54 protein-coding genes, 1 tRNA gene, 1 pseudogene and 1 other annotated feature (2 of these 57 only partly in view) are annotated in these 57,671 nt (G+C 51.1%); of the genes and pseudogenes, 27 read left to right on the forward strand and 29 right to left on the reverse strand.

Annotation, left to right across the window (positions count from 1 at the left end):
• The 18 genes from pseG to BZG20_RS03170 form a co-directional block, all read right to left on the reverse strand.
• A protein-coding gene (pseG, locus tag BZG20_RS03080; RefSeq protein WP_077578085.1) for a UDP-2,4-diacetamido-2,4,6-trideoxy-beta-L-altropyranose hydrolase crosses the window boundary here: on the reverse strand, window positions 1–874 show its 5' portion. Its footprint begins 221 nt before the window's first position; only the first 874 of its 1,095 coding nucleotides appear in the window; its start codon is at window positions 872–874; its stop codon lies off the left edge, out of view.
• Window positions 871–1,575 carry a pseudaminic acid cytidylyltransferase gene (gene pseF / locus BZG20_RS03085; RefSeq protein WP_077578086.1) on the reverse strand — a complete coding sequence of 235 codons (705 nt, stop codon included), beginning with the start codon at window positions 1,573–1,575 and terminating at the stop codon, window positions 871–873. Before pseF ends, pseG begins: the two co-directional genes overlap by 4 nt.
• A 3-nt stretch (window positions 1,576–1,578) precedes the next feature.
• Entirely contained in the window at window positions 1,579–2,724 is a 1,146-nt protein-coding gene (gene pseC, locus BZG20_RS03090) for a UDP-4-amino-4,6-dideoxy-N-acetyl-beta-L-altrosamine transaminase (RefSeq protein WP_077578151.1), read from the reverse strand.
• Between the two features lie 12 nt (window positions 2,725–2,736).
• Window positions 2,737–3,732, reverse strand: coding sequence for a UDP-N-acetylglucosamine 4,6-dehydratase (inverting) (gene pseB / locus BZG20_RS03095; RefSeq protein WP_077578087.1), 996 nt, complete (start codon window positions 3,730–3,732; stop codon window positions 2,737–2,739).
• Window positions 3,733–3,820: 88 nt separating this feature from the next.
• Window positions 3,821–4,177, reverse strand: coding sequence for a HigA family addiction module antitoxin (locus tag BZG20_RS03100; RefSeq protein ID WP_241829513.1), 357 nt, complete (start codon window positions 4,175–4,177; stop codon window positions 3,821–3,823).
• Between the two features lie 400 nt (window positions 4,178–4,577).
• Window positions 4,578–5,201 (reverse strand): bifunctional phosphoribosyl-AMP cyclohydrolase/phosphoribosyl-ATP diphosphatase HisIE, encoded by a 624-nt coding sequence (hisIE, locus tag BZG20_RS03110; protein ID WP_046075334.1) that lies wholly within the window; start codon window positions 5,199–5,201, stop codon window positions 4,578–4,580.
• On the reverse strand, window positions 5,198–5,971 hold the full coding sequence (gene hisF, locus BZG20_RS03115) for an imidazole glycerol phosphate synthase subunit HisF (protein WP_077578090.1): 774 nt from the start codon (window positions 5,969–5,971) through the stop codon (window positions 5,198–5,200). Before hisF ends, hisIE begins: the two co-directional genes overlap by 4 nt.
• Window positions 5,953–6,690, reverse strand: a complete 738-nt coding sequence (hisA, locus tag BZG20_RS03120) for a 1-(5-phosphoribosyl)-5-[(5-phosphoribosylamino)methylideneamino]imidazole-4-carboxamide isomerase (protein ID WP_077578091.1) — start codon at window positions 6,688–6,690, stop codon at window positions 5,953–5,955. Before hisA ends, hisF begins: the two co-directional genes overlap by 19 nt.
• 6 nt (window positions 6,691–6,696) lie before the next feature.
• Window positions 6,697–7,296 carry an imidazole glycerol phosphate synthase subunit HisH gene (hisH, locus tag BZG20_RS03125; RefSeq protein WP_046075337.1) on the reverse strand — a complete coding sequence of 200 codons (600 nt, stop codon included), beginning with the start codon at window positions 7,294–7,296 and terminating at the stop codon, window positions 6,697–6,699.
• Window positions 7,296–8,363, reverse strand: coding sequence for a bifunctional histidinol-phosphatase/imidazoleglycerol-phosphate dehydratase HisB (gene hisB / locus BZG20_RS03130; RefSeq protein ID WP_077578092.1), 1,068 nt, complete (start codon window positions 8,361–8,363; stop codon window positions 7,296–7,298). Before hisB ends, hisH begins: the two co-directional genes overlap by 1 nt.
• An 11-nt stretch (window positions 8,364–8,374) precedes the next feature.
• On the reverse strand, window positions 8,375–9,427 hold the full coding sequence (gene hisC / locus BZG20_RS03135) for a histidinol-phosphate transaminase (RefSeq protein WP_108743404.1): 1,053 nt from the start codon (window positions 9,425–9,427) through the stop codon (window positions 8,375–8,377).
• A 2-nt stretch (window positions 9,428–9,429) separates the two neighbouring features.
• Window positions 9,430–10,746, reverse strand: a complete 1,317-nt coding sequence (gene hisD / locus BZG20_RS03140; protein WP_077578094.1) for a histidinol dehydrogenase — start codon at window positions 10,744–10,746, stop codon at window positions 9,430–9,432.
• A 6-nt stretch (window positions 10,747–10,752) separates the two neighbouring features.
• Window positions 10,753–11,649, reverse strand: coding sequence for an ATP phosphoribosyltransferase (gene hisG, locus BZG20_RS03145; RefSeq protein WP_046075341.1), 897 nt, complete (start codon window positions 11,647–11,649; stop codon window positions 10,753–10,755).
• Window positions 11,650–11,683: 34 nt separating this feature from the next.
• Window positions 11,684–11,822: a sequence feature (His leader region), on the reverse strand.
• 143 nt (window positions 11,823–11,965) lie between these two features.
• Window positions 11,966–12,172 (reverse strand): hypothetical protein, encoded by a 207-nt coding sequence (locus BZG20_RS03150; RefSeq protein ID WP_046075342.1) that lies wholly within the window; start codon window positions 12,170–12,172, stop codon window positions 11,966–11,968.
• A gap of 99 nt (window positions 12,173–12,271) precedes the next feature.
• Window positions 12,272–12,748 (reverse strand): YchJ family metal-binding protein, encoded by a 477-nt coding sequence (locus BZG20_RS03155; RefSeq protein WP_077578095.1) that lies wholly within the window; start codon window positions 12,746–12,748, stop codon window positions 12,272–12,274.
• A 29-nt stretch (window positions 12,749–12,777) separates the two neighbouring features.
• Entirely contained in the window at window positions 12,778–13,512 is a 735-nt protein-coding gene (gene lpxH, locus BZG20_RS03160; RefSeq protein ID WP_077578096.1) for a UDP-2,3-diacylglucosamine diphosphatase, read from the reverse strand.
• Window positions 13,513–13,595: 83 nt separating this feature from the next.
• Complete coding sequence (locus BZG20_RS03165; RefSeq protein ID WP_077578097.1) at window positions 13,596–14,093, reverse strand: peptidylprolyl isomerase; 498 nt, start codon at window positions 14,091–14,093, stop codon at window positions 13,596–13,598.
• Window positions 14,094–14,236: 143 nt separating this feature from the next.
• Window positions 14,237–14,761, reverse strand: coding sequence for a MarR family transcriptional regulator (locus BZG20_RS03170; RefSeq protein ID WP_077578098.1), 525 nt, complete (start codon window positions 14,759–14,761; stop codon window positions 14,237–14,239).
• Window positions 14,762–15,047: 286 nt separating this feature from the next.
• Here BZG20_RS03170 and cysS point away from each other — a divergent pair, with 286 nt between their 5' ends.
• On the forward strand, window positions 15,048–16,448 hold the full coding sequence (cysS, locus tag BZG20_RS03175) for a cysteine--tRNA ligase (protein WP_077578099.1): 1,401 nt from the start codon (window positions 15,048–15,050) through the stop codon (window positions 16,446–16,448).
• 119 nt (window positions 16,449–16,567) lie between these two features.
• On the opposite strand, the gene BZG20_RS03180 is transcribed toward cysS, so the two are convergent.
• Together BZG20_RS03180 and BZG20_RS03185 are read right to left on the reverse strand one after the other, a co-directional pair.
• Window positions 16,568–17,416: an ion transporter gene (locus tag BZG20_RS03180; RefSeq protein ID WP_046075348.1), complete on the reverse strand. Its 849-nt coding sequence runs from the start codon at window positions 17,414–17,416 to the stop codon at window positions 16,568–16,570.
• 109 nt (window positions 17,417–17,525) lie between these two features.
• The gene (locus BZG20_RS03185) at window positions 17,526–18,164 is read right to left on the reverse strand and encodes a YchE family NAAT transporter (protein WP_046075349.1); all 639 of its coding nucleotides are present in this window, start codon (window positions 18,162–18,164) and stop codon (window positions 17,526–17,528) included.
• A gap of 562 nt (window positions 18,165–18,726) precedes the next feature.
• On the opposite strand from BZG20_RS03185, the gene adhE reads away from it, so the two are divergent.
• A complete protein-coding gene (adhE, locus tag BZG20_RS03190) occupies window positions 18,727–21,456 on the forward strand; it encodes a bifunctional acetaldehyde-CoA/alcohol dehydrogenase (protein WP_268794243.1) in 2,730 nt (909 codons plus the stop codon).
• 71 nt (window positions 21,457–21,527) lie between these two features.
• On the opposite strand, the gene BZG20_RS03195 is transcribed toward adhE, so the two are convergent.
• The 8 genes and pseudogenes from BZG20_RS03195 to BZG20_RS03230 all read right to left on the reverse strand — a co-directional run bounded on the left by BZG20_RS03195 (window position 21,528) and on the right by BZG20_RS03230 (window position 29,522).
• A complete protein-coding gene (locus BZG20_RS03195) occupies window positions 21,528–22,175 on the reverse strand; it encodes an SDR family NAD(P)-dependent oxidoreductase (protein WP_046075351.1) in 648 nt (215 codons plus the stop codon).
• 258 nt (window positions 22,176–22,433) lie between these two features.
• Window positions 22,434–22,946, reverse strand: a complete 513-nt coding sequence (locus tag BZG20_RS03200) for a VC2046/SO_2500 family protein (RefSeq protein WP_077578101.1) — start codon at window positions 22,944–22,946, stop codon at window positions 22,434–22,436.
• 150 nt (window positions 22,947–23,096) lie between these two features.
• On the reverse strand, window positions 23,097–24,104 hold the full coding sequence (locus BZG20_RS03205; RefSeq protein ID WP_167369759.1) for an alpha-L-glutamate ligase-like protein: 1,008 nt from the start codon (window positions 24,102–24,104) through the stop codon (window positions 23,097–23,099).
• A 46-nt stretch (window positions 24,105–24,150) separates the two neighbouring features.
• Window positions 24,151–25,653 (reverse strand): annotated as a pseudogene (locus BZG20_RS03210) (inactive transglutaminase family protein); the annotation flags it as partial.
• Window positions 25,654–25,662: 9 nt separating this feature from the next.
• On the reverse strand, window positions 25,663–26,451 hold the full coding sequence (locus tag BZG20_RS03215) for an ATP-dependent zinc protease (RefSeq protein WP_077578104.1): 789 nt from the start codon (window positions 26,449–26,451) through the stop codon (window positions 25,663–25,665).
• A gap of 367 nt (window positions 26,452–26,818) precedes the next feature.
• On the reverse strand, window positions 26,819–27,790 hold the full coding sequence (gene cmoB / locus BZG20_RS03220; protein WP_077578105.1) for a tRNA 5-methoxyuridine(34)/uridine 5-oxyacetic acid(34) synthase CmoB: 972 nt from the start codon (window positions 27,788–27,790) through the stop codon (window positions 26,819–26,821).
• Window positions 27,791–27,817: 27 nt separating this feature from the next.
• Window positions 27,818–28,546, reverse strand: coding sequence for a carboxy-S-adenosyl-L-methionine synthase CmoA (gene cmoA, locus BZG20_RS03225; protein ID WP_077578106.1), 729 nt, complete (start codon window positions 28,544–28,546; stop codon window positions 27,818–27,820).
• 133 nt (window positions 28,547–28,679) lie between these two features.
• On the reverse strand, window positions 28,680–29,522 hold the full coding sequence (locus BZG20_RS03230) for a DUF72 domain-containing protein (protein WP_198531449.1): 843 nt from the start codon (window positions 29,520–29,522) through the stop codon (window positions 28,680–28,682).
• A gap of 290 nt (window positions 29,523–29,812) precedes the next feature.
• Here BZG20_RS03230 and aspS point away from each other — a divergent pair, with 290 nt between their 5' ends.
• The 23 genes from aspS (at window position 29,813) to BZG20_RS03350 (ending at window position 52,956) form a co-directional block, all read left to right on the forward strand.
• Window positions 29,813–31,597, forward strand: a complete 1,785-nt coding sequence (gene aspS / locus BZG20_RS03235; protein ID WP_046075358.1) for an aspartate--tRNA ligase — start codon at window positions 29,813–29,815, stop codon at window positions 31,595–31,597.
• A gap of 185 nt (window positions 31,598–31,782) precedes the next feature.
• Window positions 31,783–32,529, forward strand: coding sequence for a YebC/PmpR family DNA-binding transcriptional regulator (locus tag BZG20_RS03240; protein WP_077578108.1), 747 nt, complete (start codon window positions 31,783–31,785; stop codon window positions 32,527–32,529).
• Window positions 32,530–33,051, forward strand: coding sequence for a crossover junction endodeoxyribonuclease RuvC (gene ruvC, locus BZG20_RS03245; RefSeq protein ID WP_046075360.1), 522 nt, complete (start codon window positions 32,530–32,532; stop codon window positions 33,049–33,051).
• Between the two features lie 463 nt (window positions 33,052–33,514).
• On the forward strand, window positions 33,515–36,109 hold the full coding sequence (locus BZG20_RS03250) for a LysM peptidoglycan-binding domain-containing protein (protein ID WP_241829514.1): 2,595 nt from the start codon (window positions 33,515–33,517) through the stop codon (window positions 36,107–36,109).
• Window positions 36,102–36,503 carry a hypothetical protein gene (locus BZG20_RS03255; RefSeq protein WP_077578109.1) on the forward strand — a complete coding sequence of 134 codons (402 nt, stop codon included), beginning with the start codon at window positions 36,102–36,104 and terminating at the stop codon, window positions 36,501–36,503. The genes BZG20_RS03250 and BZG20_RS03255 overlap by 8 nt, the downstream gene beginning before the upstream one ends.
• Before the next feature lie 42 nt (window positions 36,504–36,545).
• Entirely contained in the window at window positions 36,546–37,175 is a 630-nt protein-coding gene (locus BZG20_RS03260; protein ID WP_077578110.1) for a hypothetical protein, read from the forward strand.
• Window positions 37,176–37,830: 655 nt separating this feature from the next.
• Window positions 37,831–38,460, forward strand: coding sequence for a Holliday junction branch migration protein RuvA (ruvA, locus tag BZG20_RS03265; protein WP_046075361.1), 630 nt, complete (start codon window positions 37,831–37,833; stop codon window positions 38,458–38,460).
• 3 nt (window positions 38,461–38,463) lie between these two features.
• The gene (gene ruvB, locus BZG20_RS03270; RefSeq protein WP_046075362.1) at window positions 38,464–39,477 is read left to right on the forward strand and encodes a Holliday junction branch migration DNA helicase RuvB; all 1,014 of its coding nucleotides are present in this window, start codon (window positions 38,464–38,466) and stop codon (window positions 39,475–39,477) included.
• 526 nt (window positions 39,478–40,003) lie between these two features.
• The gene (cydA, locus tag BZG20_RS03275; protein WP_176719629.1) at window positions 40,004–41,587 is read left to right on the forward strand and encodes a cytochrome ubiquinol oxidase subunit I; all 1,584 of its coding nucleotides are present in this window, start codon (window positions 40,004–40,006) and stop codon (window positions 41,585–41,587) included.
• 11 nt (window positions 41,588–41,598) lie between these two features.
• Window positions 41,599–42,735, forward strand: a complete 1,137-nt coding sequence (gene cydB / locus BZG20_RS03280) for a cytochrome d ubiquinol oxidase subunit II (RefSeq protein ID WP_077578111.1) — start codon at window positions 41,599–41,601, stop codon at window positions 42,733–42,735.
• 15 nt (window positions 42,736–42,750) lie between these two features.
• Entirely contained in the window at window positions 42,751–42,858 is a 108-nt protein-coding gene (cydX, locus tag BZG20_RS03285; protein ID WP_021024361.1) for a cytochrome bd-I oxidase subunit CydX, read from the forward strand.
• Window positions 42,851–43,147 carry a cyd operon YbgE family protein gene (locus BZG20_RS03290; protein WP_158010012.1) on the forward strand — a complete coding sequence of 99 codons (297 nt, stop codon included), beginning with the start codon at window positions 42,851–42,853 and terminating at the stop codon, window positions 43,145–43,147. Before cydX ends, BZG20_RS03290 begins: the two co-directional genes overlap by 8 nt.
• A gap of 230 nt (window positions 43,148–43,377) precedes the next feature.
• Window positions 43,378–43,785, forward strand: a complete 408-nt coding sequence (ybgC, locus tag BZG20_RS03295; protein WP_046075472.1) for a tol-pal system-associated acyl-CoA thioesterase — start codon at window positions 43,378–43,380, stop codon at window positions 43,783–43,785.
• Window positions 43,782–44,468 carry a protein TolQ gene (gene tolQ, locus BZG20_RS03300; protein WP_077578112.1) on the forward strand — a complete coding sequence of 229 codons (687 nt, stop codon included), beginning with the start codon at window positions 43,782–43,784 and terminating at the stop codon, window positions 44,466–44,468. Before ybgC ends, tolQ begins: the two co-directional genes overlap by 4 nt.
• Window positions 44,469–44,471: 3 nt before the next feature.
• Window positions 44,472–44,918, forward strand: coding sequence for a protein TolR (gene tolR, locus BZG20_RS03305; protein WP_046075367.1), 447 nt, complete (start codon window positions 44,472–44,474; stop codon window positions 44,916–44,918).
• A gap of 63 nt (window positions 44,919–44,981) precedes the next feature.
• On the forward strand, window positions 44,982–45,983 hold the full coding sequence (gene tolA / locus BZG20_RS03310) for a cell envelope integrity protein TolA (protein WP_046075473.1): 1,002 nt from the start codon (window positions 44,982–44,984) through the stop codon (window positions 45,981–45,983).
• 107 nt (window positions 45,984–46,090) lie between these two features.
• Window positions 46,091–47,422, forward strand: coding sequence for a Tol-Pal system beta propeller repeat protein TolB (tolB, locus tag BZG20_RS03315; RefSeq protein WP_077578154.1), 1,332 nt, complete (start codon window positions 46,091–46,093; stop codon window positions 47,420–47,422).
• Between the two features lie 50 nt (window positions 47,423–47,472).
• Window positions 47,473–47,991, forward strand: a complete 519-nt coding sequence (gene pal / locus BZG20_RS03320) for a peptidoglycan-associated lipoprotein Pal (RefSeq protein ID WP_069361240.1) — start codon at window positions 47,473–47,475, stop codon at window positions 47,989–47,991.
• 34 nt (window positions 47,992–48,025) lie between these two features.
• Window positions 48,026–48,757, forward strand: coding sequence for a tol-pal system protein YbgF (ybgF, locus tag BZG20_RS03325; protein ID WP_077578113.1), 732 nt, complete (start codon window positions 48,026–48,028; stop codon window positions 48,755–48,757).
• Between the two features lie 117 nt (window positions 48,758–48,874).
• The gene (nadA, locus tag BZG20_RS03330; protein ID WP_077578114.1) at window positions 48,875–49,918 is read left to right on the forward strand and encodes a quinolinate synthase NadA; all 1,044 of its coding nucleotides are present in this window, start codon (window positions 48,875–48,877) and stop codon (window positions 49,916–49,918) included.
• A 1,270-nt stretch (window positions 49,919–51,188) separates the two neighbouring features.
• Window positions 51,189–51,524 (forward strand): type II toxin-antitoxin system RelE/ParE family toxin, encoded by a 336-nt coding sequence (locus BZG20_RS03340; protein ID WP_077578116.1) that lies wholly within the window; start codon window positions 51,189–51,191, stop codon window positions 51,522–51,524.
• Complete coding sequence (gene nadS, locus BZG20_RS03345; protein WP_077578117.1) at window positions 51,521–51,808, forward strand: NadS family protein; 288 nt, start codon at window positions 51,521–51,523, stop codon at window positions 51,806–51,808. Before BZG20_RS03340 ends, nadS begins: the two co-directional genes overlap by 4 nt.
• Before the next feature lie 560 nt (window positions 51,809–52,368).
• Window positions 52,369–52,956 carry a YrbL family protein gene (locus BZG20_RS03350; RefSeq protein ID WP_077578118.1) on the forward strand — a complete coding sequence of 196 codons (588 nt, stop codon included), beginning with the start codon at window positions 52,369–52,371 and terminating at the stop codon, window positions 52,954–52,956.
• 451 nt (window positions 52,957–53,407) lie between these two features.
• Here BZG20_RS03350 and BZG20_RS03355 read toward each other — a convergent pair whose 3' ends face one another.
• On the reverse strand, window positions 53,408–53,980 hold the full coding sequence (locus BZG20_RS03355; RefSeq protein WP_077578119.1) for a UPF0149 family protein: 573 nt from the start codon (window positions 53,978–53,980) through the stop codon (window positions 53,408–53,410).
• Between the two features lie 286 nt (window positions 53,981–54,266).
• Between BZG20_RS03355 and BZG20_RS03360 the strand changes: the two genes are divergently transcribed.
• Window positions 54,267–54,354 (forward strand) — tRNA-Ser (locus BZG20_RS03360).
• A gap of 165 nt (window positions 54,355–54,519) precedes the next feature.
• Window positions 54,520–57,671 carry the 5' portion of an AAA domain-containing protein gene (locus tag BZG20_RS03365; protein WP_077578120.1) on the forward strand. It continues 412 nt past the right edge of the window, so only the first 3,152 of its 3,564 coding nucleotides appear in the window; the start codon lies at window positions 54,520–54,522; the stop codon falls past the right edge of the window.

Raw genomic sequence — 57,671 nt, forward strand, 5'->3', positions numbered from 1 at the left:
CCAAGGTGCTAGGCACTCCCAAGCAGCTGCGCTCAATGGCAGTAACGCCGGCGGCTCCAAATGCGTAGCGTGCCCGTGCCATGTGGGTATCAAAGTCCGACAGTGCTTCCACCACACTAACCCCATCGGGGACAGGCGCTTTACACAATGCGTCGCGGTCTGGGTTACGTCGGCCGGTGACAATTAATAGCGAAAAAGGCAGCCTCTCGAGGTTCTGCCCTTCTTCTAGGTGTTGAACGGCTTCTAGGTGTTTCACCGCGTCCACAAGCTTGCGGCTTTCACCGGTCGGATCCGTACCGGAGAAAAAGGCGATTACCTTATCTTCCCGCGGCGGCGGAGACTGATGCAAGGCGGCAAATGCTGGACGCAATAGTGCATAGTCAGGCCCCAACAAGCATCGGGTCTGTGGATTTAGAAGCTGTGACGCGTAGCGCGTAGTCAGGTCAGGCCAAGGGTTTTGATCGAGCAAAAACGCGCAATCGTGGGGCCTATTGGCTAAATCATCGACCACCACCACCGGACAGCCCAATTGGGTGTGAATCGATTGTTCCCAGCGGGCATCGAGGGCGTAATGGTCCACTACCATCAAATCCACCGGCTGGTTAACCACGTATGCGGTTGTCTCTTCGGCATCTTGCTGCTGGCTCACACCAAGCCAATCGGTGTTGCTGAGCGAGTTTTTGGGGGCAGGCAACACCGCCACCGTTAAGCCTTGTTCATGGCTGACCGCTATCAAATTGCCGGGCAGGTCGCGACAGACCAAGGTTACCTGATGGCCCGACGTTTGTAGCATGTTAGCCAACACGTGCATGCGGCTGACGTGCCCGGTGCCTATCGCTTGGGAGGCATCGACTCGAATGGCAATATGGCTCATAGCAAGGCTTGTTGCTCCAACAGTTGATACATTAGCTCAGCGCGTAGCCAGTCATCCGGCTCATCAATGTCTTGCACGCGGTAATGAGGGATCAACACGGCTTTCGAGTGGGGCGCAAAAACCGGCTCGCGCGCTAAAAACGCACTTGGTGTGCCCCAGTAAAACATTCCCGCATCGTGGTACGCCGGTTGTAAGTCTTGGGAGCGTGTAGTGAAATGCTCTGGCCATAACATGCTGACACTGCCATCGGCATCGACATGAATACTGCGCTGAATCGGAAAGGCGTAGCGGGTGGCGGCAAAACTGTATTTGACGGTTTCGCCGTCCAGTAACGCTAAGCCTTGGCGCAAGTCATCCGCGGTGACAAAGGGGGTGGTAGCATACAGGCAGCATACCGCGTGCAAAGGCGTTTGCTGTGGCGACGGGTTGAGCCACTGGATAGCATGCTCAAGCACATCCAAGGTCGTAGCGTGATCGCCGGCAATCTCGGCGGGGCGCACAAAAGGCACCTCAGCCCCTGCATCGCGCGCCACACTGGCAATGTCCTCGCAATCGGTGGAAACCAAGACGCGATCGAATAGCCCACTTTGACGTGCTGTCGCAATGGCATAAGTAATAATGGGCGCACCGTTAAACCGTTTGAGGTTCTTGCCCGGAATGCGTTTGCTGCCACCGCGGGCGGGAATAATACATACATTCATCGGTCACGCATCCTCAATGGCTTTTTGTAGCGCAGCAATCACTGTATCTTGCTGTTGCTCGGTTAAATCGGGGTAAAGCGGCAAAGTGAGTGCCCCCGCGTAATACTGCTCGGCAAGCGGGAAGTCTCCGGGCTGGAAGCCCTGTGCCTGATAGTAAGGTTGCGTATGCACAGGAATATAGTGCACGTTCACGCCAATGCCTTGCGCACGCATTGCCTCAAAAACCGCGCGGCGTGTATCGGCGTGCTCAAGCTCAATCAAATACAAATGCCATGCCGACTCAGGGTCTAAAACGGGCCGCTTAACGGGCAAATCCGCCAGCGCTTGATGGTAGCGTTCAGCGAGTGCAAACCGTTTGGCGATAAAGGAACGCAGCTGGGTTAATTGTGAACGGCCAAGCGCGGCATGAATATCCGAGAGGCGATAGTTCATCCCCAATGCATGCTGCTCATAACCCCAAGGCGGTAAGCTAGCGTGGCTATCTTCTGCGTCACGGGTGATCCCGTGGCTACGCAACTGACGCAGTGCTTTCGCCAATGTGGCACTTTGGGTGGTGGCAACCCCAGCCTCTCCCGCGGTAACCACTTTGACCGGATGAAAACTAAACACGCTAATATCGCTGTACTGGCATCCACCCACTGCCGCGCCTTGATAGTGTGCGCCCATCGCATGTGACGCATCCTCAATAATGGCTATCTGATAACGCTTGGCAAGCGCGGCAATCTCGGCCATTGGCGCACTGGCGCCGGCCATATGCACCACCACCAGCACTTTGGGTAAGGTGTGAGTCGCGGCCGCTTGCGCTAGCTTTTTCGCGAGCTGTTGGGGGCATAGGTTACGCGTTTGCGGGTCGATATCGACAAAGTCCACTTCGGCACCACAGTATCGACCACAATTGGCTGACGCGACAAAGGTGATGGGCGAGGTCCATAAACGATCGCCTGGGTCTAACCCTAGCGCCAGACAAGCCAGATGCAGGGCAGATGTCGCGCTATTGACGGCGACCGCATGCGCCGCCCCGGTGAGTTCGGCGACGGCGGCTTCAAAAGCCGGAACTTGCGGGCCTTGCGTCAGATAATCACTTTTTAGCACCTCAAGCACAGCGGCATAGTCTTGCTCACTAAGATGCTGCTTTCCGTATGGGATCAACGCCATACTCCTTTACTGCTCGGTGTCGAGTTGCAAAATGGCCTCGACGGTTAACACATCTGGGTTAGTGCCTGATTGATACTCAAAGCCTTCTGGCACGGGCTGTCCTTTTTCGCCCAACGCATTTTCTCGATAGTCATAATCGGCATCGTAGAACTTTATGGTGGGACAAATCACGTAATGATCGGCAAATTCGAGCGTCAGATGCGCATCGTCAGCCGGACACATCACTTCATGCATTTTTTCTCCGGGGCGAATGCCTATCACCTTAACGGGCGTGTTCGGGGCATAGGCGCTGGCGAGATCCGTCAGGCGAACCGATGGGATCTTAGGAACAAATATTTCCCCGCCATACATGCGCGAAAAGTTTTTCAGCACAAAATCCACCCCTTGCTGCAAGGTAATCCAAAAGCGGGTCATTTCAGGATGGGTAATGGGCAAATGATCCGCGCCTTCCTCTGCCTTTTTCTTAAACAAAGGCACCACAGAGCCGCGCGAGCCGACCACATTGCCATAGCGCACCACCGAAAAACGTGTCTTTTGGCCCCCGGTCATATTGTTAGCGGCGACAAACAATTTATCTGAACACAGTTTGGTGGCGCCATAGAGGTTATTGGGGCTGGCGGCCTTATCGGTCGAGAGCGCAATCACCTTTTCCACCCCGTTGGCAATCGCAGCGCGAATCACATTCTCTGCGCCGTGAATGTTGGTCTTGATACATTCCATCGGGTTGTATTCGGCGGCAGGTACCTGCTTGAGTGCAGCAGCATGAATCACATAGTCAATGCCTTGCATCGCTTGCATTAAGCGATCGCCATCACGCACATCGCCGATAAAATAGCGCATGCAGGGGGCGTTAAAGGTTTGCTGCATTTCATATTGCTTGAGCTCATCGCGAGAGAGCACCACGAGGCGACGTGGCTGATAGCGTTCAAGCAGGGTGCGGACGTACTTTTTACCAAAAGAACCAGTACCGCCGGTGATCAGAATGGATTTGCCGTTAAACATAGGACGCCTTGTCACTAACTGTCGGGAATACAGGCAGTTTAACTGATCTGAGCAGGATTTGGCGATCTGCTACGGCCATGACGCGCGATTAAGCGACATCAAGCGGTTTTATTTTTGCTACCTCGTGTTTAATTGATTGCGACGCCTCCCAAAGATCAACGGCCCTTTGCGCATTGAGCCAAAACTCAGGCGAGTTACCAAACAAACGTGCGAGACGAAGCGCCAGCTCCGGGCTCACTGCTTTACGCTCATCCAATACGGCAGTCATCGATTGACGAGAGACGCCCAAAGCATCAGCCAATTGTTCTACGCTCAAGTCGTAATCGGGCAGAAAGTCTTCGCGCAACATGGCTCCAGGATGCGTCGGTTGGCGTTGCATGCCAGCTGTGTTGAAAATCGTCATCACTGTTACCTCATTAGTGGTCGTCGCAAACCTCCACGTCATACGCGTCACCGTCTTCAAAACGAAAGCAAATGCGCCACTGTTTGTTTATCGCTATTGCATGTTGCCCTTGTCTGTTTCCTGACAAAGCGTGAAGGCGATTACCGGGCGGTACCGTGAGATCATCGAGTTGTGTGGCGAGATCGATATACTCCAACTTTCTTGCCGCACGTACCGCCAGCTCGGCAGGGAACCTCTTTGACGTTCCCTTTGAGTATAGTGCCTGCGTTCGTTTATCTGCGAATGATTTGATCATGCATCAAACGTATTTTGGCATGGGATGGGCGTCAATCAAAGGCGTGTATTATCTCTTAAATTGCGAGTGAGATAACTTGCGTCACACAAAGCGCCGCATGTGGGCGGCGCTTTGAAGGGACCATGTTTAGGTTAACGTGCGTGGTCGTTAGCCTTGATGGCGAGAGGCGAGGACTTCGGTCACTTGATGGAGGCTAAGCTCTTGGTCTTGCAGCAATACCAACAGGTGATAGAGCAAATCGGCGCTTTCGTTTAATAGCTCGGCTTTATCGCCTGCCGTGGCAGCGAGGGCGACTTCGACCCCTTCTTCCCCCACTTTTTGCGCGATACGCTTGGTGCCTTTGGCAAATAAGCTCGCGGTGTAAGAGTCATCAGGCGCGGCATCTTTGCGGCTGGCAAGCACTTGCTCTAGGCTCGACAAAAAGCCGGGCCCCGTGTGTGGTGGTTTATTATCACTGTCAAAGCAGGTGGTCGTGCCGAGGTGACAGGTGGGCCCGTGTGGTGTCGCCGTGACCAACAAGGTGTCTTGATCGCAATCGAGTGCAATGTGCTCAAGGCTTAATACATGGCCGGAGCTTTCGCCTTTTACCCAAAGACGCGATTTACTGCGCGACCAAAAGGTGACGCGACCGGTTTCGAGCGTCGCGTTCAGTGCATCGGCATTCATGTAGCCCAGCATCAATACTTGGCCGCTATCGCTGTGTTGGATAATCGCAGGCACCAAGCCGGCGTTTTTCTCCCAATCGATACGTTCTACCCACGTCGCCGTCATACTCTTACCTCGATCCCTTGTTGCTTTAGTGCTTGTTTTAATTCGCTTATTGCGATGATTTGCTTGTGAAACACCGAGGCGGCCAGTGCGCCATCGACATTCGCTTGTAAAAAGGCGTCGGCGAAATGCGAAATTTCACCGGCACCGCCGGAGGCAATCAGGGGTACCTGACAGCGCTCTCTCACCATTTTGAGTTGGGTTAAGTCATAGCCTTGGCGCACGCCATCGCGGTTCATCATATTGAGTACGATTTCGCCCGCGCCTCGCTGTTGGACTTCCTCAACCCAGGCAGCGGTTTGCCAAGGCGTAGCCTGAGTGCGGCTTTCATCGCCAGTAAATTGATAGACTTGATATTGCCCGGTCGCTTCATCGAAGAAGGAATCAATCCCAACCACCACGCACTGCACGCCAAACTTATTGGCCAGCCGTGTGATCAAACTCGGATCGGCCAAGGCCGGTGAATTAATCGATATTTTATCCGCGCCGAATTCCAATATTTGTTGGGCATCGGCTTCGGATTTTATCCCACCGGCGACGCAAAAGGGGATATCAATCACTTCCGCGACGCGACTGACCCAGCTTTTATCGACCACCCGGCTGTCACTGGAGGCGGTGATGTCATAAAACACCAACTCGTCAGCACCTTCTTCGGCGTAGCGTTTGGCGAGCGGGACGATATCGCCGATGATTTCGTGATTGCGAAATTGCACGCCTTTGACCACTTGTCCGTCGCGGACGTCCAAACAAGGAATTATCCGTTTTGCCAGCATGCGATCGCCTCCTCTGCGCTAAAGTTGCCTTCCAGTAGGGCGCGGCCGACGATCACACCCGCCACGCCAGTGTTGCGTAAGGCGCGAATATCCTCGAGATTGCCAATGCCGCCTGATGATTGAAACGCAATGCTCGGATAGCGCTGACACAAGTCGCGGTAAAGCGCCACATTGCTGCCTTGTAAGGTGCCATCGCGGGAGATATCGGTGCACAGCACATGCTTTAGCCCGACGGACAAATAATCGTCGAGTAGCGCTTCAATGGTGACGCCGGAGTCTTGTTGCCAGCCGGACACCGCTACGCGTCGCGTTCCGTCGCTGTCGATATGAATATCGAGTGCCAATACAATGCGGTCAGGGCCGTAGGTTTGCATCCAGCCTTTGACCAAATCAGGCGATTTAACCGCGGTAGAGCCGATCACTACGCGCTGTGCGCCGGTGTTCAACAGCTCAATCACGTCCATTTCGGTGCGCACACCACCGCCAATTTGAATATTGGCGGGCGTTGATTGCAAGATCTCGGTGATTAAGTCGACCTGACGCGCGGTCGGATCTTTGGCACCGGTTAAATCCACGAGGTGCAACCAGTCCGCGCCTGCTTGATGGTAACGTGCAAACTGCTCACGCGGGTCAAAACCGTAGTCGGTTTTTTGCTGATAATCCCCTTGATAAAGGCGCACCACTTGGCCGTCTATCAAGTCGAGTGCTGGTATAATCATCCTTGCTTACATCTCCAAAAAATTCTGAATCAAACGCGCGCCTACTTTGCCAGAGCGCTCGGGGTGAAACTGAACCCCGTAGTAGTTGCCTTGATTGATAGCCGCACTGAACGCATGGCCATAATGACATTGTGCCAAGGTGTAATCGCCGACCGGCATCGCGTAACTGTGGACAAAGTAAAAGTGGCTACCCGCGACAATGCCATCGAACAGAGGATGGTCATTAACGGTAGCAACCCGGTTCCAACCCATATGAGGCAGAGGCTGCCCTGCGGTATCCATCAATTTCGTCGGGGCGGGGATGTGGCCGAGACATTCGACCGGGCTGTCGCCTTCATCCGAGTAAGTGCCTAGCATTTGCATGCCAAGACAAATCCCCAGCAGCGGTTGCTCCACTTGCTTAACTAAATCTACTAAGCCGCGTTCGGTCAGGTTTTTCATCGCTTCGCTGGCCGTTCCGACACCGGGCAAAAAGAGCTTATCCGCCCCTAGTACCACGTCCGGATCGCGGCTTAGTGTGGCCTGATACCCCAAACGCTCAACAGCAAAGCGTACCGAGGACACATTGGCGCAGCCGGTATCGATAATGACAGTCTGTTTGCGCATTACAGCACTCCTTTACTGCTTGGCAGGGCGTCGCCTTCGACCTTGATGGCTTGACGCAAGGTGCGGCCAAAAGCTTTAAATAAGCTTTCCACCAAGTGGTGGGTGTTTTCGCCCGACACCGTCAGGTGTAGGGTACAGGCCAAGGTGTCGGTCAATGAGCGGAAAAAGTGTCCCACCATCTCGGTCGACATATCGCCCACTTGTGGCTGTGGGAAGCTGGCTTCAAATTTCAAATAGGGGCGTCCGGACAAATCCAATGCACATTGCGCCAAGCATTCATCCATCGGCAGGCTAAAGCCAAAGCGGCCAATACCGCGTTTATCTCCCAGCGCCCGTTTGAGTGCGTCGCCCAACGCGAGGGCGGTATCTTCAATGGTGTGGTGGTCGTCGATGTGCAAATCGCCTTTGACGCGAACGTTGAGCTGAAAGCCGCCGTGGGTGGCGATTTGATCCAACATGTGATCAAAAAAGCCCAGTCCGGTTTCAATGCGACTGCCGCCACTCTTATCCAGGTTAACATCCACCTGAATATCGGTTTCTTTGGTGGTGCGAGTGACGCTGGCCAGTCGCGGCTGCTGGGTGAGACGCTCGACAATCTGTGACCAGCCCATCACGTCACGTTGATATTTGATCCCTTGTAGCGCCATATTGTTGGCTAAGGTGATATCGGTGTCGCGATCGCCAATCACAGCCGATTGGGCGAAATCAATCCGGCCTTGCTGCAGATAGTCTTTCACCAAGCCTAATTTGGGCTTGCGACAGCTACAGTCATCGCTATCAAAGTGCGGGCAAATCAGTACGTCTTCAAAATGGATCCCTTGCGAGCGAAACAGCGCCATCATCATGTTGTGTGGCGCATCAAAGTCCGCTTGCGGGAAGCTCTCGGTCCCTAAGCCATCTTGATTGCTCACCATCACCAAGGTGTAACCCGCCGCTTGCAGGCTCAGCAACGCGGGGATCACGCCCGGTTCAAGGGCCAATTTATCGAGGCGATCCACTTGATAGTCTTCAGGCGGCTCCACAATCAAGGTGCCATCACGGTCAATAAATAAAATCTTGTTTTTCACAGTGGTTGTCCTTATTCACTGAGTTGCTGGCGGATAAAGGCCAACACTTTTTCACATTCGTCACGGTTACCAATACTGATACGCAAGCTGTTGGCCACGGCGGTCTGGCGCACAATCATGCCTGCACGTCCTAAACGTGCGAACACCGCGTCGGCATCATCCAGCGTGATGAGCAGATAATTACCAAAGCCCGGGTGCACCTCAACGCCGGGCAGCATACTGAGGCCGGCTTGCAGGTAGGCACGGTTGGCGGTCAAGTCCAAAACCTGATATTTCATCCGCGCCAAACCGGCCTCGGAGAGCGCTTGCTCGGCAATCTCTGCCACGGGGACCGGCACGGGATACGGCGGGATCACCTTAAGCATCAAGTTAATAATAGCGGGGCTGGCGAGGGTAAAGCCGCAACGCAGTCCCGCCAGAGCGAACGCTTTTGATAGGGTTCGCAAAATGGCCAGATTATCAAAGCGTGCGAGTAAATCGGTGCAGGTCGCTTCTGGACTAAATTCAATATAGGCCTCATCCAGTACCACAATCGCGCGATCTTGAGTGCGGGTGAGTAGCGCCTCAATGTCGTCGCGGTTAATCAGATTGCCGGTCGGATTATTGGGACTACACACGAAGATAAGCTTGATACCGGCATCTGCCTCCAATGCGCTATCAATCCCTGCCATGTCCAACTGCCAGTCGGCGGTGAGCGGCACTTGGGTGGTGGCGATCCCTTGATTTTCCGCACTGACCGCATACATGCCATAGGTAGGTGGACAAATCAGCACGCTATCTTGGTTTGGCTCGCAAAAGGCACGCAGCAACAAATCAATCCCTTCATCGGCGCCACGAGTGGTGATGACTTGGTTCGTTGCTACGCCGGCATAGTCTGCATAGGCATTGATCAATGCATTGGGCTGACAGCTGGAGTAGCGATTGAGTCCCTGACCGCTTACGGTGTAAGCGTTGTCAAAGGGTGACTCGTTAGCATTGAGCCAGACATCCCCGCTACCGCCAATGCGGCGGGCTGACTGATAGGGCGTGAGCGCTTGTACTTGCTCACGGGCGAGTTTTTCGATGCTCATACTAATGGATCCTCCGAAGCTTGAGCTTGTTGCAGCTTAGTGAGACGAATCTCGACTGCTTGGCGGTGTGCATCCAAGCCTTCTGCTTCGGCAATACGCATCACTGTCGGGCCCAGTGTTTGCAAACCGGTGTCGCTAAGCTCTTGCACCGTCATTCGCTTGGTAAAGTCGGCCAGCCCAAGGCTGCTGTAGGTGCGCGTATAACCATAAGTGGGGAGCACGTGATTGGTGCCAGAGGCGTAATCACCCACGGACTCGGGCGAGTATGCGCCCAAGAAAATCGAGCCAGCATTATCCAACAGGGGTAACAAATCCCTTGGCTGTTGAGTTTGCACAATCAAGTGCTCCGGCCCATAACGGTTAGAAATCGACACGCATTGGGTGAGGGTGTCGGCAATGATAATCACACTGCTACCCAACGCTTGCTTGGCAATCTCTGCACGACTGAGTGTGGTTAATTGCTGCTGCACCGCATCCGCCACTTTCTCTGCCATCTCTGGCGCCGGGGTCACCAGCACCACTTGCGAATCGGGGCCATGCTCTGCTTGGCTGAGTAAATCGGCGGCAACAAAGTCTGGATCCGCGCCGGCATCGGCAATCACTAACACTTCCGAGGGGCCGGCAGGCATGTCCATGGCCGCGCCATTGGCGGCAAGGCTCACTTGACGTTTGGCTTCGGTGACATAGGCATTACCCGGGCCAAAGATCTTATCCACCTTGGTCACACTTTGGGTACCAAAGGCCATCGCCGCCACCGCCTGTGCGCCGCCCAGGGTATAAATTTCATCAATCTCACACAGTTTGGCACAGTATAAAATCTCATCGGCCACCGGCGGTGGGGTACAGAGCACCACTTTTCGGCAGCCAGCAATTTGTGCGGGTACGCCCAGCATCAATACGGTCGAGGGCAAGGGCGCGCTACCGCCAGGAATATACAGCCCCACGCGGTTAATCGGGCGGGTAATGGATTCGCACACCACCCCCGGCATGGTTTCGACTTTCAATGGCTGCGCTTTTTGCGCACGGTGAAAGGTGCTGATGTTATCGTAGGCTTGGCGCAGGGATAGCTTGATATCTTCATCCAAGCGCGCTTCGGCGTCGGCCAAAGTCGCTTTGTCGAGTTTGATGCTATCGAGTTCGACACCATCAAACTTTTGGGTCAATGCTTTTAAGCTTTCATCGCCCCGCTCACGGACATCGGCGATGATCTCGCTGACACTGGCTTGGGTTTGGGCGCCGGTTGTGATAGCCGGACGGCGCATTAAGCCTTCTTTTTGTGACTCTCCGAGTGATTTCCAGACCACAGTACGCATCGTGACTTACTCCATCATCTTTTCAATCGGCAGGACCAAGATTGAGCTCGCGCCCAGCTGCTTCAATTTTTCCATGGTCTCCCAGAACAGATTTTCGGTACTGACCAAGTGCACCGCGACACGGCTCTTTTCGTGGGCTAATGGCAAGATGGTGGGATCTTCCGCGCCGGGGAGTAGCTCGACCACTTGCTCTAAGGTTTCGCTGGGCGCGTGGAGCATGATGTATTTGGACTCTTTGGCTTGGATGACACCTTGCATGCGGGTGAGCAAGCGTTCAATCAATGCGGTTTTCTCTTCACTGAAGCTGCCTTCACGCTGGATCAATACCGCTTTTGAGCGGAATATGACTTCGGCTTCTTTCAAGCCATTGGCTTCTAAGGTGGCACCGGTTGAGACTAAGTCACAAATCGCATCGGCAAGCCCGGCACGCGGCGCGACTTCGACGGAGCCATTGAGCATACAAGTGCTAAAGTTGACCCCCTGTTTGTCCATATAGGCTTTGAGAATATTGGGGTAGGTGGTAGCAATCCGTTGGCTGGCCAGATCTTGGGGGCCGTTATAATCTTGGTCTTTATCGAGGGCGATAGAGAGACGGCAGCCGCCGAAATCGAGTCGGCGCAGCAGTTGATATTGGCTCGGCTCGCCCAGCTTGATGCGCTCAAGGCGTACTTCTTCTAATTCGTTTTCGCCAATCACCCCTAAATCAACCACGCCGTCCATGATAAGGCCTGGGATATCATCATCGCGCACCAGCAGCAGATCGATGGGCATGTTTTCGGCGTGAACCACTAAACGCTCACCGGTGTAATTGATTTTTACCCCGCAGCGTTTAAGCAGCTCTTGGCACTCCTTGGCGAGGCGGCCCTTTTTTTGGATGGCGATACGTAAGCGTTGTGTTTGCATGTGTGCTTCCTTGTCTAAAAATGAAAAGCTAAAAAAGAAAAAACCCTCGGAAGACGGTGCTCCCGAGGGTCTGAATCTATTAGCTGGCTAATGACCGACGGAAGCGCTTTTTACTCGTCTTCCAGTCGAAACCATTCCTCCCGAAAGACTAGTCAGGATGATGGTGGTGATGCATTGTCATTAGCGATGAAGTCATTTTTTGATGTCCATTTACGTTGGTCAATCTCATTTCTTTTTTGACAATATCAAAGTCAGCTTAGATTGCAACTACAAACATGGAGATTTTTTCACCGCCTAGCATGACAAGCGGTGACGCCTAGACATAAACATCCAGCGAGCCATCATCTTTTTTGCGTGGCGCGCTCTCTTTTTCAGCCTGCGGCGACGCATGGTGATCCGATGGATCATCTAAGCGACGCTGCTTGCGCTCCTCAATATGGGCTTGCTTTCGAATTGCCCATACTTTGGTTGGCGGTGCATGTGGTGTGCGATACACGGGACTGAGATTGCCGAGCCAATTCATGATTCATCCTCCTCTGGTCTTACTATCAGTATCGACCAAGGAAAAGAATTCTTGATTGATTTTTAACCAGGCCTTCTCAGAGGAGGGTGAGGGTAGAGACTAACTGCAACACTTTTTAAACTTACGTCCGCTGCCACACGGGCAGGGATCGTTGCGCCCCGCTTTGACATGGCCGGGAAACACGCCATCGATATATCGCCACTGAAGCTGTCCATCGATCGTCTCTTTAACAAAACGAGAACGCTCATGCAGAGATTGGGGCTGGCCGTGCGCGATAAAGTGGGCTTTAAAGGTGACAAAGCCAAGTTCACCTTGTTGCAACACCTCGCTATCTACGACCTCGAGCGACTGCCACTGGTGCTGGGTCATGGTGGTGATGTCATCACGAAACGATTCGGCGCCGCATTCACTGTGGTAGGTCTCAACAATAAAATCCACCAAGCCTTTGGGGTGTGCGCTGTAACGTGCACGCATCAATTGCTCCGGATGGATAGCATTGGCGGGGTTCTGATGAATGGGCGCGCAGCAATCTTGATAGGGTTTATGGCTGCAACAAGGGCATAAATCAGTTTGCATAACTATCTCTTAACCAGTCGCTGAACGGTTTAAAAATGGGTAAAGTCGCGGGTTTGCAAGTCACAATCTTGTTCATTGCACACCAACACAGAGCCGTGTTGATACCAATCGCCTAACACAATACGTCGGTACGCGGTGCCGTGTTGGTGCCACTGGTGGATATGAGGGCGATGGGTGTGGCCGTGAATCATATGGCGTACATTGGCGTTATCCAACTGGCGCTGCACCTCTTGCGGCGTGACATCCATGATGGACGTTGACTTTTGTTGGTTGGCATTGGCACTGCCCGCGCGCATTTTGGCCGCAATCTTGCGGCGCCACGTCAGTGGTAGGCTCAGAAATAGTCGCTGCAACCAGCGCTGGTGGACTTTGCGTCGAAATGCCTGATAATCAACATCCTCGAGGCACAAGGTATCTCCGTGCAGGATCAGGGTGGGGGTGCCATATAAATCGATGCATTCAAGCTCGCTTAACAGCGTTACGCCGGTTTCTCTAGAAAAGCGTTGGCCAATTAAAAAATCACGATTGCCATGAATAAAGTACACTGGCACGCCTTGCTCAGTCACCGCGGAAAACGCCGCTTTAATTTGTCGATGAAACGGGCTGTTGTCGTCATCACCAATCCAAACCTCGAATAAATCCCCCAGAACATACAGGGCGTCGGCATTTATCGCCTCTTGCTTCATAAATCGTTCGAAGCAGTCAGTGATATCTTGCCGCGTCGGGCTTAAGTGTAAATCAGCAATGAAGAGGGTATGAGACATGCGTTGGTTTTATCATTAATAGAAAGCGGGTCGCGACGAAAAAGAAAGGGTAGCCTTGGCTACCCTTGCTCGATAGTGTCACTTCAGTCTTCAATAGTCACGCTATTGATCAACACTTCTTCGACCGGGACGTCCTGGTGAACATAACCCCAGTTACCGGTGGCAACACCTTTGATCTTGTTGACCACATCCATGCCGTCAACCACTTCTGCGAATACACAGTAGCCCCAGCCATCTGGCGTTTTAGCTTTGTGATCGAGGAACAGGTTGTCATTGACGTTGATAAAGAATTGCGAGCTTGCTGAGTGCGGCTCCATGGTGCGAGCCATCGACAAGCGCCCCGTCAAGTTGCTGAGGCCGTTATCAGCTTCGTTTTTAATTGGCGCACGGGTTGCTTTTTCTTCCATGCCAGAGGCCATGCCACCGCCTTGGACCATAAAGCCGTCAATCACGCGGTGGAACAGGGTTCCGTCGTAAAAGCCGTCACGGCAGTATTGTAAAAAGTTCTCGACCGTAGCCGGTGCTTCGTCTGCAAACATGCGAAGTTTGATGTCACCGAACGTGGTATGAAGAGTCACCATGATGTAATCCTGTCATTGGCTTGGCTAAAAAGGATCACAGATTTTAGCCGAAAGTACTCGCTGATCAAGCAAAGATCCCCTGGATGTGGAATTAATCATCATTCCTGAGTCGTCCTTATCTCAGGCGAGCCGGGAAAAAGCGATTAAGACACGGGTTCAACATGTGCGAGTAATTTTTTAAGTAACACGGCGAGTTCGGCTTGCTCGTCGGCGGTGAGACCTGCCAATAGCTGGTGTAAATTGTTGGTATGATCCGTCACCGCTTTATCGATTAATCCCATACCCGCGTCTGTCAGTGAGACATAGACGCCACGGCGATCGTTGGGATCAGGGCTGCGAGACACCAAGCCTTTTTGCTCGAGGCGATCGATACGGTTGGTCATTGCGCCCGAGGTAAGCATCAAGGCATCGAGCAGCTGGTTGGGTGTTAATGTATAGGGCGAGCCTGCACGACGTAGGGAGGCCAACACATCAAACTCCCCAGGGTTGAGGTTATATTGGCCAAATACTTGTTGCAGTTTGGGATTGATATTGCCCAAAACCCGCGCGAGACGGCCCGTGATCGCCATCGGGCTGGGGTCGATATCTGGGCGCTCGTCGTGCCATTGGCGTAAGATGAGGTCAACTTTGTCCTCTTGTAGAGCGGAAGGGGTTGCGTTATCAGTCATGATTCTGCCACATCGGTTAGTCTCAATAAGATCGGTGAGTGCCAATCAGTCAATGGGCCAGTTTGCCCAATAAATACTTATCGATAAAGATTCTTTATTGAAAAATAAATGAATAGGCTTAAAAAGCTCAAGCGATAATCTCGGTTTTAGTCGTAACTTGTGAGCCCAGTCTTAATGTTTCACAGGCCTTGGCCGGCGTGAGAGGCTTGCGTCATGCCAGTAGAAAAGGTGTAATAGCTGCTTCACCTTACTCATTGTCACTATTGTAACGAGTCATCAAATTATTATGTCGACGCAAACCCCCCCGTTAAAGATCTACAACTCACTGACGCGAGATAAAGCTGTCTTTCAACCCATCACGCCGGGAAAAATTGGCATGTATGTGTGTGGGGTGACGATTTACGATCTCTGTCATATTGGTCACGGGCGTACTTTTGTTTCGTTTGACATGATTGCGCGCTACTTGCGCTACTTGGGCTTTGATTTGACCTTTGTCCGTAATATCACGGATATCGATGACAAAATCATTAAGCGTGCGGCGGAAAATGGCGAGAGCTGTGACGCATTGACCGAGCGCTTGATCGGTGAAATGTACCAAGACTTTGATGCTTTAAACATGGCGCGTCCTGATATCGAGCCACGTGCGACGGACTACATCGATGAAATCATCGCACTGGTAGAAAAGCTGATTGAGCGTGGCTTCGCCTATGTCGCAGATAATGGCGACGTGATGTTTGAAGTGGCCAAGTTTGATGATTACGGCAAGCTGTCAAAGCAAGACCTCGATCAGCTGCAAGCGGGCGCCCGTGTGGATGTTGAAACAGCCAAGCGCAGTCCTCTCGATTTTGTGGTGTGGAAAATGTCCAAACCTGGCGAGCCGACATGGGAATCCCCGTGGGGACCAGGCCGTCCAGGTTGGCACATTGAGTGCTCGGCAATGAACTCTGCGATCTTGGGCGAACATTTTGATATTCATGGTGGTGGCTCTGATTTACAGTTCCCGCACCATGAGAACGAAATTGCCCAATCTTGCTGCGCCCATGACACCCCATATGTCAACACCTGGATGCACAGCGGCATGGTGATGGTTGATCGTGAAAAGATGTCCAAATCCTTGGGGAATTTTTTCACCATCCGTGATGTATTGGCACATTATGATGCTGAAACCGTGCGTTATTTCTTGCTGTCCGGTCACTATCGCAGCCAGTTGAACTACAGCGATGAAAACCTCAATCAAGCCCGTTCAGCACTTGAGCGTCTCTACACCTCGCTTCGCGGTTTAGACACTCAGGCCGCACCTGCCGGTGGCGATGAATACGTGGCACGCTTTGAAGCGGCGATGAACGATGACTTTAACACCCCAGAAGCCTATTCGGTGCTATTCGATATGGCTCGTGAGATTAACCGTTTACGTAGCGATGATTTGGCAGCGGCATCCGCACTGGGTGCGCAAATGCGTAAGTTAGCCTCGATTCTTGGTTTGCTCGAGCAAGATGCCGATAGCTTCTTGCAAGGCGATGCAGGGGCTGATAATGAAGTGGCTGAAATCGAGGCGCTCATTCAAAAACGGAACGATGCCCGTAAAGCCAAAGATTTTGCCACCGCTGATGCCGCGCGTGATGCGCTTACCGCGATGGGCATTGTGCTGGAAGACGGTCCGCAAGGCACCACCTGGCGCCGTAAATAAGCAACTGTTTATTAACCAATAAGCCACAAAAAACGGAGCCGACTAGCTCCGTTTTTTGTTATTGGTATCTCGTGCTTTTACGCACAGCGACTGCCGTACCAATCAACGTGAAGCCAGTGTTACAGCCCAGGTGTGACCACGCGTTTATCGGCTTCCGGCAGCTCACTGCCACAATGCTTACAAAATGAGGCGTCGGACTCATGGCCGCTTTTTGAGCAGTTAGGGCATTTTACCAAGTTGCGATGCAGTGACATCTGCTGACCGATTTCGGCGGTGATGATCCCTGTAGGCACGGCAATAATCGAATAGCCCATCAACATGGTGAAAGACGCGAGTGCCTTGCCAATATCGGTTTGCGGCACAATATCGCCATAGCCGACGGTGGTGAGGGTGACGATCGCCCAATAGATGGCATAGGGAATACTGGTAAAGCCATTCTCTGGCCCTTCAATCACGTACATGAGTGCGCCGAAGACGGTGACCAGGATCGCCACGGAGAAGAAGAAAATCATCACCTTGCGCGATGACAGCATCATCGAGCGTAACAAGATGTTGGAGTCTTCCAAAAAGCGCATCAGCCTCAAAACACGGAAAATGCGCAATACCCGCAACAGGCGTACCACCATCAGGTAAGTGGTGCCTGGGACAAAAATCGCGATATAGGTGGGCAGAATCGCCAGTAAATCCACCACGCCGTAAAAGCTTCGCGCATAAGCAGACGGGCGCGGAGAGCAATAAAGGCGCAGTAAATACTCGATGGTAAAGATGCCGGTAAAGCCCCATTCAATCCAATAGAGCCATTGCGACCATTGAGCGTGAAAGCTAGCGATGGATTCCAGCATCAACACCACCATCGAGGCCAAGATCATCACAATTAGCACCAAATCAAATGCCTTCCCGTGCTTCGTCTCGGTGCCAAAGATGGTGGTGTAGAGATAATGTTGAAGACGGCTTTGTGACTTATTCATTCGCTTACCTTGCTATAAACCTTCCATGATTGAGCCGCAAAAAACCGGCACGGCAACTGCCTGCGTGCCGGCTTGCTAGTACTAGGCGCTGCACGGGATGACCGCGCGTTTAGTTGAGGCCAGGAAACAAAGCGCGCATGCCAGAGGCGATAAACTCGATGCCTAATGAGCCCAGAATAAGACCCATGATCCGCGTAATAACGTTGATACCCGTTTGGCCTAAAAATTTCACTACTGCAGGGCCGACTTTAAATAATCCCCAGATTCCTGCAGAGAACAGCACGAGGGTGGTGATTAATGTAATCGTACTCCAGGTATCGGGGTATTGAGAGCCATACACAATGGTTGAGCTGATCGCACCTGGCCCGGCGAGCAGCGGCATTGCCAGCGGCACGACGCCCACTTGTTCACGACTAATGGTTTCGGATTGCTCCTGCTTGTTTTGCTTACCCTCACCCAACTTACCGTTCATCATGGTAAAAGCGATACTGAGCAGCAACATGCCACCGGCCACCCGGAATGAGTCGAGTGAGATACTGAATAAATCCAGCAACATCTGACCGGCAAGCAGAGAAACAATCAAGATGATCGCGACCGCGATGGCTGCGGTGTATGCCGTGCGGTTTCGTTCTTGTTTATCAAGATGTACGGTGAGGGTGACAAAAACGGGCATGATACCGATAGGGTTAACGGCGGCAAAAAGCCCGACAAAAAACTGCACAAAAATCATGGTGTCGAAAGCGGCCATGGTGACTCTCGTAATGCTGTGAGGAAGTCCAGTTTCTCTCGGGTTTAATCAATGGCGCCAGTATAGCGATATCAGTTTAAAAACCAACCACTCAGCCATGTATTTTCTGCATGCAGTGGTTGCACGTTTTGAACCAACTTAAGATGGCTCACTCAAACGATTTGTCGTCATGCAACTTTCGCACGGCAAACTATACTGAGGGTCGGTGTTGTGGATATAAACAACCGTCTTCAGGCGTTTTGTTGAAATTTACATACAGTATCGACATGTAGACTTGTCTCATCATGTAAAAAATATGTTACTGTGATGAAAATTTTAGACACATACATTCTGTGCTACAAAAATATTAAACCCAGTAACTGTGGGGGTTAAGCGTAAAGTTTATTGCGGTTGATTTGATAACAACTGATCGAGATCAAGTTACTCACGCTGTGAAAACTTATACTCAGTTTTGAAAGTTATTTACTAAATGCCACGCACCGAATGGCGACACTAACCAAAGATAAACATGGCTTAGTAAGCAAAGACGCGGCGTTAAGCAATTACTAAATGATTTTCAAATATGAACCAGGAGACGACTATGCCTGTCACTAATATTGCTGAACTCAACGCGATGGTTGAGCGTGTCAAAAAGGCACAACAAGAATTTGCGACCTATTCACAGGAGCAAGTAGATAAGATCTTCCGTGCCGCATCACTGGCTGCTAACAACGCGCGTATCCCACTGGCGAAACAAGCGGTTGAAGAGTCAGGCATGGGTATCCTCGAAGACAAGGTTATCAAAAACCACTTCGCCTCTGAGTTCATCTACAACAAATACAAAGACGACAAAACCTGCGGGATTCTCGAAGAGAATGACGAATTCGGCACCATGACAATCGCCGAGCCCGTTGGCCTTATCTGCGGTATCGTGCCAACCACTAACCCAACCTCTACTGCGATCTTCAAATCACTGATCTCACTGAAAACGCGTAACGGCATCATCTTCTCGCCACACCCACGTGCGAAAAACTCGACCAATGATGCCGCGAAACTGGTTCTCGATGCAGCAGTGGCTGCGGGCGCACCGAAAGACATCATCGGCTGGATTGACCAACCTTCAGTTGAGCTTTCTAACGCACTGATGAAGCACGACGACATTAACCTGATTCTGGCGACCGGTGGCCCAGGCATGGTGAAAGCGGCATACTCATCAGGTAAACCTGCGATTGGTGTGGGTGCGGGTAACGTGCCTGTGGTTATCGATGAAACCGCTGACATTAAACGTGCTGTCGCGTCTGTACTGATGTCAAAAACCTTCGATAACGGCGTGGTGTGTGCGTCAGAGCAAGCGGTTATCGTGATGGACGAAGTGTACGATGAAGTGAAAGAACGCTTTGCGTCGCACAAAGGCCATGTATTGAGCAAAGCAGACGCCGATAAAGTGCGTAAGGTACTACTTATCAACGGTAACCTTAACGCTGATATCGTGGGCCAACCTGCCACTAAGATTGCAGACATGGCCGGTGTAAGCGTGCCATCAGACACTAAAATCTTGATTGGTGAAGGGCTGGAAATCAGCATCGAAGAAGAGTTTGCTCACGAGAAACTGTCGCCAACCTTGGGTATGTTCCGTGCCAAGAGCTTTGAGCACGCGGTCGATATGGCGTGCAAAATGGTAGAAATGGGCGGTATCGGCCACACCTCTGGCCTATATACTAACCAAGACGTGAACCAAGACCGCATCAAATACTTTGGTGACCGCCTGAAAACGGCTCGTATCCTAGTCAATATTCCAACCACGCACGGTGGTATCGGTGACTTGTACAACTTTAACGTTGCACCGTCACTGACATTGGGCTGTGGCTCATGGGGTGGTAACTCAATTTCTGAGAACGTTGGGCCTAAACACCTGATGAACAAGAAAACCGTAGCGAAGCGAGCTGAGAATATGCTGTGGCACAAACTACCAAAATCTATCTACTTCCGTCGCGGCAGCTTGCCAATCGCACTGAGTGACCTAGAAGACAAGAAACGCGCGATGATCGTGACTGACCGCTTCCTGTTTAACAACGGTTATTCAGAGCAAATCGAGTCAATGCTTAAAGCGCAAGGCATGGACGTGAGTACTTTCTTCGAAGTAGAAGCGGATCCAACCTTAAGCGTGGTGCGCAAAGGTGCGGAAGCAATGAAGAGCTTCCAGCCAGACGTGATTATTGCCCTAGGTGGTGGTTCACCGATGGACGCGGCGAAAATCATGTGGGTTATGTATGAGCACCCACAGACAGCCTTTGAAGAGCTAGCGATGCGCTTTATGGATATCCGTAAACGTATCTACAAATTCCCGAAAATGGGTAAAAAAGCCGAGCTGGTTTGTGTGACAACCACATCAGGCACCGGTTCAGAAGTGACTCCGTTTGCGGTAGTAACGGACGATGAAACTGGGGCGAAATACCCACTGGCCGACTACGAGCTGACACCACAAATGGCGATTGTTGATGCTAACCTGGTGATGAACATGCCGAAGTCACTGACAGCCTTTGGTGGTTACGATGCGATTACTCACGCACTGGAAGCCTATGTGTCTATCCTTTCTAACGAATATTCAGAAGGGCAAGCACTGCAAGCGCTGAAATTGCTGAAAGACTATCTGCCAGCGAGCTATGCGCACGGCGCAAACGACCCAATTGCACGTGAGAAAGTGCACAATGGTGCCACCATTGCCGGTGTCGCATTTGCTAACGCCTTCTTGGGTGTGTGTCACTCAATGGCGCACAAAATCGGTGCTGAGTTCCACTTGCCACACGGTTTGGCGAACGCGCTGCTGATTTCCAACGTGGTACGTTTCAACGCCAATGACAACCCAACCAAGCAAACGGCATTCTCGCAGTACGACCGTCCACAAGCACGTCGTCGTTATGCAGAAATCGCTAACCACCTTGGCCTAGCACAAGACGGCGACCGTACCGCACAGAAAATCGAGCGCCTGCTAGCATGGCTTGAAGAAATGAAGCTGAAACTGGATATCCCAGTCTCAATTCAGGCAGCCGGTGTACCAGAAGCGGACTTTATGGCCAAACTGGATGAGCTAGCGGAAGAAGCGTTTGATGACCAATGTACAGGCGCTAACCCACGCTACCCACTCATCAAAGAGCTGAAAGAAGTGTTGGTTGCGTCATACTACGGTAAGCCTTACGTGGAAGGTGAAACCTTTGAAGGCACGACGGTTATCAAGAAAAAAGATGACCAACCAGCCGCCGCACCGACTAAAGCCGCGAAAGCAGCGAAAAAAGACGAAAAAGCAGACGCCTAATTAACCTAGGTAACCGCTTAACGACAAAGACCCGCTTCGGCGGGTCTTTTTGTATTTGAGAGAGCGATCTTTTACCCACTTGCCTCTAACAACCGGCCGTTAAAAGAATCGTTGGAGACGATGTACTCGGCATTGCGGATAAACTCATCATCGACACCGCGACTCGGCTGGCTTCGGTGACGCGGGACAATACCGCCGACACGAATTTTCAGCGCGGAAAGCTCTTTGGCCCACCGCTGGGTCAAACCGCCAATCATGGCGTTGGCAACCGTATCGGGCGTGAGATGAGTGCCCGCGACATTAATGATCACGCCTGGCCGACCGCGTTGCTGCATGCATTCTGCTGCACGTTGGACGACCAAAAAGTATTGTGACGTGGTATCACTGAGTGTTTTGGGTGTGTCCCATTGATTGTCACTGTCAAAAAGCTTAGGCAGGATATCCCCTTGCCAATGATTAATGAGCACATCAATGCCACCAAAAAGCCGAGTAACTTGGCTGAACGCATCGTGAATAGATTCAGGCTCATGGTCAGCTAAACAAATAGGCTGAACGCGCCCCGGATAGTTGCGGCATTGATCGGCACTTAAGCGCAGCGCTGGCCACTCGGTATCGAGCAGCACCACGTTGGCGCCAAGCGAGCAAAAATGCTCAGCCATGGCGCGTCCAGACGGTGAACCACCTGCGGTAATGACGACCACTGCGCTATCGATCTTCATGAGAGTTTCCTCATAATTATCAGTCTATTAAAACAACCTGATGCATTTATTTACCCAAGCAAGTCACGAGAAAGTGACAGCTTACTCACACCTTATTCAAGCATGGGAGTGTAATACTGGACCATAAATACGAGGACTGCGAAAAAAAGACTAAAAACGTCAGGTGGAATGGCAAAAAGAATATCGGGAATCTATAGAGGATCACAATTTGATAAAGGATCCACCAATGTCATCAAGATCGACTTGCGATCTGACGCATTATGCGCTCACACGCATTTTATCAAAGCAATGTGAGGTGGTGAGCTTTTCATACAAAGTGGCGGGGTTATACGCAGGGCGCTTGGGCTCGGTATCGGTCAAGTGACGGCGTTCGTGGCCAGATAAATTATGATAGACCGCTTCGTCAAAACCGTGTGTACCTTGAGGGGGATAATGCATGGCCGCGGGAGCAAGCTGAAAGCGCAGGTTGGCGCTAGCAATGCCGCCTCGATGAAAGGCATCGGCTTGCGCACTGGCGCGTTGATAGTCTTCTTCATTGCTGGCGGCAAGAGGTTGTGGGTTGGGCAGTTGGAACTGCTGACGGAGCACCTGATCATTGCTGACGGGCGCATCAATCGGCGTCAGCGGGGTCGACTCGTTGGCATCACCAGACAATAGCGCCATCATCAGGGCAAAGTCGGAACGACGCCCTTGTACCACCGCATGGTTTAGGTTGTCCCCAAACTGAACGTCGCTAATCAGCTGCGCTTTGTCGATGGTATGGATAGTCACTGTGGTTACCCTAGTTATGACGTGGTCGATATGGTAATAACTAGGCTATCGGCAGCAGACGAGAAACTTTAACGCTTTTCTTTGGTTTGGCTTAAATATCTTTGGCTGGTGACCATGTCTCCTATAACGTCGAGTGAACGCTGTACGAACTCATCCTGCCTCCGCAAGCCTGGGTTGCAAGGGCTGCGTACTCTGACCAGCAAAATGTTGCATTGAAAACGCCACTCGGTCTTCCGGTAGAGGCGGATAGCGACAAGGCGGCAGAGATTCAATCAGAGCAAGGCGCGGAAGCAGGCCACATCCATTCGCAATTTGAATGGCGAGGCCTGGTCGTGCATTGAGCTCCAATACCATCGGACCTTTTTCTTTGTCCAGCACCATGTCGGTGCCCATGTAACCCAAGTCCGTCATTTCCCATGCACTGGCGGCGAGGGTAAGAAGCTGCTGCCAGTGAGGCACTTGCAGGGTATAGAGATCTTGATGGGTATCTGGATGATGCGTGATAGGGCGATTAAACTGCACCGCTTTTAGTGCTTTGCCCGTCGCCATATCTAAGCCGACGCCAACGGCACCTTGGTGTAAGTTAGCTTTGCCATCAGACGCCGAGGTCGATAGACGCATCATTGCCATCACTGGGTAGCCTTGAAAAACAATCACGCGGATATCGGGCACACCCTCATAGCTAAATCCTTGAAAGCTATCATCAAACGCAATTAAATTTTCGACCACGGCGACATCGGCTTTGCCTCCCAGCGAGAAAAGGCCTGCCAAGGTATTGGTGATATGGCGCTCCACATCATTATGGCTGACCGCTTTCCCCGAGGCTTTGGTATAGACACCTTGGTGGTTTTTTGTCACCACTAAGATGCCTTTTCCGCCAGAGCCCTGTGCAGGCTTAATCACAAAGCCGGGCCAATTGGCGACCATGGCGTGGATGCGTTTGACATCCGCTTGGCTGTCAATCACCCCAATCAGTTCAGGCACCGTGGCCCCCGCTTGTTGGGCGATGAGTTTGGTTTGTAGCTTGTCATCAACCAATGGATACAAACGCCTGTCATTGTAGCGACCAATATAGCGAATGTTGCGCTGGTTCATGCCCATGATCCCTGCGTGGTTAAGGCGAAACGGAGAGGCTAGCTTATCGAGGAGTTTGCGCATCATCGCCTCCTGTGGTGGTAGCTAACCCAAGTGGCTTATTACTCGGTTCCGCTAAGGGGCGGAAGCGCTTGAGTTCAGACAAGCGATAGCCCGTGTAATTACCCAGTAGCAAGATAAGTGCAAGGATAACCAGCTGCAGGCCAATAAAGTTAAAGGTGAGATGGCGAATCAAATCATTGGTCATCGCTAAATATACCAGTACGGCAGTGAGCAGTGAGCCGCCACCTTGAATCACCACTTCTTTGGCGCCTTCTTCTTCCCACAAAATCGACATCCGTTCAATCGTCCATGACAGAATGATCATCGGGAAGAAGGTAATGGTGAGCCCCTCCATTAAACCAATGTGGAAGGCAATCACGCTAAAGACGGAAATAATCAGGATCACGGTAATAATCACGGCCGATATTCGTGCTACCAAGAGTAAATTGAGCCGCGATAAGTAGCTTCTGATCACCAGCCCCGTGCCCACAATCAACACAAAGCCCACGATACCGGTGATGAGCTGGGTTTGGACAAAGGCGACGGCAATGAGCACTGGCATAAAAGTACCAGAGGTTTTGAGCCCCACAATCACCCGCAAGAACACCACAATGAGCGCACCGATTGGGATCAGCATGATGGTTTTGAACATTGCCTGCTCTTCAATGGGCAAACTATGGATGGAGAAGTTGAGCAAATCGTCGGCCGACACCTTGGCCGAGGTGGCCTGCTGCGGACTGATGTCTTGCGAAATAATGGAGAAGTGCACCTGGCTGTGCTCACCGCCCATCACTTCTAGCAGCGGCCCGCCATGCTGGTTCCATAACAGCGTGTTATCGTGATGGCCATTTTGTCCGCTGACTAAATCAAACAAGTGCCAGCGACTGTCTTGCCACACTTGCAACATGGGGGAAATACTTTGGCGGCGCCGGCCATCTTCAAGCTCTAAACCGCCCACCACGCGCGCATGAATGCCTTCAAGAGCCAAGGTTTTGCGCAGCGCATCGGGTTTATCAAGCGTGTTGAGCAGCAGCGCCGCGTTTTGGCTATCAGGACTATTTAGCTGTTTGATGAGCTCACGGGTCAGGGTGATGTTATCAGCAGAGCGGGCACGAGCACGGTCAAGCAGCGCGAGTGCGGCGTTTTTCGCGGCATTATCCATGACAGGCGTGGCGACCACGTCATCCTCGGGCGGGGTCATGGTGTAGCGCGCGCTGTCATCAACCAGCATCTGGTTCTTAAAATAAAGCGTTTGCTCACCACTCGCTTGTCGAGCCGACCACTGTGCTTGGCGGCCATGCTCGGTATCGAGCAAGGAAAAACCGTACCCGGCCGATGAGGTGCTTTCATCAATCAGGGTCAAACCCGGCTGGCTGTCTGGTGCCGCCAAACTGATTTTGACCGGCCCGTCGTTAGCATCGAAATTGATTCTCGCCTCGATTTGCCACACTTGGCGCGTTTCGTCAGCCAACCATGGCACGCCATAGACAAAATGACGGTACGCGCTGAGTGCAATACCTGCGACAACTAAAAAGCCAATTAAAAAATAAAAAGGAACCCGTGAAACCATATCGATTACCTACTTGTTTTGGGGGGTGTCATCGCCTGGTTCCGATGGCGTGTCCGGCTGATATTGCGGATGAATATGGACTTGGCTGACATCAACCACCGCCAAGTCTTTAAAAAATTCGCGGCCGAGCAGCACTGGGTATTCCATGTTGGTGCGATCGGCGAGGGTGAATTCGGTTTTCTCATGGATGTTACCGACACGAATCCAGGCTTCGACCACTGGGCGGCGCTCAGTGCTATCGCTTGACGATTGACGGATACGCACCCAGCGTTTCACCGGCATTTCCATGATCACTGGCTGATCGCTGTTTTCACTATGATTGACGTTGAACTTGACCCAGGTATCGCCGTCACGCTCAAACTCTTGGATATCCACCGCGTTGAGTGAAGACGTTTCGGCACCGGTATCCACACGGGATTGGAAGGTGTTTTCGACCGCATCAAACCAGACAAATTCGCGTCCACCGAGAATAATCTTGCCGTCGTTAACCGGCACCCGCACCACCTTTTCTTTCACTTTGACGTCAGCGGTGTCGGTCGCCACATTGGCGTAAAGCTTGGCTTGGGTACGCTGAATCACGGTCAGTTGGCTTTCGAGCGCACTCACTTTGTCGGCCAACTGATTTAACGCTGTGCCATGTTGAGCGAATGTCTCGGTGAAAGTTTGTTGTTGCTGTTGGTGTTGGGCAGCCAGATTATCAAATTTACTGAGCGTTTCCTGGTGTTGGTGCTGCGAGGTTAATGTGCAGCCGGACACCGTAAGTAAAAGCGCACTGATCAGTGAGCAACGAAATAGCATCTAAATCTCCACAGCGTAAGAAGGGTTGCGGCTAGCCATGTCACAGGCAGTAAAGCGCTGATCGCGACGGCGAGAGCAAATTCTAAAGGATGCGACAAAGATGGGTAGGGGGATTCTGTCAAATGTTAGTCAGAATTGACTAAACGCTGATTTAATCGACGGTAATAAAGTAAAGTCGTTAGCAAACAAGCACTCAGGCGGTGAAATAAAACACAGCCGTCAATACATGCGTCGCGATTGCGAGCGTGGTGTCAGCGTCAGGTGTGAGGTCGGTAAGCGGCGTTCACCGCCATGTTCACCCTTATCACCGCCCAGTGATGCGGCGAGTAAGGGCGGTGGTATGGGGGAGCGGTGTCCGGGCTGTTGTTTAATCCGGGTTGCGAGCCACTAAGATCGCGCGTTTGGGGGCCGGATACCCTTCGATGGTTTGCGCTGGATCATCTGGGTTGAGGTACTCAGGCAGCGAGTTATGGGTCATCCACTCGGTACTGCGCTGCTCATCCGTGGTGGTGACGCACTCGTCGACAATACGCACATCGACAAATCCGACTTTCTCCAGCCACACTTTTAACGCGCGGGCAGACGGGAAAAAGTAGACGTTACGCATTTGTGCATAACGACCGGCAGGCACCAATACCGCGTTTTCATCGCCATCGATAACCAAGGTTTCCAGCACCAGCTCGCCATCTTTACGCAATTGATCTTTGAGTTGCATCAGATGATCGAGAGGGGAGCGGCGGTGATACAACACACCCATACTGAACACGGTGTCGAACGCGCGTAGCGCAGGCAGTTTTTCAATCCCTAAAGGCAGCAGGTGCGCACGCTGATCGTTACCCATCAAGCGACGAATGGCGTCGAATTGCATCAAAAAGAGCTCGGAGGGGTCGATGCCCACTGTCAATGCGGCCTCTTCGCCCAACATGCGCCACATGTGGTAGCCATTGCCGCAACCGACATCAAGCACATACCGCCCTTTTAGCGGCGAGATATGCGGGAGTACGCGATCCCATTTCCAATCTGAGCGCCATTCGGTATCAATATCAATACCGTGTACCTGGTACGGGCCTTTACGCCAAGGGTGCAAGGTGCGCAATAAGTTTTCTAATTTTTTGCACTCGCCATTAGGTAAGCTACTGTCATCACCAATACGCACCGCGTCTTTAAGCTCGACGTGCTCGGGCGTGGTGGTAGGGATTTTATTGAGCACTTTTATCCACTTGGGCATATCGCCATGCGGCTGGTTTTGCCACTCGGCTAATTGTGCTGGCAACACCTCGAGCCAATGGCTTAGACGGTTTTTGGCGATCAGCTGATAAAAATCGGAAAAATCAAACATCAGATTACTCGTACTGTCAGGCTCGTCTTACTTAATCGCGAGCATCGAACCAAAGTTAAAACACTGGAACCACATGGCGACGCTGCTAAAGCCAATGGCATGGAGCCGCGCTTGGTGGGTGGCAATACTGTCTGGGCGCATCACATTTTCCAGTGCACTGCGCTTTTGGCTGATCTCAAGCTCGCTATAGCCATTGGCACGCTTGAAATCGTGGTGTAAATCGATCAGCAATTCATTGGCGGTTTCGTCTTCAAAGCGGTACTTTTCGGACAAAATCAGGATCCCACCTGGCTTCAAGCCTTGATAAATGCGAGTGAGTAGGGCTTGGCGATCGTCAGGGCTTAAAAATTGTAGGGTAAAATTGAGCACCACCATCGAGGCATTGGTTATCTCGACATCGCGAATATCGGCTTCGCGAACCTCAACATCGGCGGCGCCGCGATACGCATTAACATGCAAGCGACAACGCTCAACCATGGCTTGTGAGTTATCCACCGCGATGATTTTGCAGCTGTCATGAGGAATGTGGCGACGCATCGATAAAGTGGCAGCACCCAGCGAACAGCCAAGATCGTAAATATGACTATCAGGCGCAGCAAAACGCTTGGCCAGCATGCCGATGGCCGAAATAATATTGCTGTAACCCGGTACCGAGCGCTGGATCATATCCGGGAACACCTCAGCGACATTTTCATCGAAGGTGAAATCGCCCATTTTTTCGATAGGCGCTGCGAAAATTTTATCCTGATTAGCCATGTAAGCCCCTACACATCAGCCAAGCTGGCAGGCTTTCGCGTGTGACGCGCGTAAACCCAGCCACAAAAGCGGCGTATTGTAGTGAATTTTTTTGCCCCTGTCTGCACGGTGACTGCGCCGCGTGGGGCGGATATTAAAACAATGCCCCTTGTTGACTTTGCGCGGCGCGCGTGACGGAAGCCAGTGGCGTTGATAAATCAAGACGTTGATATAACTGGGCGGCCAGTGCAGGGGCCTGGTCGTTATCTGAGGTATGAATCATTAAATAGGGCGTTTTGCCCGCGGCTATCCATTTGGATAAGCGTGGGATCCAAGGGTCGAAAAACGCGCTGTTTTCGGGCAAGTCTGGATGGCCGATAAAACGCACCATGGGGGCATCGCTGGTGGCGATGGCGTGCACCGGCACACGGGGTTTTTTCTTTTGCGCATCAATAATAGCAGGGGTGTCGGGTTTAGCCGCAAACACGGGGCGGCTGTCCATGATCACGCGGTTGGCGTGGTGATCGATCAACAGTCGGTTGAGCGATTTCTCTGCCTCGCCTTTGGCAAAAAAGGCCGGGTGGCGCACCTCTACTCCAAGGGAAAACGCGCGGGGTAGTAATTCAAGAAATGCCGCTAAGCTTGCTAACCCCTCAGGGCCAAAACGCGCCGGCAGCTGAATCGTCCACTGACCAATATGGTCATGGAGCGGGGCCATCAGCTTGATAAAGTCGGCGGTTAAGCCTTGCGCATGACGCAGCTGGCATTGATGGGTAATGGTTTTAGGCAGCTTAAAGGTAAATTGAAAACTGTCTGGAATGGCGGCCGCCCAATTACTCACCGTTTGCGGCGACGGGGAGGCATAAAAGGTCGTATTTCCTTCAACCGTGTTAAACACCTCTGCATAGCGGGCTAAACGCTCGCCCGACTTGGTGCCTGGCGGGTAAAAATGATGCTGCCAACTGGGATGAGACCATTGCGTCAGCCCCAATCGTATGGGCGGATTCAGGTCTTGGTGTAATAGGGATACCATGCCCGTAATGATGCCTTGCCAACCAATAGGTCACTAGCCTAAAAGGAATTGAACAAAAAAACTATCGGTTTTAAGTGCGATCGCTTTACCAAGAGCGGGGCTTTTCCTTTATAATGGCAGGCTTTGACAGTAACGGCACTCATGGGGGCGTACCGTCAGGTACGACAGACGCTGTTACCCGAATTCCCCTCAGTATTTGGCAGGCTTGTGCCCCAGGGGCAAGCGGAATCATCAGAACAGATCAGGAATAATCTATGCGCACCCAGTATTGTGGTCACCTGAATAAAGCCCACGTCGGGCAAGAAGTTAGTCTTTGTGGTTGGGTTAACCGCCGCCGTGATTTGGGCGGCTTGATTTTTATCGACATGCGCGACCGTGAGGGTCTGGTGCAAGTTGTGATTGACCCTGATATGGGTGATGTTTACGAGCAAGCAAACAAATTGCGTAACGAATTTTGCCTGACTATCCGTGGTGAAGTGCGTGCGCGTCCAGAGAGCCAGATCAACAGTGATATGGCCACAGGTGAAGTCGAAGTGGTGGCGAAAGGGTTGGAGATCATCAACCGCAGTGCACCGATGCCGATTGACTTTAACCAGTTTATTTCCGAAGAGCAGCGCCTGAAGTATCGCTACCTTGACTTGCGCCGCCCTGAAATGAGCGATCGGATTAAACTGCGTGCTAAAGCCACCAGCTTTGTTCGTCGTTTCCTCGATGACAATGACTTTTTAGACATCGAAACCCCAGTACTGACTAAAGCGACCCCAGAAGGCGCACGTGATTACTTGGTGCCAAGCCGTGTGCACAAAGGTAACTTTTATGCACTGCCGCAATCACCACAGCTGTTTAAACAATTGTTGATGATGTCCGGGTTCGATCGCTACTACCAAATCGTGAAGTGCTTCCGTGATGAAGACTTGCGCGCCGATCGCCAGCCAGAGTTTACCCAGATTGATATCGAAACCTCATTTATGAGCGCCGACCAAGTGCGCGAGGTGACCGAGCAACTGATCCGTGAAATGTGGCAATCACTGCTCAATGTGGACTTGGGCGCGTTCCCAACCATGAAGTATGAAGAAGCGATGCGCCGTTTTGGTTCTGACAAGCCAGATTTGCGTAACCCGCTCGAAATCGTCGATGTCGCTGATATCGTCAAAGACGTAGAGTTTAAAGTATTCTCTGGTCCGGCAAACGATGAGAAAGGCCGCGTGGCTGTGATTCGTGTGCCAGGCGGTGCCAGCTTGTCGCGCAAGCAGATTGATGAATACACCAACTTTGTTGGCATTTACGGCGCCAAAGGCTTGGCGTGGATGAAAATCAACGACCGTGACGCCGGTTTTGACGGCATTCAATCGCCGGTGGCCAAGTTCCTCAATGCCGAAGTGGTAGAAAGTATTTTATCACGCACCGAGGCGCAAACCGGTGACATTATCCTATTCGGCGCAGACAAAAAGTCTGTCGTTACCGAAGCGCTTGGCGCACTGCGTGTGAAATTAGGTCTGGATCTTGAGTTGACCGATACCCAAGCGTGGGCACCATTGTGGGTGGTTGATTTCCCAATGTTTGAGGAAGACGACGAAGGTAACTTGCATGCGATGCACCACCCGTTCACTGCGCCGACAGACGTGACACCTGAAGAGCTGGTGGCAAATCCGGCGGCGGCGAACTCTAACGCGTATGACATGGTGATTAATGGTTACGAAGTGGGCGGTGGCTCAGTCCGTATCCATAACCCAGAAATGCAAGCGGCGGTGTTTGAAACATTAGGCATCGATGAGCAAGAGCAGCGCAAGAAATTTGGCTTCTTGTTGGATGCATTGAAATACGGTACTCCACCACACGCAGGTTTGGCGTTTGGTATGGATCGCCTGGTGATGTTGCTATCCGGCACCGAAAACATTCGCGATGTGATTGCCTTCCCGAAAACCACCGCTGCGGCCTGCTTGATGACTGACGCGCCAAGCCTTGCCAATGACGCGGCGCTTGAAGAGCTGGCGCTGAGCATTACCGCGGCGGCAGAGCAAAACGAACACAGCGAATAAATTCGCCTGATGACGGGCAAATAGCCTTGCCCGTCTTATCCTTGGGGCCGATAGCTGCGGCAATGACGCAGTGATATCAAGGTTGCAAGGTTACTGTCTCAACGCGCCTCAGACTGAAAAGCCAAGGCGCGTTTTTTCTTATTACTCCTTTCACGTGAGGGGAGCGCAAAAAACGGAGAGTCGATATGGCAGGTCACAGTAAGTGGTCGAACATTAAACACCGTAAAGCCGCTCAAGACGCGAAGCGCGGTAAGATTTTCACCAAGCTTATCCGAGAAATTGTGGTGGCAACCAAAGAAGGTGGCCCCGAGGCGGAAACCAATCCACGCCTGCGTGCTGCGGTGGATAAAGCGTTGTCAAATAACATGACACGCGACACCATCAACCGTGCGATTTCACGCGGTGCGGGCGGCGAAGGTGACGAGAACATGGAAACCGTCATCTATGAAGGCTATGGCCCCGCAGGCACGGCGGTGATGGTGGAGTGCATGACCGATAACCGCAACCGCACGGTATCAGGCGTGCGTCACGCATTCTCAAAATCCGGCGGTAACCTGGGGACCGATGGTTCAGTCAGCTTCTTATTCGATAAAAAAGGGGTGATCACCTACGCCTCTGGCCTTGAAGAAGATGCGGTGATGGAAGCGGCGCTCGAAGGCGGCGCGGACGATGTGGTCACCTATGACGACGGTTCAATGGATGTGTACACCACGCCTAATGACTTTGGCTATGTGAAAGATGCACTGGATAAAGCCGGGTTTGAGGCTGAACGTGCCGAAGTGAAGCAGGTGCCATCGACCAAAGCGGAGTTAGATGCAGACACGGCACCCAAGCTGTTGCGTTTGATCGATATGCTAGAAGACCTTGACGATGTGCAAGAAGTCTACCATAACGGTGATATCTCGGACGAAGTGGCAGCGAGTCTAAGCTAAATGGCAGTGATACTGGGAATTGACCCAGGTTCGCGGATCACCGGTTATGGGGTGATCCGCCAACATGGTCGGCATCTTGAATATCTCGGTAGTGGCTGTATTCGTACCGAGACAGACGACTTACCCGGTCGACTGAAACACATCTACGCAGGCGTGAGCGAAGTCATCACCCAATTTCAGCCAGATAACTTTGCTATCGAGCAAGTGTTTATGGCCCGCAACGCGGATTCAGCATTGAAACTGGGTCAAGCACGCGGCAGTGCCATTGTAGCGGCGGTAAACGCCGATTTACCGGTGTCTGAATATGCTGCCAGGCTTATCAAGCAAGCCGTAGTGGGAAAAGGCAGTGCCGATAAAAAGCAAGTCCAGCATATGGTCACTCACATGTTAAAGCTCAGCGCCACCCCGCAAGCTGATGCCGCCGATGCCCTCGCGGTTGCTATTTGTCATGCCCACACCAACCACACCCTCATCGCCATGGCCGGCAAAGCCAACGCCGCCCGCCGCGGCCGATATAGATGATACCATTGGCGTAGGTGACACAAGCCCCAGGCATAGTGTTGGGTATGTGTAAATTGCCAACGGGCGCCTGTCACGTTCGATGCCAAAGTTAACCCCCATGTCGGAGGCGCCGTGCAACGGGCGCGCGTCGGCTTGGGTATTCAGGATTAACATCGCCCCGGCGCTTGTCCGACCTACGCCTGATTTATATATCGGTGGTCATATTTAGTTTCGATGATCCCATTGGCGTAGGTGACACAAGCCCCGGTACTATGTCAACAATAATGCACTATGCTACCTGGGCGCCTGTCACGTTTGGCGCCAATGTTGACCACGATGTCCGATGGCGCCGTGCAACGGGCGCCACGGCTATCCGCGCGTGTGATCCCTTCTGTTATCCGATCTTGCACGCACTTCACAGTTTAGCCAGTGCTAACCTAACGATGACAACAAACCTATCCAAAAATCTGGCCCGTTGCGTAGAATGATCCGCCATGATTCTTGGCAGGCGAACAATGCGGTGGGTTACAAACTAGTTCGATTGACTGAACTTATGGCTTATGAGTTTGGGCAAGTAGAGGGCGATACTGAGGCGCTGAATGAGCGAGACCTTGATGGAGTGATGCCCGATGGGGTGAGCTTTTCACAATTCAAAGAAAAGCTTGATAGCGGTGAATTTGCACTGTTGGCTGACACCCCAACGCGGCCCGCGATGGTGCATGATAATACGAATAAGGTTTGGTCCCTCTCGCCAGACACTGAAACGACCCTCTCACCACAAGCCCGTTCAGCACTTGCCGCCCGAGCCAATCAGTCTGGCAGTGCGGTCGGTGGCGCGAGTGGCTCCGGCGGTGCGAGTCACAGTTCGCATGCCGCAACCAATATCGAAGACACCTATGTGCCGGAACCGGTAAAACCTGACCGTTCAGATGCGCCACCGCCACTTAAGTACGAGTACTGTTTTGAGATTGCCAGCTCGGACAAGGTCTTTAGCAAGACAGTCGGGGGTAAATTTGAGTTAGCCAAAACACAACAAGAAGGCGTGAAGGGTGATTGGCAAACCGCGCGCACTGAACACGGCACTAAGTACACTACGTATACCGCATTCAATGAGCCCAAAAAGCTTGTTGCCAAAATAGCATCAGCGTCAATGGGCATCAGCGTGCCCGAGCCCGTGCAGATGAAGCCGATTGGCTCTGGAGTAATCCAAGAAGCCTTTATTCCTGTGACACCTTCTGTTCAACTCGGCGATCGGCTGGGCCTCCCCACCGAAGGCTATTACTACCATTTTCACCAAAAGCGCTTAGTGCAGGAGTACAAGCTGCTGGGTGACGGAAAATGGCAGTTTTTCGCCACGCGCTCTAAACATGACAGACTCAACCAGGAGCAAGGTTTTAATCGTTATCAAAGCGCGCTCTTGGTGTACTGGAAGATTGGCGGGAAAGAAGTCGAAGACCAACATCTTGTCTATCTCGAAGAACCGATCACTCGCGAGACGCTTGATAACCCAGACGAAGAATGGCTAGAAGAAAACGGCGTAAAGCTATCTATCAGCGATTTGCTCGCCGCCCCTAAGCAAGCCGTTGCGAATCGAGATGACTCACCGGCAGAGTCGGATAGCGATAAAACTGGTGACTCAGCGCAACCATTAACCCATACCGTTAAGTTTGATCCGACTACCCGCCAACGTGAATCATGGCCGACAATTGCCGAACAATATGGCTTATCCGCTAAGCAGCTGCTGGGTTTGAATCCGCAGTATGACGCTGAACCGATGTCGTTAGCTGTGGGTGATAGCCTAACGGTTAGTCAGCCAGCCGCGAAAAGCGAAGAGAAATCAATAGCTCGCGCTTTACCTCCAGAAACACCACAAAAATATAACCTAGCGGCCAATACCCACTATACGTTTGATGGCATTTTGCAGGGGACGTCGGTCAAACCAATAAATCATGACAAAATACTGAGCGCTGAAATTTCAGTTGTTAATTTAACTCAGCTATCCCCTCGAGACGTTGATGATGCATATCTTGTTTTTGCTGACAAACGAATGAGCGTGGAGGACTTTGCGCTTGAGACATATTTATCAAATCAAGCACATATAATCGAGCATGTTCTTAGTTCAAATCCTCATTTGAGACGTAGTTTTAGCCAGATTATTGAAGGAATGCCCCTTGTCGTGTCGCCTTGGTCTGAAGTTCATCCGGATGAAGAGTTTGCCATCAAACAGGCTAACGACTTAATGAGTGAGTTCCTCACCCTTTCAAGTGGACAGAAAAAGTGGTTCGCAGAGCATCACGAAACAACAACGAATGCGCTACTTTTGAGTGCAACATCTGGCCTAGATATTCACCAGCAGGACGCAAACACATCTATGCTGGCAGAGTTAGATCTTAACCACCTTTTGGCTGGCTCTGGCGCTGTGATTGCCGGCGCTCAGGTCCAAGGTGACAAAATAAGCAAAAAAATGAAGTCCTTTGCTGACTACTCTCGTCACGTAGCCTCTCGAACGGAGGGGCTGTCAGGACCAAAGCTATACTCTCACCCTGACTACAAAGCATGGAGAAAAGAAGCCCGCACATTTCAGCAAGAGATGAAGTTAATACTGACGGAGGTTGGAAAGCCAGGATATATTAGAAATATACAGACAAAGCGTATCAATAACTATCTAAATGTTGGTAAACGTCAACTTTACCGAGCAAGAGACTTTTCTAAAGCAATTTCTGGTATTGAAATGACCGCGTTGTATAAGCAGGCGATGTCATTCAGCCGCTCATTAGGTATCGCTAACGGTCTCGTAATTGGAGCTGGGTTATATGGAAACGCTGCTGATGTGGTAACTACATGTAATAGTAGTGGCTGGTTTGAGGATACTTGTAATAGAAATATAGTAAATAATACTGCGAGTGGATTTTTTAACGTTTCGGGAGGTATTGGTATAGGCATTGCTCTAGCTGCAATCCCTGTAACTGGGGGGCTATCGATAGCTTTAGTTGGTGGAGGCTCTTTATTCTGGGGGATGTATGGTAGTGAGCTATCTCAGCAAGTAGGTTTGTTTGTCGAGGAGATAGTCTTTGATTAAGATCGTATCTGAAATTAGCATTATAATTTCTCTATTATCATTCTTTCCTTGGATAGCTGCAATAGTATACCTCTCCATGAAATTGAAAAAAAATAAGTATGAGTTAATACTGAAAATTTCTCTATCTGCTCCGAAATCATTTTCTACAAGATCTAGGATGATGATGGAAAGTAACTTATCTTGGATTGCTGCAAGCTGCTTCCCATTTTATTGGTTTGGAAAAGCAATGCTAAAATATGCTTGGCGCATTCCAGAGTCAGAAGTGAATAACTGGAAAAAAAGCATCCTAGATATTTTTGGAACATGGAACACATGGTATAAATCAATTGTTTATCTTGGCAATATAACTTTTACCAGTTTAATCGTGTTTTCCATTTTTTTCTGGGGGCTTTGAGTGCACTCAAGGATGCATTTTCGAAACGCCAGATATTCGGTAATGACTAAGTGGAAAGCATTTTTATCACTGCTCTTATCAGTGACTGTTTTAGGTTGCAAGCCCGAACCTTACACCGTTGAGGCTGGCTTTACTAATGGCAGTACTACCGGTCGGCATATCGTGTCCAAAATGACGATTACAACACTATCAGGAGGCCGAGCAAACTTCGCTATGGGTTCTGTCAGTGGTTATCCTGGGGCCCACTCAGGCGGAGGAAAAATAGATGCCCCCGCTTACATCGAAGGTGAGTGGGCAAAAGGTAACCCAGAGCCGAGTAGCGGTCTAATCTCCTATCACCGCATATCTGCACCCATTCCAGATAATGCCGAAGCCAAAATGAAAACAATGGATAATTATTACCAAAATTTCGACCGTGACTATGGTTCGATGGAGGTGATTGTTGATGGCCCTAGAGTACGGGTCTTCTACTCAAAATCGTGCGTTGATATGTACGATGACTGTACGCCTAAACAGGGAGCAGACCCAAACGGATGGGTCGTTCGTTCACCTAAAAATCAGACAGATGTGGTCGTTCTCTTTGATGGTAAAGGCGAATCTTCTCCGACTCCTTTTCCAAACACCTTTTTTGCCGATTTGGAAAAGCGTAAAAAAGCGAGTTTATCTGAGTAGGGTGAGGGGCGACACAAGCCCCAGCACCATGATGGATAGGTACACATTGCCAACGGGCTCCTGTCACGGTCTGCGCCAATTTTGGCCACGATGTCGGATGGCGCGCGGCGGAAATCACAGCAAGCTTGTGCGATCGAGAGGGCGCTTATCCGACCTACGCCTGATTTATATATCGGTGGTGTCATCGGCTACGATTACTCGTTCCCACGCTCCTGCGTGGGAATGCAGACAGAATTTGAGCCATGATCAGAGGGCGTGACAAAACCATCGAGCCGCACTTTCTACGCCTAGTTATACATCGATGTTGCCATTGGTGTAGGTGACACAAGCCCCAGGCATAGTGTTGGGTATGTGTAAATTGCCAACGGGCGCCTGTCACGTTCGATGCCAAATTTAACCCCGATGTCGGAGGCGCGCGTCGGCTTGGGTATTCAGGATTAACATCGCACTGGCGCTTGTCCGACCTACGCGATATTTAGGATTTTTGAATACAGAGCGCTTCGCTTACAGAATACGGGAAGAGCAGGAACTAGGCACTTTTTCTACAGGGACAGGCACGATATGCTTTTCCGTATTCCGCCCGTCGTCAATCCGACTGGATATAGATCCAGTTATTCTTTATCCTTGGGGCAAAGTAACAAACAGAGATGTGATTGTGATAGGCCGATTACAGGGAACCCTGATAGAAAAGCAACCTCCTGAGATTTTAATCGATGTGAACGGCGTCGGCTATGAAGTGAGCATGCCGATGAACTGTTTGTACCAATTGCCGGAGGTGGGTGAAACCGCTACCGTGTACACGCATTTTGTGGTGCGTGAAGATGCGCAACTTCTCTATGGTTTTAGCGGTAAACGTGAGCGAGCGCTGTTTCGGGAAGTGATCAAGGCCAATGGCGTGGGACCTAAACTGGGGTTAGCGATTTTATCGGGGATGACGGCTAACCACTTTGTCGATAGTGTCGAGCATAATGATGTCTCGACCCTGGTGAAAATCCCTGGGGTGGGTAAGAAAACCGCGGAACGTTTGGTGATTGAAATGCGCGACCGGCTTAAAAACTGGGAAGCGTTCGATCTCTTTACTCCGCACACGGATGCCGCGACGGCTGAGGGCGCAGCCCTACGCGCAGCGCCAACCACTATATCTTCTGCCGCGGATGAGGCGGTAAGCGCCTTGGTCGCACTGGGTTATAAAGCGGCGCAGGCGGAGAAAGTGGTTAAACAAATTGCAACTGATGACATGAGCAGCGAAGACGTCATTCGTCACGCGCTGCGCTCAATGGTGTAACCCATGATAGAAGCTGATCGTTTAATCTCGGCGCAAACCACCCCTGATCGGGAAGAAGAGGTGATCGACCGCGCGATTCGTCCTAAGTTATTGGAAGACTACCAAGGCCAAAATCACGTCCGTGATCAGATGGAAATCTTTATCCATGCTGCTCGCAAACGCCAAGAAGCGCTCGATCATCTATTGATTTTTGGCCCGCCAGGTCTGGGTAAAACCACCTTGGCCAATATTGTTGCCAATGAAATGGACGTCAATATTCGCACCACGTCAGGCCCTGTATTAGAAAAAGCCGGTGATCTGGCCGCCTTGCTCACCAACCTTGAGCCTCATGATGTGCTGTTTATTGATGAAATCCATCGCTTAAGCCCAGTGGTAGAAGAAGTCTTGTACCCCGCGATGGAAGACTATCAGCTGGATATCATGATTGGTGAAGGGCCTGCCGCGCGCTCAATCAAAATCGATTTACCCCCGTTTACCCTGATTGGTGCCACCACCCGCGCCGGCTCGCTGACATCGCCCTTGCGTGACCGTTTTGGCATTACCCAGCGCTTAGAGTATTACAGCGTGGGAGATTTAACCGGTATCGTGAAACGCAGCGCACATTGTTTGGCGTTATCAACCGATGAGGAAGGGGCGATGGAAGTGGCGCGTCGTTCTCGTGGTACGCCACGTATTGCTAACCGCTTACTCCGTCGTGTGCGTGATTATGCTGAAGTAAAAGGCACGGGAGATATCAGTGCTGATATTGCCCAACGTGCGCTCGATATGCTCGATGTCGACAGCCAAGGCTTTGACTACATGGATCGCAAGCTACTCAATGCCATTATTGAGAAGTTCGATGGCGGGCCGGTGGGGCTTGATAACTTAGCGGCGGCGATTGGCGAAGAAAAAGACACCATCGAAGATGTGATTGAGCCTTATTTGATTCAACAAGGCTACCTGCAACGCACACCACGTGGCCGGATTGCCAGCCAGCGTGCGTATCTGCATTTTGGCTTTGATTTGCCGAAAACCTAATCGGCTAAGACTGAGCGAAAAATCCTCGCAAACCTTAATCAAGATCAAGACGTTTTTTGCTAAAACTGCCCCATTGGCCGACAACCAATGGGGTTTTTTGATCTAGATTAAGGTTATGTAGCACGTGAGCCCTTATCGTAACCCCATCTGCTGGCGGTTGCCGGTGACAAGGCAATGAGAGATGGCTTCCGTTAATGCCGCCATCTCGCCTAGTTTCTTCGTGGTTAATCACAGTTTTGTCTCTCGGTTGGTTCGTCTTGCTGTTTTTGTCGCCTGGTCGACAAACCGAGCAAAACACGATTAACACCCAATTGTTGCGCCTATAATATTAGTTATACCTTAATTAGATAAAATTTAACTATAGAATAACCTTGGTGTTTCAACTGTGTAACATGCAAGCAGTCAATTAAGAAGTGTGTAGCTTTCCCCGCGCCAGCCAGCTGTTTTGACTGCCGTGCAGGGTGAGAAAGTAAAACGAGCGATACGCCAGTATCGGCACCGAAAGCGGTGTAAAGGAGTGACCATGATTACCGATATCGTCGATTTATCGCGGCTGCAGTTTGCGCTGACCGCGATGTATCACTTCCTGTTTGTTCCCTTAACGTTAGGCATGGCATTTTTGCTGGCCATCATGGAATCGTTATACGTGATGACCGATAAGCAAATCTACAAAGACATGACCAAGTTTTGGGGCAAACTCTTTGGGATTAACTTTGCGCTCGGTGTAGCAACCGGCCTCACCATGGAGTTCCAGTTCGGAACCAACTGGGCCTACTATTCCCACTATGTAGGGGACATTTTTGGCGCCCCGCTTGCCATTGAAGGGCTGATGGCCTTCTTCCTTGAATCCACTTTTGTGGGCCTGTTCTTCTTTGGTTGGGATCGTCTCAGTAAACGTCAGCACTTGGTCACCACCTGGCTGGTGGCATTAGGCTCTAACTTTTCTGCGCTATGGATTTTAGTGGCCAACGGCTGGATGCAAAACCCCGTGGGCTCAGAGTTTAACTTTGAAACCATGCGCATGGAGATGGTGAGCTTTGCCGACGTGGTCTTTAACCCCGTCGCACAGGTGAAGTTTGTTCACACCGTTGCCGCTGGCTATACCACAGGGGCGATGTTCATTCTGGGGATCAGCGCTTACTATCTGCTCAAAGGCCGTGATATTGCCTTTGCGCGTCGCTCGTTTGCGATTGCTGCCTCGTTTGGCATGGCGGCCATTTTATCGGTAATCATCTTAGGTGATGAGTCCGGGTACGAGCTGGGTGATGTACAAAAGGTCAAACTGGCAGCGATTGAGGCCGAGTGGCACACCGAAGAAGCGCCAGCGGCGTTCACTGTGGTGGGGCTGCCGAATCAAGAGACCATGCAGACTGATTATGCGATCAAAATCCCTTATGCGATGGGGATCATTGCCACGCGCTCACTGGATAAAGAAGTGACAGGCTTAACCGATTTGATTGCTGAGCATGAAACCCGCATCCGCAATGGTATGCAGGCGTACGCATTGCTGGAAAAACTGCGTGCCGGCGAGAAATCACCGGAAACCAAAGCCGCGTTCAACGAAGTGAAAAACGACCTCGGTTATGGCCTGCTCCTTAAGCCGTACACCGACAAGGTGGTGGATGCGACTGAAGGGCAAATTCAGCAAGCTGCGCAAGACTCTATCCCGCAAGTGGCGCCTTTGTTCTGGAGCTTTAGGATCATGGTAGCGTGCGGCTTTGCGATGCTGTTTATTTTTGGCATGGCGTTCTGGCAAACCTGTCGCCAGCGTATCGATGAAAAACCATGGCTACTGAAGCTTGCGCTGATTGGTATTCCTCTGCCATGGATCGCCTGCGAAGCGGGTTGGTTTGTTGCCGAATACGGTCGCCAGCCTTGGGCGGTGGGGGAAATCCTCCCCGTGCACGTGGCCGCATCGAATCTGGCCGCTGGCGATATTATTTTCTCGATGGTGGCGATTTGCTCGCTCTACACCGTATTCCTCGTCGCTGAGCTTTATCTGATGTTCAAGTTTGCCCGCCTTGGGCCCAGCAGCCTCAAAACCGGCCGCTACCATTTTGAACAAAAAGGCAATCCAGAAGCGGATTTCAGCCGCCAGATTGAAGCATAAGGAGAGAGAGCATGTTTGATTATGAAATGTTACGCCTGATCTGGTGGGTACTGATCGGTGTGTTGCTGATCGGCTTTACCGTCACTGATGGCTTTGACATGGGAGTGGGCGCCTTGCTCACCCTGATCGGCAAAACCGACAGCGAACGTCGGGTAATGATTAACGCTGTCGCGCCCCATTGGGAAGGAAACCAAGTCTGGTTAGTGACCGCAGGCGGGGCATTATTCGCCGCTTGGCCGTTGGTGTATGCGGTTTCCTTTTCTGGTTTTTATATCGCGATGGTGGTCACGCTGGCGGCGCTTTTCTTCCGTCCCATGGGCTTTGACTATCGCTCAAAAATCGATGACCCACGCTGGCGCACCGCATGGGATTGGGGCTTGGTGCTGGGGGGCTTTGTACCACCGGTCATTTTCGGGGTCGCCTTTGGTAACCTCTTACAAGGGGTCCCGTTCCAGCTTAGCGATCTCTTGATCCCAACCTACACCGGTGGCTTTTTTGCACTGCTTAATCCCTTCGCACTGGTGTGTGGATTGGTGAGCCTGTTTATGGTGGTGTTGCAAGGCGCAACCTGGTTGCAACTAAAAACTACCGATGCGCTGCATGTACGCGCACGTAATGTCGCGCAACTGTGTGCATTATTGACCACTGTACTCTTTGTGGCAGCAGGCTTCTGGGTACAAAATATAGATGGCTTTGTGGTGGTCAGTGAGGCGGCGAATCAAGCAGCCTCTAACCCACTGGCGAAAGAGGTCGCGGTACAAAGCGGCGCTTGGATGCGTAACTATCAAGCGATGCCAATCCTCTGGTTAGCACCACTGGTCGGCGCCGTCATGCCATTATTGGCACTGCTGGCGTCACGTTTTGAGCGCGGAGGTTGGGCTTTCTTGTTCTCGAGTTTAGCCGTGGCGGGCGTGATTTTGACCGCGGGTATCGCAATGTTCCCCTTTGTGATGCCATCGAGCACTTTCCCGGGTCACAGCTTGACCATGTGGGATGCCACCTCAAGCGAGCTAACCTTGTCGATCATGACCATCGTCGCGGCGGTGTTTGTGCCGATTATCTTGGCTTACACCCTGTGGTGCTACATTAAGATGTTTGGTCGTTTAGACGCGCAATATATTGAAGACAACACCCATTCACTGTACTGATTAAGGAGCTTGCATATGTGGTATTTCACGTGGATTCTTGGTGTGCTGCTGGCATGCGCCTTTGGCATTATCAATGCCTTATGGTTGGAGCACACCGAAGCGATGGATCACGACAATGAGTGAGCGCCAACCTGCTCCCTTAGGCCAGCACTTTTCTGGCCTTTGGCGGCTGCTCTCATTGGCCAGTGCCCTGTGCTGGGGCGGCCAAGTAATGTGGGCGCCAGAAGCCTTTGCTCAGCGCATGGGCGGTGTCACGTTTCCGATGGGCGTGGGGCTGCTCTACGCGACCTGTGTCGGGGTGATCCATGCCGTCGGTTTCACGGCGCAAGGCAAATGGAGCCGGTGGCTCACCTGGCCGCCATTCGGGTGGGGCGTATCCCTTCTGTTGCTCGCCTTGATGTGGCTGCGCTAGTTGAGTTAGGCGCTCGGTGAGCAAGCGCAAAGTGACAAACGAATGACAAAGGCACCCGAGTGGTGCTTTTTTCATCACTCTAGCGTGAGTAATTGCGCGTTTTTTGCAGCACATCACTTCTCGACGGCTTGATGGGCGACCAATGCGCCAGCCGCGCTGTCTCAGCATTTCTATACATCCACAACTTAGGTATAGTAATTGCCTATCGTAAACCGATCATGGGTAAAGACATGACAGAATCAACGCCGTTTCGCTGGCCGATTCGTGTGTACTATGAAGACACAGACGCCGGGGGAGTGGTTTACCACGCCAATTATCTCAATTACTTTGAGCGGGCACGCACTGAACTGTTGCGTGAGATCGGTGTCAATCAACAAGCGCTCTTTGCCGATCGCACCGCCTTTGTTGTGCGCCATATGGATATTGACTTCCACCGCGGTGCACGGCTTGATGATGCACTGGAGGTTGTCACCACAGTGTCAGCCATGGGGCGCGCCAGCATGACCTTTTGTCAAAGCTTGGTGAATTCTGATCAAAAAGCATTGTGTGCGGCGACGGTTAAGATAGCCTGTGTCGACCCAACAACCATGAAACCCAAATCGATTCCAACACAGATTAAATCGGAGATGATGACGTGACCGCTGAACTTTCCATTCTCGACCTGTTTTTGCAAGCAAGCTTGCTTGTCAAGGTAGTGATGCTGATATTACTGGGTATGTCAGTGGTATCTTGGGCGATGATCATCAAGCGCTCCAAGGTCATGCAGCAAGCGTTTAGCAAAGCTGAACGGTTTGAAGACAGATTTTGGTCTGGGATCGATCTCTCTCAACTATTCCAAGAAGTGCAAGCGCGCAAAGACAATTTGACGGGTAGCGAGAAGATTTTTTACGCCGGCTTTAAAGAATTCGCGCGTTTGCATCGCAGCAACGACAAAGTGCCCGACGCCGTGATGGAAGGGACTTCGCGGGCGATGCGCGTGTCGTTATCAAAACAAGTGGAAGAGCTGGAAACCCATCTGCCATTTTTGGCGACGGTGGGGTCGATCAGCCCTTACATTGGCCTGTTTGGTACCGTATGGGGGATCATGCATGCCTTTATCGCCCTAGGCGCGGTAAAGCAGGCGACGTTGGCCATGGTCGCCCCCGGGATTGCTGAAGCCTTGGTGGCGACAGCCATGGGTCTGTTCGCTGCGATCCCAGCGGTCATGGCGTACAACCGCTTGACCGCCAAAGTCAGTAAGCTCGAGCATAACTACATGAACTTTATGGAAGAGTTCTCTAGCATTCTTCATCGTCAAGCGTTTGCGGCAACCCAGGAGTGATCCATGGCGTATCAACCTAAACGGCGCAAGATGACGGCGGAAATCAATGTTGTCCCGTACATTGATGTGATGCTGGTACTGCTGATTATCTTTATGGTGACCGCCCCATTTGTGACCCAGGGAGTGGATGTCGATCTGCCACAAACGGCGCAAGCAAAAACCGCCGCAGAGCTGGCAGAAGAGGAAGACAGCGGCGCTTTTATCATTGTGGAAGTGGATAAAGACGGCCAATTAGGGCTCAGTGTCAATAATGGCGATATGACCCGCGGTTTGAGCTTGGAAGAAATTCTAGTGCGCGTCAAAGCTGAGCTGCAGCTCAATCCTAAGTCCCCTGTGCTAGTGGGCGGCGATGGCCGGGTGCCTTATTCAGAAATCATCCTGACGCTTGATGCATTAAACCAAGCTGGCGTGTCGTCAGTGGGGTTAATGACTGAGCCGTACGAGTCGTAGGTGAGGGTGATGAACGAGCCAAGCGATAAACCAACCCATAAAAAATCAGGCAAAGACTCGCTGATGCCCGCGCTGGCAATATCTGCCGTGTTGCACCTGGTCTTAGTGATTGTACTGTTATGGGGCGCAGACTTTAGTTCTGACTCAACGCCAACCCCTAAAGCGGGTCGCGCGATTGATGCCACTGTCATTGATCCGGCGGTAGTGAATGCACAGGCGAAGAAAATTCGCGAGCAACGCGATCAGGCCAAACGCGAAGAAGCGGAGCGACTCAAACGGTTAGAGCAGCAAGCGAAACGCCTTGAGCAACAACGTGAGCAAGAAGAGCAGCGCCTTCGCGAAGTGAAGCGACAAAAGCTAGAAGCCGAGCGCCAAGCACGTGAAGAGCAAAAGCGAATTGCCGAGCAAAAGGCCAAAGCGCAAGAGCAAGCGCGTATTGCCAAGCAACAGGCCGAACAGGCCGAACGCGAACGTCAGCGTAAATTAGAAGAGAAGCGCAAAGCGGAACTCGCGGCGGAGAAAGCGGAAAAAGCACGGCAAGAAAAGCTCGCCGCGCAACGTAAAGCCGAGGAAGAAGCGAAAAAAGCCGAAGCCGAGCGACAGCGCAAGCTTGCCGAGCGTAAAAAAGCAGAAGAAGAGGCACGTAAAGCCGAACAAGCGCGCCAAGAGGCAGAGCGCAAAGCCCAGGAGGCGAAGCGACGACAACAAGAGCAAGAGGCGGCGCTGAACGATTTGTTCTCGGGCCTCGAGTCGGAAGCCAGCCAACGGCAAACCGCGCGCGGGCAATTTATTCAAGATGAAGTGGCGCGGTACGGCGCCATTTTTACACAAATGATCCAGCAACGGCTCATCGTCGATGATGGCTTAAGTGGCCAAGAGTGCGTGGTGAATATGCGCTTGTCACCGACCGGCCTGTTGCTTAATGTGGAAGAAAAGGCAGGCAATACGCGGCTGTGTCGCGCGACAAAAACCGCGGTGGCGTCTGTGTCTCAGTTTCCAATGCCGGAAGATGGCGACATTATTGCCAAACTACGTGATATTGAGTTGACCGTTAGACCTAACTAAACGACAGGATACCAAACATGATGGAAGTGAGCCCCTGCGGTGGCACAAGCAGTGTGACAAGCAAGAGTCAGGATCGTTTGCGAACATGGCGTATCGCCGCGGTTGTGATGCTTTTAGCCTGTCTGTCGATACTGACTCAACCGGCACATGCCGCGCTGAAATTGGTGATCACCGAAGGGGTGAATACCGCGCGCCCGATTGGCGTGATCCCGTTTCAATGGAAGGGACAAGGCGAATTGCCGGAAGATATTTCCGGCGTAGTCGGCTCCGATTTACGCCGCAGTGGTAAGTTCAACCCGCTGGCGGTCAGTGACATGCCGCAAACCCCATATAGTGATGCGGATGTAGATTACAACGCTTGGACCTCGCTGGGAGTGGATGCGGTGGTCACAGGCACCATCACTCCGACTTCGGACGGTCGCTATCAAATTGATTATCAGTTGATTGATATCGTTCGAGGCCAGCTCACCGGCGGAGACAGCAAAGGCCTAGGCGCTGATGGCGAGTTGGTACAAACCGATGATCACTTACTCGTGAATAACCGCGCCACGGTCAAAGAGAGCGACCTGCGCCGCTATGCGCATCGCATTTCCAATATTGTTTATGAGCAGCTCACCGGCGAAAAGGGCGCGTTCTTAACTCGTATCGCTTATGTGGTGATTGATAAAGAAAACGACTACCCCTATCAGCTGCGTTTGTCAGATTATGACGGCTATAACGAGCGCTTGATCCTGCGTTCCAAACAGCCATTGATGTCGCCGTCTTGGTCACCGGATGGCCGACAGCTCGCCTATGTCAGCTTCGAAAATGGTCAGGCAGAAATCTTCATCATGAACATTTACACCGGCCAGCGCGAGAAAATTGCGTCATACCCTCGTCACAATGGATCGCCACAGTTTTCCCCTGATGGCAGCAAGTTAGCCTTGGTACTCTCCAAAACCGGTAGCTTGCAGGTGTATACCTTCGATTTGAACAGCAAAAAATTGACGCAAATTACTCACGGCCGTGCCAACAGCACCGAGCCATTTTGGGATCCTGATGGTAACTCGCTCATCTATACCTCTGACCGGGGTGGCAAACCACAGATTTATCGCGTAAATTTAGACGACGGAACTAGCCGACGGATCACGTGGCAAGGCAATCAGAACATGGGTGGGCAACTGACACCGGATGGCCGTCACTTGATTATGGTAAATCAATCATCGTCTGGCTATAACATTGCAAAGCAAGACTTAAACAGCGGGGCGGTGCAAATCCTAACCAAAACCTTGTTGGATGAGTCGCCAAGCATTGCGCCTAATGGCAGCATGGTGATTTACAGCTCGGTATATGGACGTAAGAATGTGTTGTCACTCGTCTCTGTAGACGGCCGCTTTAAAGCGCGGTTACCGGCAACCAACGGGCGCGTGCGTGCACCAGCCTGGTCACCTTACCTGTAGTTTTTTAATTTTAAACAACGTGCGCTAACTTTCTAGAAAAGGAAAATAGAATGCAAATCAATAAAGTACTGAAAGGTCTGGCGGTGGCACTGCCGATGTTTACTCTGGCTGCGTGTAGCTCACACGATAGCTCAACAGGCAGTGGTTCTGGCCAATCAACCAACCAAAACGGCACCACGGTTGTTTCTCCTGTTGACGGCCAAGGCTCAATGACAGAGCAACAAATTCGTAACCAAGAACTGCGTCAGTCGCAAACCGTTTACTTCAACTTTGACGACTCATCAGTACTGCCACAATACGAAGACATGCTGGATGCCCACGCCACTTACCTGCGTGCTAACCCAGCGATGGAAGTGGTCGTAGAAGGTCACGCTGACGAGCGCGGTACCCCTGAGTACAACATCGCACTGGGCGAGCGTCGTGCCGAAGCGGTTTCTAAGTACCTACAAGCGCTGGGCGTACCGGCGAGCCAGATCTCTATCGTGAGCTACGGTGAAGAAAAACCGTTGGTGCTTGGCCAAAGCGAAGAAGCTTACGCCAAAAACCGTCGTGCGGTATTGGTATACTAATCCAGCCTTTTGGTAATGGATAAAGGATATGACAATGAACAGTAACTCTGTGCGAACCCTCGCGCTGGCGTTACTGGTGAGTGTGGCAGCCCCCGTGGCTGCCACACCTGCTCCGGTGACAGAAGTAGGGGCGGGCGGCACCGCCGTCGATCGTTTAGAGCGCATGCTCCAAGCACGTAACCAAATGCAGCTGGATATGCAGCGCCAGCTTGACCAAATGGCGCAAGAGCTGAGCAATTTACGCGGTAACGTTGAGCGTAACAGCTATGACATTCAACAAATGGTTGAACGTCAACGTGACCTCTATCGAGAAATCGACACCCTAAGAACAGCCAAGCAATCGGCCCCCGCAGAGCCAGAGAAAGCGCCAGAAGATAAGCCAGCGGTTAACTTCACTGCCGATCAAACCGAGAATGCAGCCTATGAAGCCGCAGTCAACCTGATCTTAAAAGAGAAAGATTACCAAGGCGCAACCAAGGCATTTAAAGCGTTCCTTTCAACATACCCAGAATCGGTATACACCGCTAATGCCCACTATTGGCTCGGCCAGCTTTATTTCTCCAAACGTAAGTTTGAACAAGCTAGCCAAGAATTCACGGCAGTGAGTGAGTTTGAAGACTCCAATAAACGCCCTGATGCCTTGCTGAAACTGGGTCTGATTGCACAAAAACAAGGTAACGGCGACCAAGCCAATCAATACTTTCAACAAGTGATTGATACCTACCCAGACTCAACCAGCGCCAAACAAGCTAAAAATGCGATGTAGGCAATAAGGTCCTAGGTTCCTAGGGCCTAGCCTCCCTCTTCATATTGTTTCTCCCCCCACTCACGTTATACTACCCGGACTGGAAGTTCCGGACTGGAAGTAAGCATGAGTAATCCCATGAGCCAAGTGATTGAAACGTCGCAAAGGGTCTACCCCTTTCCGCCGAAACCTGTGGCATTGACTGACACTGAGAAAAAACAACACGTTGCGCGCATCAAACAATTGTTAGAAGAAAAAGACGCGGTACTTGTTGCTCACTATTACACGGATCCAGAGATCCAAGCCCTTGCCGAAGAAACCGGCGGATGTGTCGCTGATTCGTTGGAAATGGCTCGCTTTGGCAACCAACACTCAGCAAGTACCTTGATTGTCGCCGGTGTACGCTTTATGGGGGAAACCGCCAAAATTCTCACCCCAGAAAAAACCGTGCTAATGCCGACACTAAACGCGGAGTGCTCGTTAGACTTAGGCTGCCCAGCGGACGAATTTACCGCGTTTTGTGATGCCCATCCGGATCATACCGTGGTGGTATACGCCAACACCTCAGCCGCCGTCAAAGCGCGTGCTGATTGGGTGGTGACGTCGAGCATTGCGCTGGAGATTGTCGAGCACCTAGACAGCCAAGATAAGCCGATTATCTGGGGCCCCGATCGCCACCTTGGTGCCTATATTGAGAAAGAAACCGGCGCGGATATGCTGCTATGGCAAGGTGAATGCGTGGTGCATGATGAATTTTCAGCTCAAGCGCTGGAAAAAATGAAACACCTCTATCCTGATGCCGCGATTCTCGTTCACCCAGAATCGCCTGCCAGTGTGGTAAAAATGGCTGATGCCGTTGGCTCAACCAGCCAGCTGATTAAAGCGGCACAAACCCTGCCGAACGAAAAGCTGATCGTGGCCACGGATAAAGGCATTTTTTATAAGATGCAGCAAATGGTGCCGGAAAAAGAACTTGTCGAAGCCCCAACCGCCGGCGCGGGCGCGACCTGTCGAAGCTGCGCTCATTGCCCATGGATGGCGATGAACGGCCTCAAAGCGATAGAGAGCGCACTTGAAGTCGGTGGTGAAGAGCATGAGATCCACGTTGACGACAAGGTGCGCGAAAAAGCGTTAATTCCGCTCAACCGCATGCTCAACTTTGCCGCTGAAATGAAGGGGTAACCTCCATAGGTCGGACAAGCGCCGGAGCGATGTCAGTCATGAAATACCAAGCTGAAGCGCACCCGTTGCGCGGCGCCTCCGACATGAAAGCCAAATTTGGCACCGATCGTGACAGGCGCCCGTTGGCTCAATGTATCATATCGACATCTTACCGGGGCTTGTGTCACCTACACCAATGGGATCATCGATATATAAACCAGGCGTAGGTCGGACAAGCGCCAGCACAATGCCAATCAATATCACGATGTGTGCCGCGCGCCTCCGACATTGGCGGCCAAATTTGGCACTGATCGTGACAGGCGCCCGTTGGCTCAATGTATCATATCGACATCTTACCGGGGCTTGTGTCACCGTCGCTTAAATGATCGGTATGCACGGGTAATCGTTTAATCTGTTAATAAAAATTCCACGACGGATGATAAATCCCTCTTTTAACCTCACGATGAAATGAGGAATACGGCCAATCAGACACTTGTTCAACCCAACCGTGTTTAACCGGGTTGAAATGCACATAATCAAAATGATGCTTAAAATCTCTCTCATCCCTGATCGTATGCTCCCAAAATCGATCTTGCCATATTCTCCCTTTTGCCGTAACAAATCGCTTATCTATTCGGGACACACTTTTGGTAAACAGCTTCTTTATCTTGCGCCACCTGGTCGAATAATCTGAGTCATTGTTGGGAAGTGTCCAAATAGTATGTAAATGATCAGGTAAAACGACCCAAGCATCGATTTGAAAAGGGTGAGACGCTTTGACGGTTGCCACCGCTGAGCGCAGTAACCTTATATGCTCCGTGAGCAATCGCATCTCTCTGTCGCGTAGATTTACCGTAAAAAAATACGTGCCACCATGTGCATAATTTCTCCGATATCTCATTCCAGGCTCTCTTTTTCCACCTTCATATACGCTCAGATGATGCGAAGCCAAGAGAGGAATCAAGTTTCATTACAATAAATTAGAATTCAGCCGCGAAACACAATTGAAGATGTTTGTTGTACCGAGACGTGTGTCATCGTCGCCAATGGGATCATCGATATATAAGCTAGGCGTAGGTCGGACAAGCGCCGGTGCGATGTTAATCATGAATACCCAAGCCAAAGCGCGCCCGTTGCACGGCGCCTCCGACATCATTGCCAAATTTGACAACGACCGTAACTGGCGCAGTGCAACTGGCGCCCATATCGCACTGTTCACCCAATCTTTCCCTAGGCCGTGTTGACAGCGGGTACACAGTACACATATTATGATGTATAAGGAGTTAAAAACGTGAGCCACGCACTCCATTTTATTGAGACCCCGACATTCACTAGGTTGATTGCCGCACTCGCGTCTGATGATGAGTTGAAAGAGCTACAGAGTGAACTCATAGCTCAACCTGAAAAGGGCGATCTGATTCAAGGTACAGGTGGGCTAAGAAAAGTCAGGATGGCCAAGAAAGGGCAAGGAAAGAGCGGGAGTCTAAGGGTCCTATATTATTTTGCTTACGCTGAAACCATTTATTTAGTATATGTGTACGCTAAAACAACGCAAGATACTTTGACAAATGAAGAGAAAAAGCAGTTGAAAGAACTAGTTAAACAACTGCGAGGTGATGAGAAATGAGTRTTTTTACAGATCTAAAGACGTCCCTTGAAGAGGCGGTCGAAATCAAGAAAGAAAATATGGAGCCTTCACGGATAACTTCTTATACCATTGAAGACGTTAAGGCTATTCGTGAAGATATTCTGAATGTATCGCGCTCTGAGTTTGCCAAAGCAATGAGTGTGAGTGTTGAGACAGTAAAAAGCTGGGAAAATAAGCGTCGTAACCCCTCAGGCTTAGCGGCGAAAGTGCTTCACACTATCAAAGATAACCCTGAGTTTTACAAAGCATTAGAAGCGCATTAGTGGCAGCAAGTTGTTTATATTACCTAAAAAAATCTGTAGGTCGGACAAGCGCCAGCACAATGCCAATCAATATCACGATGTGTGCCGCGCACCCGTTGCACGGCGCCTTCGACATGAAAGCCAAATTTGGCACCGATGTTAAATTTGGCACTGATCGTGACAGGCGCCCGTTGGCTCAATGCATCATATCGACATCTTACCGGGGCTTGTGTCACCTACGCCAATGGGATCATCGATATATAAACCAGGCGTAGGTCGGACAAGCGCTGTGGCGATGTGAATTGTGTATACCCAAGCCGAAGCGCGCCCGTTGCACGGCGCCTCCGACATGAAGGCCAAATTTGGAACCGATGTTAAATTTTGCACTGCTCGTGATAGGCGCCCACCGACATCAGTCTGCGTGCGCTCCCCACGCCCTAACAACCCTCTCGTGAACGCTTAGTCCTTCCTGTGAGAAATGGCCGGAAATAATTTGACATATATTTGACTGTCTGATGACAGATCGATAATCTTTATGTTTGCTTTTTTAGACGAAAAGAATAATAAACTGGCTAGAGACAATGATCTATTTACAGAACCATAAACCCATTGGCAGCGGACAGACCCGAGACTGCTACCAGCATCCCCATGACCCAACAAAGTGCATTAAAATCATGAAAGCCAACCAGCCGAGTGATGTGAATGCGAGGGAGTGGGACTATTATCAGTATCTAATCAAGAAGCATGTAGACACCAGCCATTTACCGCAATGTTATGGATTTATCGACACAGATTTAGGGGCAGGGTTAGTCTTTGATTTGGTTGGGGAAAATAGCGAAGAAACCTTTTTAAGCTTGCTGGAGAAGGGCAAGCTATCTCGAGAAAAGGCGTCACAGACCTTTAATGAGCTACAGCAGTATCTGAAGGAGACGAATATCTGCTTTATTGATACAAATCTTAATAATATCATTGTCCAGTCGAATCACTTTTTTATCATTGACGGCATTGTTCCTCCTAAAGAAAAACGCGCTTGGCTATATCAAAAGGTACCACTGATCAGTCGTTGGCGAACGCAAAAGTCGCTTAAGCCCGCCAAAAGAAAGCTTGAAAAGCTATTCAACGGCGAGCCAGTAGAAAATGTGGAATGTGGTGACACCGAAATAGCGTGAGTCAACCAGTGTCCCATTGGCAACTTGAATATACCCAATATCATGCCGGAGCTTTTTTCGTCGCCTAACGGACCAGCAAAACATAAACTAGGCGTAGGTCGGACAAGCGCCAGCACTATGTTAACTTGAGCCTCGGTCTAGCCTGCGCGCCTCCGACATGGGAGGTTAAAATTAACACTGACCGTGACAGGCGCCCGTTGGCTCAATGCATCATATCGACATCTTACCGTGGCTTGTGTCACCTACACCAATGGGATCATCGATATATAAACCAAGCGTAGGTCGGACAAGCGCCAGCACTATGCTAACTTGAGCCTCGGTCTAGCCTGCGCGCCTCCGACATGGGAGGTTAAAATTAACACTGACCGTGACAGGCGCCCGTTGGCTCAATGCATCATATCGACATCTTACCGGGGCTTGTGTCACCTACGCCAATGGCACCACCGGTTATTTACTCCGCATCCTCCGCCAACGCCGCGCCGTGGTGGGTAAGACCACACAACATGGTAGGCATGGCGTTAAAGATTTCCTCAAACTGTGCCAGCTCTTCCGCACCTTGCGCTTCCATGGTGGAAAGCGCGGTTTCTGGGTCGTAAAGCAAGCTAATAGACAGCACTACGCCACCGAGTAGGGCATTACCATCAGTGTTTTCCGGCATCAGCGTTTCCCAGTCATCACGGGTCAGGCTCCAGCCTTGCAACAATCCTTCGGCGAAATCGCGCGTCGCTTGGTTGACAATTTCAGCGTCATCCAGCAAACAGCCTTCCGGCCATTGCCAAGTTTTCTCCAACAACTGTTGGCGCTGTTCATTCCAAATATCCACAATCAGATTGGCGTACTGCTCAAACTGCTCATGGCTCTCAAACGGCGCTTGTTCCTCGCCACCCCACATCACAGGAAGCCACTCGCTAGGGCTAATAACATGAGGGGCGGCCGCCATCGCGGTGACCACACCACGGGTTTGCATGTCATTAAGTAGCTGGCTGCTATCGGCATGTTGGGAGAGAAAATCTGATAATGTCATAACACTCTTATTTGCATTTTGGTCTATGGCAAGAGTTTAACAGCTTTCAGGTGTGGTTGCTTCCATCACACATCAGTCGTTGCTCAACACGTTGACGACTGAATCGGGGTGGTTAACTCAGTTTTTCCAGACATAGTGATGCTTTTGGTGATGGAATAGCCATTTAAACCCAAAGCTATCACCAACAGCTTGACCGCAAAGCGGCAACTCTCTATAGTACGCCCCGTTAACGCGACAGCGGGTAAGTCAATCCCCCACAAAAAATAGCTCGTGTAACACACAATATGGTGAGGTGTCCGAGTGGCTGAAGGAGCACGCCTGGAAAGCGTGTATACGGCAACGTATCGAGGGTTCGAATCCCTCTCTCACCGCCATCGTTAAAAAAAACCGCCTTCGTGGCGGTTTTTTGCTATGTATTGCTCACCGAACGATGATCTCAAACCATTTTCACCCTCACAGCCATTGTCCAAGTTGCTTTTATCCCTTATCTAAAAACGCTAACCTAGCCGCAGTTAAATTTGAGATATAAGCAATAAAGCATGGAATGGATGAAGTGGGCCGCGTATTGGCGTAACTGTTTAGCGGATGCTGACAGTACCAAGGGGTTTTTTAACCGGAAGGAGTTAGCACAAAAACGTAATATCTCTTCCTCCTCATTAGTAGAAGGCTGCCTGAGCTCAGAAGAAAATGACGGTGAATTATTCAGCAATGAACCGGCGGATACCATTGCGGTTAAAGCGCATATATGGACGTTTGCGTTTGTTAAAAGGAATATCATCGAGCACGGGAAGCAGAAAAACAGCGCCTTACCGTATTATATCGCGCCGATTATTTGCCCCGTGTGGATAACGCGATCAGGCCGACTCTATCCCGCGTCTGCGCCTTTCGTCTCCCGTGACACCCTTGCGCCTCAGCATCAAGACGTGATAACCGTGTCAACCGTTGAACAGGTCGATCACTTTTTAACTAACGCGTCGATACAGTGCTTAACAGAGTCTGATGTTGAGGAGTTGGAGCGTGATAACCCAGAACAGCACGCGATAGTATGGGATCAGGCGTATAACACGGCGCGGGATCTATACGCCTCCGTCTGCAAAGCCTACTTAGACGAAAGGGGCTTTAAAGACTTGTATGAAGTGTCACCCGACGGTGCTTATCTAGAAAAAATTGAAACGTCAGGTAGCGCATTTCATATCATCAATGCGTATGACTTGATTCGTGAAAACAAACCGACATTGCCGCTACTCAATACCTACGCCACTTACACATGCAATAGCAGACGGCCATGTGAAGATTATGCCACGTCGATAAGTACGAGAATTGCGCATTCCGGTGATGCATTTCCCCTTGCCGATGCGCAACGTGATGCCCTGACCAGCACGCTAGCGATTGAATCAGCCAATATGCTAGCCATTAATGGTCCCCCAGGAACAGGCAAAACCACGTTTGTGCTCTCGACTGTGGCATCCTTGTGGGCTAAAGCAGCGTTAGAAGACAGTGAGCCGCCTATTATTGTTGCCGCATCGACCAATAACCAAGCGGTCACCAATATTATTGAAGCGTTTGGTAAAGACTTCGGTGAAGGTGACGGTCCGATGTCGGGGCGGTGGCTGCCTGGTATCGTAAGCTACGGTGGTTATCTGCCAGCAAAGTCAAAACAACAAGAAGCGGATCAGTTCTATCAAACGGACGCCTTTTATAATGGCCTAGAGAACAAAGATACCCTGTATAGCGCCACACATTACTTGATTGATAGAGCACGTCAGGCTTTTCCGAGTCTTGCCTTGAGTGATGAACCAAAAGAAGCGCTAAAAGAGATAAAACAGCAATTGCACGGCAAGCTGCAAACCGCGATGAACCAACTACAAAACGTACAACAAGGTTGGCTCGACTACGACAAGCAGCGGCAGGTATATCACCAGCAATTAGGTAGCGATCCAGCCGCAGTGATAGCTGCACATGAAACTGAGTTAGCAGAGCTTCAAGCGGCTAGCCAAACCCTAAAGGGAAGCCTGAATCAGTGGCGTTTTTTCTTATCACAAGAATCACTAATCGAATCTACGCTCGCGTTTTTACCCGCCGTAAAAAGAAAGCGCCATGCTAGCTATGCGCACTTTGTTGATACCCAGCTTTGTGATACCGCGCAGGCGCTGTATCGAGAGTATGGTATCGATCGATTTGAAGCCGCTCTCAATCAGGCATTTGCAAAGCAAGAAAAACAGCGAGAAGCGAAAAAGCAACAGCTTGATGCGTTGTATGACTGTCAGCAGCAGTACCTGACGTACCAGCAAAAGTGGATGGGTATCTGTAATACGTTGTTTGACACATACAGTGCTCCGCCGCCGAGTGGCAAAGATCAGATTGTCGATATTGATACCATGGACAAGTGGTTAGATACCCATGTCCGTTTTTTTGTTTTTCGAGTCACCGTACACTATTGGGAGGTGAGATGGTTGTTAGCCTGCTACGCCTTGGGAAAAAATCTTGATAGCCAGGCGAAAAAAAGTGGCGAAAAAGCCAGCTTGGCGCGTTGGCGTCGACGCATGATGCTGACTCCCTGTATTGTCTCAACCTTTCATGCACTACCCTCTCACATGACAATAAAACGCCACAGTGCGGGAGAGTTTATAACTGATTATCTATTCAACAGTATTGACTGGTTGATTGTTGATGAGGCCGGGCAAGTTTCCCCAGAAGTAGCAGGGGCCAGTATGGCTTTTGCCAAAAGAGCGTTAGTGATTGGGGATACTCAACAGATTCAACCAGTACGCTCACTCTCTTCCGTGGTTGATCAGGGGAACCTGTTCAGTGCTGGTTTACACGCGCTGGCGGATGACTACGAAGAAACCGAAGAAATAGCACGCTTAGTTACGCAAGGCAGTGTGATGCACGTGGCACAACAGGCCAGTCATATCCATTACCACTCAGACGCAGAGCCAGGGATGTTACTTAGAGAGCATCGGCGCTGTTATGACGATATTATCGAATACTGTAATCGGCTTTGTTACAACGGCTTACTCTTACCCAAGCGCGGCCCGGCTGGACATTCAGAAGAAGCGGATAGTGAACGGTTTCCGGCATTGGGTTATGCCCACGTTGACGGTGCCGCCGTCCGAGAGGCAGGGAGCACGTTGAACCGTGTCGAGGCGATAGCCATTGCTCATTGGCTGCGAGACAACCGTGAGCAAATAGAAAGCCAATTTGGGGCACCACTAGAACAAGCAGTTGGCGTGGTAACTCCCTTTAGAGCGCAAGTAGACGCCATTAAAGAAGCCTGTAATGACAATGGCATTCTCTGTGAGGGGGACGAGAAAATGACAGTGGGCACCGTGCATTCATTGCAAGGTGCTGAGAGAAAACTCGTGATCTTTTCTCATGTATACAGTCGTCATTTGGACGGGCAGTTTATTGATACAGATGCCACCATGCTCAATGTGGCGGTCTCCCGTGCGAAAGACAGCTTTATTGTCTTTGCTGATATGCAAATGCTTACTCATGCACGCATGGGCTCACCACGCCACGTGTTGGGCGAGATGTTGCTATGGCGTGATAAAAATGCGCTGACCGTTGCACCAGTAGAAAGGCCTGATTTATTGCGCTTCAGCGATAAACCCAAAACCTTATGGAATGCGCAAGAACATGATCACTTCCTTACGACGTTACTCGCGCATGCCGAATCGCGGGTTGATAT

This window comes from Salinivibrio sp. IB868 (assembly GCF_001995655.1).
Taxonomy (GTDB): domain Bacteria; phylum Pseudomonadota; class Gammaproteobacteria; order Enterobacterales; family Vibrionaceae; genus Salinivibrio; species Salinivibrio siamensis.

Bases quoted from the DNA above. Each gene is read 5' to 3' on its own strand.
- pseF (WP_077578086.1), bottom strand. From the start codon at position 1,575: ATGAATGTATGTATTATTCCCGCCCGCGGTGGCAGCAAACGCATTCCG.
- pseB (WP_077578087.1), bottom strand. From the start codon at position 3,732: ATGTTTAACGGCAAATCCATTCTGATCACCGGCGGTACTGGTTCTTTT.
- BZG20_RS03100 (WP_241829513.1), bottom strand. From the start codon at position 4,177: ATGACGTGGAGGTTTGCGACGACCACTAATGAGGTAACAGTGATGACG.
- hisIE (WP_046075334.1), bottom strand. From the start codon at position 5,201: ATGACGGCGACGTGGGTAGAACGTATCGATTGGGAGAAAAACGCCGGC.
- hisF (WP_077578090.1), bottom strand. From the start codon at position 5,971: ATGCTGGCAAAACGGATAATTCCTTGTTTGGACGTCCGCGACGGACAA.
- hisA (WP_077578091.1), bottom strand. From the start codon at position 6,690: ATGATTATACCAGCACTCGACTTGATAGACGGCCAAGTGGTGCGCCTT.
- hisH (WP_046075337.1), bottom strand. From the start codon at position 7,296: ATGCGCAAACAGACTGTCATTATCGATACCGGCTGCGCCAATGTGTCC.
- hisD (WP_077578094.1), bottom strand. From the start codon at position 10,746: ATGCGTACTGTGGTCTGGAAATCACTCGGAGAGTCACAAAAAGAAGGC.
- hisG (WP_046075341.1), bottom strand. From the start codon at position 11,649: ATGCAAACACAACGCTTACGTATCGCCATCCAAAAAAAGGGCCGCCTC.
- BZG20_RS03150 (WP_046075342.1), bottom strand. From the start codon at position 12,172: ATGAATTGGCTCGGCAATCTCAGTCCCGTGTATCGCACACCACATGCA.
- BZG20_RS03155 (WP_077578095.1), bottom strand. From the start codon at position 12,748: ATGCAAACTGATTTATGCCCTTGTTGCAGCCATAAACCCTATCAAGAT.
- lpxH (WP_077578096.1), bottom strand. From the start codon at position 13,512: ATGTCTCATACCCTCTTCATTGCTGATTTACACTTAAGCCCGACGCGG.
- BZG20_RS03165 (WP_077578097.1), bottom strand. From the start codon at position 14,093: ATGGTGACTCTTCATACCACGTTCGGTGACATCAAACTTCGCATGTTT.
- BZG20_RS03170 (WP_077578098.1), bottom strand. From the start codon at position 14,761: ATGACTGATAACGCAACCCCTTCCGCTCTACAAGAGGACAAAGTTGAC.
- cysS (WP_077578099.1), top strand. From the start codon at position 15,048: ATGTCGACGCAAACCCCCCCGTTAAAGATCTACAACTCACTGACGCGA.
- BZG20_RS03180 (WP_046075348.1), bottom strand. From the start codon at position 17,416: ATGAATAAGTCACAAAGCCGTCTTCAACATTATCTCTACACCACCATC.
- BZG20_RS03185 (WP_046075349.1), bottom strand. From the start codon at position 18,164: ATGGCCGCTTTCGACACCATGATTTTTGTGCAGTTTTTTGTCGGGCTT.
- adhE (WP_268794243.1), top strand. From the start codon at position 18,727: ATGAACCAGGAGACGACTATGCCTGTCACTAATATTGCTGAACTCAAC.
- BZG20_RS03195 (WP_046075351.1), bottom strand. From the start codon at position 22,175: ATGAAGATCGATAGCGCAGTGGTCGTCATTACCGCAGGTGGTTCACCG.
- BZG20_RS03205 (WP_167369759.1), bottom strand. From the start codon at position 24,104: ATGCGCAAACTCCTCGATAAGCTAGCCTCTCCGTTTCGCCTTAACCAC.
- BZG20_RS03215 (WP_077578104.1), bottom strand. From the start codon at position 26,451: ATGCTATTTCGTTGCTCACTGATCAGTGCGCTTTTACTTACGGTGTCC.
- cmoB (WP_077578105.1), bottom strand. From the start codon at position 27,790: ATGTTTGATTTTTCCGATTTTTATCAGCTGATCGCCAAAAACCGTCTA.
- cmoA (WP_077578106.1), bottom strand. From the start codon at position 28,546: ATGGCTAATCAGGATAAAATTTTCGCAGCGCCTATCGAAAAAATGGGC.
- aspS (WP_046075358.1), top strand. From the start codon at position 29,813: ATGCGCACCCAGTATTGTGGTCACCTGAATAAAGCCCACGTCGGGCAA.
- BZG20_RS03240 (WP_077578108.1), top strand. From the start codon at position 31,783: ATGGCAGGTCACAGTAAGTGGTCGAACATTAAACACCGTAAAGCCGCT.
- ruvC (WP_046075360.1), top strand. From the start codon at position 32,530: ATGGCAGTGATACTGGGAATTGACCCAGGTTCGCGGATCACCGGTTAT.
- BZG20_RS03250 (WP_241829514.1), top strand. From the start codon at position 33,515: ATGATCCGCCATGATTCTTGGCAGGCGAACAATGCGGTGGGTTACAAA.
- BZG20_RS03260 (WP_077578110.1), top strand. From the start codon at position 36,546: ATGACTAAGTGGAAAGCATTTTTATCACTGCTCTTATCAGTGACTGTT.
- ruvB (WP_046075362.1), top strand. From the start codon at position 38,464: ATGATAGAAGCTGATCGTTTAATCTCGGCGCAAACCACCCCTGATCGG.
- cydB (WP_077578111.1), top strand. From the start codon at position 41,599: ATGTTTGATTATGAAATGTTACGCCTGATCTGGTGGGTACTGATCGGT.
- cydX (WP_021024361.1), top strand. From the start codon at position 42,751: ATGTGGTATTTCACGTGGATTCTTGGTGTGCTGCTGGCATGCGCCTTT.
- BZG20_RS03290 (WP_158010012.1), top strand. From the start codon at position 42,851: ATGAGTGAGCGCCAACCTGCTCCCTTAGGCCAGCACTTTTCTGGCCTT.
- ybgC (WP_046075472.1), top strand. From the start codon at position 43,378: ATGACAGAATCAACGCCGTTTCGCTGGCCGATTCGTGTGTACTATGAA.
- tolR (WP_046075367.1), top strand. From the start codon at position 44,472: ATGGCGTATCAACCTAAACGGCGCAAGATGACGGCGGAAATCAATGTT.
- tolA (WP_046075473.1), top strand. From the start codon at position 44,982: ATGCCCGCGCTGGCAATATCTGCCGTGTTGCACCTGGTCTTAGTGATT.
- tolB (WP_077578154.1), top strand. From the start codon at position 46,091: ATGCTTTTAGCCTGTCTGTCGATACTGACTCAACCGGCACATGCCGCG.
- pal (WP_069361240.1), top strand. From the start codon at position 47,473: ATGCAAATCAATAAAGTACTGAAAGGTCTGGCGGTGGCACTGCCGATG.
- ybgF (WP_077578113.1), top strand. From the start codon at position 48,026: ATGAACAGTAACTCTGTGCGAACCCTCGCGCTGGCGTTACTGGTGAGT.
- nadA (WP_077578114.1), top strand. From the start codon at position 48,875: ATGAGCCAAGTGATTGAAACGTCGCAAAGGGTCTACCCCTTTCCGCCG.
- BZG20_RS03350 (WP_077578118.1), top strand. From the start codon at position 52,369: ATGATCTATTTACAGAACCATAAACCCATTGGCAGCGGACAGACCCGA.
- BZG20_RS03355 (WP_077578119.1), bottom strand. From the start codon at position 53,980: ATGACATTATCAGATTTTCTCTCCCAACATGCCGATAGCAGCCAGCTA.